The following is a 41914-nucleotide window of genomic DNA, read 5'->3' as shown; positions in this document are numbered from 1 at the left end:
CCTCCGCCCGCTCCGTCGCCAGGTTGACGCTGGCAGCGAGAACCCCCGGCACGGCCTTCAGGGCGCCTTCGACACGCCCCACGCAGGAGGCGCAGGTCATCCCCCCGATGGGAAGGGATACCGTTTCCCCCGTGAAACTGGATGGCGCGTTCATGGCTGATTCCCTTCGGATTCGTGGTGATGCGCAAGGACATGGGATCTCCCATCTTGGGAGGGTCAAGCAGCAAATTCGTCTTTCTTCAACAACCGCTCGCCGCACCACGCGCGCGCGTTCCTGACCCCGGTGACCCTTGGCATGCAGTGCGCGGATGCCGCGAAAAACTTCTGGCAAAGGCTCTTGACCCTCCCATGCTGGGAGCGCCCACGTCCTGTCCCGCCAAGCTAGAACAGGAGGCAAGGATGCAATTCCACATCGAGAGAATGACCTGCTCGGGCTGCGCCCGGAACGTGACCAAGGCGATCCAGTCGGTCGACGGGACCGCGGTGATCCAGACCGACCCGGAAAACCGCAAGGTCGATGTCGAAACCTCGGCCACGCGCGCCGAGATCGAGGCCGTCCTCGTTGAGGCGGGCTATCCCGCCGCGCGCGAAGCGGCCTGACGGGCCGGCGATGTCCCGCGTTTCCATCACCTTTCCGGGCACCGCAACGTTCGTCGCAGCGGCGCTGGCCGTCGTCCGGGTGCAGGTCGCGCCGTCTGGCGCCATGCATGCGGGGCACTGATCCGGCGAACGGCGAGCCGCCCGCACGGCGGGCGGCCGTTGCGGTGCCTTCACAGGCGGCAGGGTCCAGTGTTCCCGCGTACACCCGAGAAAGTGATGGCGGCTGAAATGGACTCGCTCGGGACAAGCGGCTAGGTTCCCATCATGTTCGCACGCGTGCTCTCCATGCTTGCCATTCTTGCGATCGCCGTGGTGACGACGCTCGGCGCGGCACATGCCGCGCGCATGGTCGGCATGCAGGGCGACCACGCCATGTTCCCCACCGCGATGATGGAAGCCGCGACCGACAGTCATCCCTGCTGCGATGACACCCTGCAGCACGGATCGGGTCATGACGGTCTGTGCGAGTTCGTCTGCGCGGGCCTCCCGGCCATCCTGGTGACGCCGGCGGGCGAAGCGGCGACCGCCTTTGCGCCCGCCCGTCACGACCATCCGCCCGAGCCAGTACACCTTGGCCATGCGCCCGGGCTGAACGAACGACCTCCCAAACTCTGTCTCCTCTGAGCGCGCCCGGGCAGACGCCCGCGGCGTTCGATCGCCATTGATGCACGGGACGGAAGGTCCCGGGGAGACGACCATGAATATACTTTCACGACGCGGCTTTCTTGCCGCAAGTGCCGCGGCCGTCGCGGCTGCGCAGATGCCCCGCCTTGCCCTTGCGCAGACGCCGGCCCCGATCCGCCTCACCGCTGCCACGCGCACGCTCGACATCGACGGGCGCGCGGCCAGGGTCTTCGGCCTTGCCGGACCCGGCGGCCAGGGGCTGATGCTCGACCCCGGACAAAGGTTCCGGGTCGACCTGACCAACGATCTCGATATCGGCACGATCATCCACTGGCACGGCCAGATCCCGCCCAACGCGCAGGACGGGGTGCCGGACATGCCGATGCCCCTGCTCGCGGCGGGCGAAACCCGGTCCTACGATTTCGAGGCGCGGCCGGGCACCCACTGGATGCACAGCCATGTGCCGGTCCAGGAAATGCAGCTGCTGGCGGCCCCGCTGATCGTGCGGTCGCAGGAGGATATCGCCGCCGACCGGCATGAGGTCGTGATGTTCCTGCACGACTTCTCGTTCAAGACGCCGGAGGAGGTATTGGCCGAGATCGGCGCCGGCCATGGCGGCGGAGGGCATGGCGCACATGGGGGCCAGGCCATGCAGGGGATGCCGATGGGCGGCATGGGCGCCATGCAGGGCATGGACCACGCGGCCATGGATCACGGTGCTATGGGCGGCATGCCGATGGGTCAGATGCCGGGCATGGGCGGGATGATGGGCATGGGCGGCCAGATGGGCAGCATGGCCATGGATCTGAACGACTATGACTGGGACGCCTACCTTGCCAATGACCGCACGCTGTCAGACCCCGAGGTGGTGCAGGTCGAGCGCGGCAGTCGCATCCGGCTCCGCGTCATAAACGCTGCGGCGGCCACGGTGTTCTGGATCGATACCGGGACGGCTGCGGCGCGCCTCGTCGCGGTAGACGGCCATGCGGTGCAGCCGGTGCCGGGCAACCGGTTCGGGCTTGCCATGGGACAGCGGCTCGATCTCTCGATCGACCTGCCGGGCGAAACTGGAGCGTGGCCGATCCTCGCGCTGCGCGAGGGCGCGCGGGAGCGCACCGGTCTGATCCTCGCCACGCCCGGTGCCGAGGTGCGGCGCGTTGATGCCATGGCAGAGGCCGAGGCCCCGGCCTTCGACACCGATCTCGCGCAGGAAGCGCGGCTGGTGGCGGTGGACGCCCTGCCGGGCCGGCCGGTCGACCGCGGCCAGATGCTGATGCTCGGCGGCTCGATGCAGCCCTATGTCTGGACGATCAACGGGGCGGTCTGGGGCCAGCACCAGCCTGTGACCGCGCGCAGCGGCGAGCGGGTCGTGCTGTCGTTCCACAACATGTCGATGATGGGCCACCCGATGCACCTGCACGGCCATGCGTTCCAGGTCGTCGGCATCAACGGACGCCGCCTTTCCGGCGCGCTGCGCGACACGGTCTACGTGCCGCCGATGTCGATGGTGGACGTGGCGCTCGACGCCGGCGAGGCCGCGCGCTGGATGCTGCATTGCCACCACATGCCGCATCTCGCGACCGGCATGATGACCGAGTTCGCGGTCGGCGCCTCGGCGTGAGCGCGGCCGGGGTGCCCGCGCCGGGCGCCCCGGCCCGTACGTCAGAGCAGGAGGACGTCACGATGAACTGGAACGACACCGGCCCCGGCATGGGGTTCGGCTGGCTCTTCGGCCCGCCGATCCTGGTGCTGGTGGTCTTGGCCATAGCGGCCCTCATCAAATATCTTCGCAAACAGGAGTCACCCATGACCCACTCGATCAACCGGACGATCCCGAAGGATGCGATCCGGAGGTACCAAATCCTGACCATTGCGCTTGCGGCGCTCCTGTCCGGCACCGGATACGCGCCCCAGGCCATGGCCGACACCACCCTGGGCCGCGGCGCGGTCTTCTCCGCGGACGAGGGGGACGGAAGCCTCAGCCGCATCGACCTGGCGACGGGTTCGGTGGAGGCCATCGCCCTGCCGCTGATGCCGCACAATGTCGATGTCAGCACCGCGGCGGGTCTCGTCTTCGCGGTCGGAATGGGTGGCATGGAGGCGGGCGAGATGCCGGGCATGGAGATGGGCGGGCACGGCGAGGGACGCCTCGCCGTCCTGAAGCTCGATGATCTGAAGGCCGGTCCCATCGCCGTTGTCGAGGCGGGCCACCACCCGGCGCATGTCGTGCCCGATGCGGATGCCAGCCGGGTCTTCGTGACCGATTCCGAATCCGATGCGGTCCTGGTCATCGACCTTGCCAGCGGCAAGACGGTCAAGGAGATCACCACGGGCGCCTATCCCCATGGCCAGCGGATCAGCCCGGATGGGTCGGAGCTTTACGTCGCCAACGTGGAGGACGACTCCGTCTCGGTCATCGACACGAAAAGCCTGTCGGAAGTTGCGCGGATTCCTGTCGGCGACGCGCCGGTGCAGGTGGGCTTCCCGCCGGACGGAACGCGTGCCTATGTCTCGCTCCGCGACGAGGACAAGGTGGCGGTGATCGACCGGGCCACGCGGAGCGTCGTCGCAACCGTTTCCGTCGGCCGCGATCCGATCCAGCTTTTCGTGACGCCCGACGGCAAATTCGTCTACGTCGCCGATCAGGGTGACGACGGGAATCCCGACAACCGGGTCTCGGTCATCGACGTGGCCAGCAATCAGGTAACCGCGACGATCACGGTCGGCATGGGGGCGCATGGGGTGACGATCGGGTCAGACGGGCGCCTTGTCTTCGTCACCAATACAAAGGACAGCACCGTTTCGGTGATCGACGTGGCCAGCCAGACGGTGATCGAGACCATCCCGGTCGGCAAGGAACCGGGCGGCATCGCCTTCGCCGACGGAAACTGATCCCGCAGCAAGACCGATCGCCCCAGCATTGCCCCGGCGCAGTGACAGCGCGCCGGGGCGGTGTCCCGAAACACTCCGATGCCCGGACATGCAGCAAGTGGCTTCCGCGCTTGGTCGAAACGAAGGACGTGGATCATGATCTGGAACGACACGTGTCGTGAGAGGGTTTCGGCATGGGATCCGGCAGGCTCTTCGGCCTGCGGATCCCTGCGCTTGTGGTTTTGGCCATCACGGCGCTGATCAAGTAACTTCGGAAATGGAAGAAAGGACCTCCCAATGACCTACACCATCGACCGGATGATCGCGGACGCTGGCGTCGACGACGTCGACGCGCGCACGCGGAAGGCACTCGCGGATCAGGGCTTCGGCGTTCTGACCGAGATTGACGTCAAGGCAACGATGAAGAAGAAGCTCGACGTCGAGATGCCGGCCTATCGCATCCTCGGCGCCTGCAACCCGAAGATGGCGCATAAGGCAATCGGGATCGAGCCCCGGGTCGGCGCCATGCTGCCCTGCAACGTCATCCTGCACGAGGTCGAGGGCGGCGTGGAGATCAGCGCCATCGACCCGGTGGCGTCCATGCAGGCGATCGAGAATGCCGACCTGAAGGCCGTCGCTGCCGAGGTGCGCGATCTGCTGGCCAAGGTCGTCGCGGCCGTCTGAGATGCGCCTGCGCGCCGGCATATCCGCGGGCCTCGCGATCCTCGGTATCGTCCTCTTCGGCGTCTGGCTCATCTCGCCTTCGGCCCTGGCCGATGTGCGCGGATATCTGGATGCCGAGCGTCTGGAGGCGCTTGTTGCGCGCGCCGGTTTCTGGGGGCCGGTCCTGATCGTCGCGCTCATGACCGTCGCGGTCGTGGCCAGCCCTATACCGAGCGCGCCGATTGCGCTGGCGGCGGGGGCGGCCTACGGGCAGGTCTGGGGGACGGTTCAGGTCGTGGCCGGTGCCGAGCTTGGCGCGCTCATCGCCTTCGGCCTCGCTCGGGTTCTGGGGCGCGATGTCCTGCGGCGCGTGTTCGGTACCTCGGTCGATGCCGGGCTCCTCGGCTCGCAGACCGCGTTGACGGCGACGGTCTTTGCCAGCCGACTCATGCCTTTCGTCTCCTTCGACATGATCAGCTACGCCGCCGGGCTCAGCCGCCTGCACGCCTGGCGGTTCGCCCTTGCGACGCTCGCGGGCATCATCCCGGCGAGCTTCCTGCTCGCGCATTTCGGAGGCGAGGCGGCCAGCGGCGACGTCGGGCGGGCAACCTGGGCGGTGTTCGGCCTCGGCCTCGTGACCGGCTTGCCGCTGGTCTGGGTGGCGCTGCGCGGCAAGGGACGGCAGGCGAAAGACGACAATCCGTGAATTGTCTTGAGCCTCCCACCGTTGGAGGCCCCAGGCATGAGTCGACGGGATGAAAGGTTGGCACGACATGGAACACGATCACCACCACAAGACCCCCGACGTTCCCGCAGGGACCGCGACGGCGACGGACCCGGTCTGCGGAATGGCCGTGGCCATCAGGCCGGACGGTCGTCATGCCGAGTTCGGGGGCGAGACCTTCCACTTCTGCTCGGCGAAGTGCGAGACGACGTTCAAGGCCGATCCGTACCTCTACGCCTCCGGCAACGCGCGGAAGGCGGGGCAACGCGTGCAGCCCGGCGCGCAGTACACCTGCCCGATGCACCCGGAAATCGTCCGGGACAAACCGGGGAACTGCCCGATCTGCGGCATGGCGCTGGAACCCATGGTGCCGTCGAATGAGCCGAGCCACGAGCTTGTCGATTTCACGCGGCGGATGTGGATCTCGGCGGCGGCGGCGGTGCCTCTCGTCATCATCACGATGGGCGAACTCGTCGGGCTCGACGTGCGCACGTGGATGGGGCACCGCGTCTCGGTCTTTGCGGAATTCGTTCTGGCGACCCCGGTGATCCTCTGGGCGGCGCTGCCGTTCTTCCGGCGCGGGATCGACTCGATCCGCAACGCCTCGCCCAACATGTGGACGCTGATCTCGCTCGGCGTGGGGGCCGCGTATCTCTACTCGCTGGTCGCGACCTTCGCGCCGGGCGTGTTTCCCGCCGAGTACCGGATGGGCCACGGCGTCGGCACCTATTACGAGGCCGCCGTGGTGATCGTCGCGCTTGTCTTCGTGGGCCAGGTGCTGGAACTGCGCGCGCGGGAGCGAACGGGGGACGCGATCCGGGCGCTCCTGGACCTCGCGCCCAAGACCGCGCGCCGCATCCTGCCGGATGGCTCGGAATACGACGCCCCGCTTGAGAACATCGTCGAGGGCGACCTGCTGCGGGTCCGACCCGGCGACAGCGTGCCGGTGGACGGCGAGGTGGTCGAGGGTCGCTCGTCCGTCGACGAAAGCATGATCACCGGTGAACCGGTGCCGGTCGAGAAGGTCGAGCGCGACCGCGTCACCGGCGGCACGATCAACAAGAACGGCACGCTGGCGATGCGCGCGACGCAGGTCGGCGCGGACACGGTGCTGTCGCAGATCGTCGAGATGGTCGCGGGCGCGCGGCGGTCGCGGGCGCCGATCCAGGGGCTCGCGGACCGGGTCTCGTCCATCTTCGTGCCGACGGTGGTGCTGGTGGCGATCATTGCCTTCGGCGCCTGGCTCTGGGCCGGGCCGGAGCCGGCGCTGGCCTTCGCCATCGCCTCGGCCGTCTCGGTCCTGATCATCGCCTGCCCCTGCGCGCTGGGGCTCGCGACGCCGATCTCGATCACCACGGCCGCCGGCCGGGGCGCGCAGGTGGGTGTCCTGATCAAGGATGCCGAGGCGCTGGAGCGGATGGCACGGGTCGATACGGTGATCGTCGACAAGACCGGGACGCTGACGGAAGGAAGGCCGCGTCTGACCGATGTGGTGGCGCTTAACGGCGACGAGGCGGAGGTGCTGGGCTTCGCCGCCGCGCTCGAGCGCGGATCGGAGCATCCCCTTGCCGAGGCGATCGTGGCGGGCGCGAAGGACCGTGGCCTGACGCCTGATCCGGCGCAGGATTTCGAGGCGGTCACCGGAAAGGGCGTGCACGGCACCGTCGCGGGCCGCAAGGTCGCGCTCGGCAATGCGGCGATGATGACCGATTTCGGGCTTTCGACGGAAGAGGCCGAGTTAACGGCCGATACGCTCCGCGCGGACGGCAAGACGGCGATGTTCATGGCCGTCGATGGGGCACTGGCGGGGATCGTCGCCGTGGCCGATCCGATCAAGGAGACGACGGCAGCGGCAATCCGCGATCTCCACGCGCTGGGGCTGACCATCATCATGGCCACGGGCGACAACCGGCGCACGGCCGAGGCGGTGGCCTCGCGGCTCGGCATCGACGAGGTGCGCGCGGGCGTCCTGCCGGAGGACAAGCAGAAGCTGGTCGAGGAACTGCGCGCCAGGGGCAGGTCGGTGGCGATGGCCGGCGACGGGGTGAACGACGCCCCGGCGCTCGCGGCCGCCGACGTCGGCATCGCGATGAGCACCGGCGCCGACGTGGCGGTGGAAAGCGCCGGGATCACGCTGATGCGCGGGGACCTCGTGGGCCTCGTGCGGGCGCGCAAGCTGGCCGTGGCCACGCTCGGGAACATCAGGCAGAACCTGTTCTTCGCCTTCGTCTACAACGCCGCGGGCGTGCCCGTCGCCGCCGGCGTGCTCTATCCGCTGACCGGCCTCCTGCTCTCGCCGATGATCGCGGCGGCGGCGATGAGCCTCTCATCGGTCTCGGTCATCAGCAACGCGCTGCGGCTGAGGCGGATCGACCTCTGAACGCACCTGACTTCAATCACCAACGGAGAACGACATGACCCACGACACCCTCACCCGCCGCGGAGCGCTGATCGGCAGCGGGGCCCTGCTTGCGGGACTGCCCCGGCTGTCGCTGGCCCAGTCCGGCGGACCGTCGGTCCACGTCCTGAAGGACCCGAATTGCGGCTGCTGCTCGGCCTGGATCGAGATCCTCGAGCGCGACGGCTTCCCCGTCACGACCGAGGCACGCGCGGGGACGCTCCTCATGCGCTACAAGTCCGAGAACGGGATCCCGCAAAGCATGGTATCCTGCCACACGGCCCGGGTCGAGGGCTACATGATCGAGGGCCACGTGCCGGTCGCCGACATCCGGCGTCTTCTCGAGGAACGGCCCGATGCGGTCGGACTGGCCGTGCCGGACATGCCCTACGGCTCGCCCGGAATGGGGCCTGAGAGCGAACGCGAGGCCTTCGACGTGTTCCTCATCCGGCGAGACGGCAGCACCGAGGTCTTCACGCGTTACGATGCGGCCTGACGCAGGTCCGGGCGCGGTTCCCTTCGGTGGCGGAGGATCGCGAAGACGATGGCGCCGGATCGGAGCGTCGGGCGCGCGAACGACGATGAGCGGCTGCGCTGGAGCCGCATCGGGAATCGGAGTAGCATGGTTTATTGTCATTCCGGGGGGAGCGTTCCATGGAACTGAATTCCAGCCAGGTGACTGTGATGCTGCCGGTCCGTGATCTGGCACGGGCGCGTGACTTCTACGAGCGGGCCCTGGCGCTGCCGGCGGGCGAGGAGCGGCTCGACGGCAAGGTCGTCTACCTCTGTGGCGGTTGCGAGGTGGCACTCTTCCCGAAGCCCGAAGGGACGAAGGCAGAGCATACCGCGATCAGCTTCAGGGTGGATGACATCCGTGCCGCGATTGCCGAGCTGGAGAGCCGTGGCGTGATCTTCACCGACTACGATCTGCCGGGGTTCAAGACGGTCGGGCACGTCTGCGTGCTCGGCTCCGAGAAGGCCGCGTGGTTCAACGATCCCGAGGGCAACATTCTCTGCCTGCACGAGGATATCCCGCCCGCCACCGCGTGAACCGAGGGCTATGGCGCTGCTCCGCCCGTCCCGCGGGCGACGGTCAAACCGCGCGCTCGTCCCTGTCCCTTCAGCTGCCAGACCTGCGCCCCAAGGCGCCGTCGCCTGACGCCTGTGCGCCAGGATGAGGGCTCCGACGTTACCGCGACCCTCAAGCATGCGCCGGCCGCTTCCGGTTGCGGCAGTGCCCGAGATGCGGGACGGCCCACGTCGCCGTCACCCGGCGACCGCGAAACCCCGGCGCGAGGCCTTCTTCCGCGCCGGCTTTGCAGACGCCTCATCGTCCGAACTCAGGCTGGTCAGGATCGGGCAATCGGGCCGGCTGTCGCCATGACAGTGACGCGCAAGGTGCTGCAGCGTGCCGATCATCTCGTCGAGTTCGCGGCGGCGCAGTTCCAGGTCGCGGACATGGTCCAGGGCCAGCGTCTTCACATCCGCGCTCGCCCGGCTGCCGTCCAGCCAGAGGTCGAGGAGGGACGCGATCTGCTTCACCTGAAAGCCGAGGTCGCGGGACCGGCGCACGAAACGCAGCATCGCGATGTTCTTGTCGGAATACACGCGATATCCCGAATAGGCCCTGAGCGCCGGGCGGACGAGACCGATCTCCTCATAGTAGCGCAGCATCTTCACCGAGATGCCGGTTGCCTTCGAGGCTTCTCCGATATTCATGCTGTGGCTCCGTTTGAACCCGGCGACGCCGGCATGGATCCTGTTATCCACCCTCCCATCATGGGAGGGTCAAGAGGTTTTTCGAAACCGTCCCGACCGTTTCATCAGGACCGGCACCGACCCTCAGAGAGGCGACGGCCCGGACACGGCTCTCGGCAGGGGCGGCGTCCGAACCGGATGCGGTTCGCGCACGATGCGTTCGTCCACTTCCCGGCCCTTGATGTCAGGCAAGATCAAACGCTCGAGCATTGCGGTTCTCAGAACCTGCAAGAGCCGGCCGAGCAGCGAAGCATGGGCGGGCGAAGGTGCGACGGATATCACCATGGGTCTCCCGGGTCAGCTGTGGTGTGACGAATCGCCTTCTCCGGCCTCCAAGGGCGGGAGGGTCAAGATCTGGGGACATGGTCGGGATGCGCCGGCGGAAATCATCGCGGCCGCCGATCCCGTCACCCGGGGAGTTGCGTTGACCCTGCCGCGACGGGCGACCCGCCGACGCAGGATGTTACCCGCCATCCCAGCCACTTTGGACAAGCGAAGACCCGTTCAAGCCCCGGGGGGCGGGGACCTTTCGCGCCGGTCTCTGGCGCGCGGACGCCGGCTTGTCGCGCCCTTAACCCCGGCGCTGTGAGATCGGCGCCGTTTCCGATCCAGCCAGGGACCAGCCGCCGTGCCGACCTTCCGCAAATACGTCAAGCCGACCTCGCTCACGTGGCTCGCCTCGGCCCTGCCGATCCTCGCGGGCCTCTTCATCGCCTTCGAACCGGTCCACCACCTTGCCGACTGGACGCGGGCGGTGAGCCGGACCTTCGGCGACACCTCGCCCTACCTCCTCATCAATGCGGGACTTGTGGGGATCGGGCTCCGGGGGGCGGTCCGGGTCTGAGGGCGCGGCAGGGCTTGCCCCGGCGGAGCCAAGCCGCTAAATGCGGTGCCGGTGACGCCGCCGGGGGCGCCGGACGGGTCGTTAGCTCAGTTGGTAGAGCGCTTCGTTTACACCGAAGATGTCGGGAGTTCGAGCCTCTCACGACCCACCATCAAATCAATGGCACACGTCCGGCTCGCGATCTGTGCTCAGGTGCCCTGAACCTGGCAACACCTGTGCCCCAAACCGCCGGCAACCTCCAAGACCCGCAACTTCCCCGCGGCGCGTGGGATAGCGATCTTGGGGCCTCGCGGTGCACCGGGCCTTCACTCGTGCTGGCAAAGGCCGGCGGGGTCGGATCGGCACTCCCGGCGTCACGGCAGCGCTCATGCGTACCGGCAGGACGGCGCGGCACGCGAGGCCGCGGTTTCCGCGAACGCCGAACCTCGCGCCGCGGATCTCGCGCCGATCGTCGGGGCCATCCCGGTTGACGGACGCCTGTCGCCGCGGGCGATGGCGGCGGGGTCGATCCGGATGCGCCCCGGTGCGGCCCACCCGGAACCGTCAAGGCGCGGGGCCGAGGATTTCCGTCGTCACGTCGATCGGGGCGCTCCCGCATCGCGCTTGACCGGGTCGGCAAAGGGCGTATCGGGATCGCAGACGTAGAAGAGCACCATGCGAGCGGGGAAATCGCCGTCATTGCGGCCTGTCATGTTCACCCCGGCGGGCTCGACGAAGGCTTGTCCGGACGCAATCACGACCGGCGCCCTGTCATCTAGGTCGAGCGTGAAGGCGCCCTCGATCATGTAGACGGTCACCGGGAAGCGGTGGAAGTGATAGGGGGTGACATCGCCTGGCATCAGGGTGGCGAACAGCACGCGCACTTCCTGTTCGGCGGTCGTTGGAAGCCCCGCCACCACCTCACGGTGAAGCGGCGTCAGCTTCGCCAAGCCGCTGTCCTGCGCACTGCGCGTCACGCCGACCGTCAGGCCAGCGGTCATGGTTTCGACATCGGTTCTCTCGTGCATGTTGGCCTCCGTCCTTGCGGTCAGGCTACCACTTGGCCCGCGACGACGGCAGCAGCGAGTCTGGCAAAGCGCGCTGCAAAAATGCATAACGAAAAAATGTTCGATTGGGACGATCTGCGCCACCTTGTAGCCGTGTCACGGCAGGGAAGCACCCTTGCCGCCGCGAAGACACTCGGCGTGAACCAGTCGACGGTCCATCGACGCCTGGTGGATCTGGAGAAGGCCATCGGCCTGACGTTGATGACGCGCCAGCCGAGCGGTTATCGCCTGACCGAACTTGGAGAGGCGCTGATCGATCACGTGCTTGCCGTTGAAACGGCCGTCCGGACGCTCGAACAGCAGATCCGGGCGTTGAAGCTCGACCTGACGGGTGTCATCCGCCTCACCTGCCCGGAGCCGACCGTCCCGCGGATCGCCGCGACCGGCCTTCTCGACCGGTTCCACGAGCGCTATCCCGGTCTCCGGGTGGAATTCGTCACCAGCGACCGGTACCTCGACCTTGGCCGCGGCGAGGCCGATGTCGCCTTCCGGTCGGGTGACCCCGTCGACGACACCCTCGTCGGTCGCAAGATCTGTGACTCGGTCTGGGCGGTCTACGCAAGCAAGAGCTATGTGCAGCGCCATGGCCGACCGGCGAGGATCGCCGACCTCGCGGACCATGCGCTGATCGGCTTCGATGGCATCATGGAAAACCACCGGGTGGCGAAATGGCTTCCCGTCGCCGTGCCGAATGCCCGGATCGTCAGCCGCAACGACAGCATGCTGGGCACCTTGTCAGCCGTGAAAGCCGGGGTCGGCATCGCGCCGCTGCCGACGACACTCGGGGATGCCGAAGACGTTCTGATCCAGGTCATCCCCCCTGTCGAGGAACTCACACGAAGCTGGTACCTCCTGACCTCGCCCCATGTGCGAAGGACAGCCCGGGTCGCGGCTTTCGTCGACCACGTACTGGAAGACGTGCCGGCCCTTCGCAAGGCGCTGATTGGGTAGTCGCGGCATGCTGGCGAGGGCGCTTGCCGTGGCAATCGCCCGCGCTGCGGGCCCCGGCAGCCCCGACGCGGCGGCGGACGTGCACCGGGCCGGCACGGGCGGGACGGCGCGGCGCCGCGGGTCACCGTGTCCGCCAATGCCGCCTTTTGCGCCCGTGTCCTCGCGCGGCTCGAAGGCCGGGGGGCGCAGGATGGGCTGCAACCGGCAGAATCGCAGTCCGGCGGCTGATGCGCCGCGGCCATCCCGTGGCGCCTTTCCGGAAGGATCGCGGCGGCGGGATGGCGCATTGGAAGCGATCCGGCATCAATCGCAATTTTTCGCTTGAAATGAACATGTTGGCGAGGGCCGTACTTGTCTCAAAAGCCAACTGGGCAGGTCGGTGACCGGCGCGGTATCCTTGCACCTGTAGAGCGAAGTTCTTGGTTCGAAGTGATTATGAGTAAGCGGTCACGAGTGCATCTGTTACCCGAACTTGTTCCCATAGAGCCTCAGGTGGGGAGGACTCTATGGGCACGGTTGCGGAAGTTGGCGCGCAAGTTGGTGCGTTGAGCGGGGGTTGCGCCCCAAGTCGGTGAAATGCCGATGCGCCATGGTCGCGACCTTGGCTATCGCAGTTCCCCTCTTCCAGCCCCGATCATGGCGTATTCTCCCGACGGGCGGACGCATCGTTCAGGCCAATCTGCGACGGAGCCGGTGCGGCTGTCGATGAGGAGCCCGCCGAGGGCCTGGCCGCCGCGACGCAGTGCCTGTCATCCCGGCTCTGCCGCGACACCGCCACAACGGCTGCTGCCGTCGCCCGTGACCGCGCCGGGCCGTATCGGGAGACGGTTTACCGGGCAACTGCGGCCTGCCGCTTCAGCCCCAGCCGGATCTGCTTCTCGATCTCGATGATCGCAAAGAAGGCAGCACCGGTGCCGACGATCAGGAGCCCGTCGAAAAGGGCAACCCCCACGGTTCCGAAAACAGCCTGCAGAAACGGAATGTAGGTGATCGCGAACTGCGCGGCGGTGATGGCGATGACCACCGTCCAGACCACCCTCGTCCCCCGTGCCGCGGCCCATGTCAGCGAGGTGCCGTGGATATTGCGGATGAAGAACAGGTGGAAGATCTCCAGCACCACGAGCGTGTTCATCGCCATGGTCTGCGCGAGCGGCAGGCCAAAGCCCCGGTCGATCGCGTATGAGAACATGCCGAACACCGCCGCCAGGAACAGGGCCGCGACCAGCACCACGTGCCACACGAGTTCGCCCGACAGGATCGGCGCATCGCGGCGGCGGGGCGGGCGGGCCATGGTGCCCGCCTCGGTCGGCTCGAAGGCCAGTGCGAGGCCCAGCGTGATGCCGGTGATGAGGTTCACCCACAGAATCTGCACCGCCGTCAGCGGCAGCGCCATTCCGGCCGCAAGGGCAAAGATCACCACCATCGCCTCCCCTGCGTTGGTGGGCAGGGTCCAGCTGATGACCTTCTTGAGGTTGTCGTAGACGGTGCGCCCCTCGCGCACGGCGGCGGCAATGGCGGCGAAGTTGTCGTCGGCCAGCACCAGATCGGCGGCTTCCTTCGCGGCCTCTGACCCCGTCAGCCCCATGGCGATACCCGCGTCCGCGCGTTTCAGGGCAGGGGCGTCGTTCACCCCGTCGCCGGTCATGGCGACCGAGAGGCCGTTGGCCTGCAGCGCGGTGACAAGGCGCAGCTTGTCTTCGGGCGAGGTGCGGGCAAAGACGTCGATGCCCTGCGCCTCCAGCGCCAGTTGCGCATCGTCGAGCTTGTCGAGATCGGCCCCGGTCAGCACGCGGTTCGGGTTTTCCAGCCCGATCTGGGCGGCGATGGCCGCGGCGGTGCCGGCATGGTCACCGGTGATCATCTTGACCCGGATGCCCGCCGCCCGGCATTCGGCGACGGCGGCGATGGCCTCGGGGCGCGGCGGGTCGATCAGGCCGACGAGGCCGAGGAAGCTCAACCCGCGTTCCAGCTTGGCGGGGTCGATCCGGTCGTCGTCCTCGGGACGCGCGGCCAGGGCCAGCACCCGCAGGCCCCGCCGGGCCATCGCCTCGGCCCGGTCGTGCCAGGGGGCGTAGTCGATGTCGGCGCACATCCGCAGCACCCGTTCGGGGGCGCCCTTCACATAGATCAGCCGGCCATCGGGCCCATCGGTGAGCACGGCCATGAAGCGATGGCGGCTGTCGAAGGGAATGGCGTCGATCCGGCGCGCCGCGATCTCCGGCGTGATCTTGCCGGAAAAGGCCAGCAGCGCACCCTCCATCGGGTCGCCCTCGACCGTCCAGGCCCCGCCTCGGTCATGAAGGGCCGCGTCGTTGCAGAGGGCCGCCGCGCGGGCCAGCCCGGAAAGGTCGCCTGCGGGAGTGATCTCTCCACGCGGCGCGTAGCCGTCGCCACTGATGGCAAAGCTGCCCTCGGGTGTCTCGGCGGCGGCCACCACCATCTCGTTGCGGGTCAGGGTGCCGGTCTTGTCGGTGCAGATGACCGAGACCGAGCCGATGGATTCGATCGCAGGCAGGCGGCGCACGATGGCATTGCGCCGCGCCATGGCCTGCACGCCGATGGCCAGCGTGATCGTCATGACGGCCGGAAGACCCTCGGGGATGGCAGAGACGGCGATGGCGACGACCGTCATGAACAGGTCGGCAAAGTCCATGTGGCCGACGAAATACCCCCAGCCCAAGAGCAGTGCCGCGACGAGCAGGATCAGGAACGACAGCCAGCGCGCGAAATGGTCCATCTGCGCGACCAGCGGCGTCGTCAGCTGTTCGACCCCCGCCAGCAGGCCGCCGATGCGGCCGATCTCGGTCGCGGGGCCGGTGGCGGTGACCACTCCGCGGGCGGCGCCCTGCGTGACCAGCGTGCCCGACCAGAGCATCGACCGGCGGTCGCCAAGGGGCGCATCGGCGGCGACGGGGCCTTCGGCCTTTTCCACCGGCACCGACTCGCCGGTCAGGATCGCCTCCTGTGCCGCGACCCCGCGCGCCTCGATCAGCCGCAGGTCGGCGGGAACCTTGTCGCCTGCCTCCAGAAGGACGATGTCGCCCGGCACCAGCCTGTCGCCCGCCACGGTCACCCGCCGCCCGTCACGCAGCACGGCGGCGCGCGGGGCGAGCATCTGCCGGATCGCGGCCATGGCGGTTTCGGCCTTGCCCTCCTGAAGGAAGCCGATCACCGCATTGGCGAGGACAACGGCCAGGATCACCCCGGTATCGACCCAGTGCTGAAGCGCGCCGGTCACGATGGCGGCGCCGATCAGGACGTAGATAAGCACGTTGTTGAACTGCCCGAGGAAGCGCAGCACCGGCCCCCGCGTCCGCGCTTCGGGCAGCCGGTTGGGGCCATGCGCGGCAAGACGGCGGTCGGCTTCGGCCGTGCTCAGGCCGCTGGCGGTGGCGTCCAGGTCGGTCAGGCAGTCGGCGACGGGGCGGGCGTGCGGGTCGATCATCTGCATCAGCGCGCCGTATAGCCCCCGTCGATGGCGATCTCGGCCCCGGTGACGAACTTTGCCTCGTCCGAGGCCAGCCAGACCACGGCCCAGGCGATGTCATCGGGTTCGCCCATGTGGCCGATGGGATGGACCGCCCCTGCCGCGGCCTTGGCGGCCTCCAGATCGGGCGAGGTGGCGCGCAGGTGGTTTTCCACCATCGGTGTCCAGATATAGCCGGGGTGGATCGAATTCACCCGGATCTGCTCGGGTGCATAGGTGACGGCGTCGTTCTTGGTCATCAGCCTTACCGCGCCCTTGAAGGCGTGATAGGCCGCCAGATTGCCCACGCCGATCAGGCCGGCGATGGAAGACAGGTTGACGATCGACCCGCCGCCCGCGGCGCGAAGATGCGGAACGGCATGTTTGGTGCCGAACATCACGCCCTTGACGTTCACGGCCTGAACCCGGTCCCATTCCTCCTCGGTGACCTGATCGGTGGGTTTCGGGCTGCCGGAGATGCCCGCGTTGTTGACCATCACGTGCAGGCCGCCGAACCGGGTGGCGGCCGCATCGACGGCCGCTTTCATCGCGGCCTCGTCAGCCACATCCACGCGCCAGAAGCAGACCGCATGTCCCTTCGCGCCCAGATCGCCCGCCAGGGCCATGCCTTCGGCCTCCATCAAATCGAACATCGCAACCTGTGCGCCTTCTTCGGCCATGCGCTCCACGCAGGCACGGCCAATCCCCACGGCGCCCCCGGTCACGATGGCGGTCTTTCCGGAAAGTCGGTTCATGGCAATCTCCTTCGGGATGTGGCCTGGGACATGCCCGTCAGGCAGGCATGCGCCCCTCGGTCGAGATCTCGGGAATTTCGGTGCGCTCGGTCTCCGCCGCGCCGCACAGCAGGTCGACCGCGCGGTCGGCCGCATCCTGGAACGGTTCCAGCACCATGTCCGCGCCGGACCCGAACAGGACCTCCGTCTCGGCAGCGCCGTGCGACGCAGCGGCGATCCGCCCCGAGAATCCCGACGTGCGGGCGAGTTGTATCAAGGTCCGGCGCGCGTCTTCGTGGCTGAGCCCGGTGGGATGGACGGGCAGGGTCGAGACGAGCCACTCGGCACTGCGCAACGGCAGTTCGGCAACGAACTCCGGGTCCGTCGCATCGCCGAACTCCGCCTCGAGCCCCAGTTCGCGCCAGCGGTCGATGGCCAGAGGGTTGAAGTCAACCCCAAGCACCGCAACGCCACGGTTCTTCAGCCGGATGCCCATGGCGGTCCCAAAGCGCCCAAGTCCAAAGACGATGACCGGGAATGCCCGGCCGTGATGCGTCCCGGCCTCGGAAGGCTCGCGCGGGGTGCCCTTGCGCTCGAAGACCGCGAGGAGAGGTTCGAAGAGTGCGAAAAGCTGGTGTGAATAGGTGATCATGTAGGTCGAGGCCGCGATGGTCACGAGGCCGACCATGGTCACGAGCCCCAAGGCATCGTCCGCGACATGCCCGAGGCTGACGCCCATGGCGACGAAGATCAGGGAGAACTCGCTGATCTGCGCGACGGTCAGGCCGGCAAGGAAGCCCGTGCGCTTGCGATAGCCCATGGCCCCCATGATCGCGAGTACGATCAACGGGTTGCCGACCAGCACGAACAGCGAAAAGATCGCCGCGCCGGTGACGTGGGCACCCAGCAGCGACAGATCCAGCATGGCCCCGAGGGCGATGAAGAAGAACAGAAGGAGGAAATCGCGCAAGGAGGCCAGCCGGGCGGCAATCGTCTCGCGGTAGGCGGTGGAGGCAAGGGCAACCCCCGCCATCAGGCCGCCCACCTCCTTGCCCAGTCCGACGGCGTCGCCGACGGCCGCAAACATGGCGGCCAGCGAGATGGCGAAGATCACCAGCAGTTCCGGCGCGCGGGCCAGACATTCGGTCAGCGGATTGGCGGCATAGCGCACGAAGACCATGACCGCCGCCACCATCGCCACGCTCGAGGCCAGCACCGCAAGCACTTCGCCGCCACCGTTGCCCCCATCCGCGGATCCTATGCCGATGGCTGACAGCACGATCATGGCCAGAACTACCACCAGATCCTGCACGATCAGGAACCCCAGTGCGATCTGGCCGTGGAGGGCGTCGATCTCGCGCTTGTCGGACAACAGCTTCACGATGATGATGGTGGACGAAAACGTCAGCGCGATGGCGACGTAGAGGCTGGTGACATGGTCCAGCCCCAGCGCAAGACCGATCAGGCGGCCGAAGAACGCGGTAAAGGCGACCTGGCCAAGGCCCGTCAGCACCGACACGGCCCCGAGCGACCGGATCAGCTTCACATCGAGCTTGATCCCCACCAGGAACAACAGCACCGCGATGCCCAGTTCCGACAGAAGCTCGATCTGCTCGTCGGAATGCACGACATCCAGCGCCGAGGGCCCGGCGACCAGACCGACCGCGATGAAGCTGACGATCAGCGGCTGGCGCAGAAGGGTGCCGACGATCCCGATTCCGGCCGCCAAGACCAGGAGGATCGCCACTTCGGCAAAAGATGTCATCGTGAACGTCATGTGTCCTTCTTCTGCCCCGCTCCGATTGTTGCGCGGGGTGCGCTCTGGTGGCGTTCAAGGAAGTGCTCCAGATCGGCGTGTGCGATCCGCCATCCCTTGCCGACATCTATCGCGCGCAGGTCGCCCTGCTTGATCCAGTGCCGCACGGTGGCCTCTGCAACCTTCAGGCGATCGGCCACTTCCTTCACGGTCTGATAATGTTCGTTCGGCATCGAATGGTGGCTCCGAGCGTGTTTTGACGCAGCATAGCGACGTATGCGCTGTCTTGATTGACCTCGATCAAACCAGCCGACGCTCATCCATGTTCATGTGGACGGGTCACGGCAAAGGGGGGCGGGCCATGCAGCGGATCATGTTGGCGACGGACTTTTCCGAGCGTTCGGACCGTGCCTTGCGGCGGGCTGTGCTTCTTGCCAAGGCGCATGGGGCGGTCCTGGATCTCGTGCACGTGGTGGACGATGACCGACCGCGCCGGATCGTCGACCACGAAGCCGTGGACGCCCGGGTCCTGCTTCGCGAACTGGCGCATTCGCTCCGCTCGGCCGATGGCGTGACCTGCGAAACCGACGTTGTGCTGTCCGATCCTTTCGCCGGAATCGTGAAGGCTGTGGCGGAAAAGAAGCCGGATCTGCTGGTGATCGGACCGCACCGGCGGCAGATCCTGAAGGATGCCTTCCTGGGAACGACGGCGGAGCGGACGATCCGTTCCGTCGACTGTCCCGTCCTGATGGCAAACGGGCCGCCGGTCGCCCCGTGGCGGCACATCCTGCTCACCACCGACCTTTCCGACAATGCCAGGAACGCCTTGCAGCGCTTTGCGGCCCTAGGGCTGGGCAGGGGCGCGCGCCAGTCCGTCCTCCATGTATTCGACGCCATCGCCCTGCGCCTGGCCATGTCGGACTCAATGCCCAAGGGCAACCGAGAGAGCTATCTGGCGGACCGGCAGAGCGAGGCGCGTCGCGACCTTGCGCGCTTCATGGCGGACCTGGCCGGACTTCAGGCCGAATTGGTCGTCCGCCAAGACACAACAACGACGGCGCATGAAATCCACGAGGCGGCCGAAGCATTGACCGCGGACCTGATCGTGGTCTCCACGCACGGGAAGGGCGCGCTGGCGAGGTTCTTCCTGGGCAGCGTCACCGAGAAGACCCTGCAGTCCGCGAAGGTCGATGTGCTGGCCTTGCCGCCCAGTCCCGCGCCATGAAGCTGTCGCCCTGCGCCTGACCATGCGCAGCAGGGCCGGAAATGCTGCTCAGGTTTCCTGCCTACGGCCAGGACGTGAGTGCGCGACCGCGTTCCAGCCGATCAAAGCTGCAACGCTGCGGCATCCAGGCCGCGCCTTTCAGCACTTTCGATGACCGCAGAACGGAGCTTCCGGCTGCGCTTGAGAAGACGCCGGAAGCGGGCCTCGTCGAGAACCAGCAGGGTGGTGTGACTTATCGCGATCGCCTGTGTCCTGCGTGTCTGGTGGCTGAGCAGGGAGAGTTGTCCAAACATCTCGCCGCGGCCCAGCCGGAATTTCTGCCCCGCCGTTTCAAGTTCGACGGCGCCCGAGGCAATGAAACAGACTTCGCGGGGCGTGTCGCCCTTGCGCATCAGGACATCGCCGGGCTGGACGTACCGAGTGCGCAGCGCCTTTGCGAGTTGCTTGCGGCTGTCCTCGTCCATTTCTGCGAAAAGCGCAAACTGGCGGACAAGCTCCGTCTTCTGGACAGCAAGGTCCAGTGGTGGTCGCGCTTCCACTTTCCGGCGTTTTACTGCCAGTTCCTGCTTGAGGGTTGTATGAAGCTCCTTTCCAATGAGCCCGTCGATGAACAGAACATCATACTCGCGTTCCTCAAGGCGAAGCGAGGTGCGCCGCAGGTATCGCCGCTCGATCTCCTCCGCGTACCCCGGATACTGAAGCCGGAGGCCTTCCAGCGCGGCCTGTGTTTCGTCTTCGCGCCGCTTCACCAGTTCATGCAGCAGATCGGCGATGCGGCGCCCATGAATGCGACGGATCTTGGTGTCGATGTACGCGTGCAGATCGCGCAGGATCAGTCGAAGGTTCAGCAGGATCTCGAAGCGGTCAGCGGTCAGCCTGGCAAGCAGTCCGGAGATGCGCAGGCGGTTGTGCAGCATGCTGGCGAAGCGATAATCCCGACCCTGGGCCAGGCTCAGGCGGCCAGCCACGCGGTATTCGTCGCGGCCGCCTATCCGCGTGCGTTCGATCAGCCGGTCCGCGTCCGCGAGCATCTGTTCCGCCAGGCGCGTCGAGACAAGTTGATCGCGGAAGGCTTCGAGAATGAAGTCGCGTTCGCGCCCTGCCAGCGCGACAAGTCCAAGGGTGATCCGTTCCCGGTCGGGAATGTCGTCGGCGACCTCGGCCTTTTGGATGGCACCGTCCAACCGCTCGGCGAAGCGCTTTGCTTCGGAGCGGACGATCTCATGCGTGAGATCATGGTTCCGTACGGTCTCGGCCACCTCTTCGCGCACCTTCTGCAGCGCGACGGCGATGACCTGGTTCGACAACGCGCGGTCGATGGGCGCGAGTCGGTCCAGCCCCAGCCGAGCAATGATCCAGCGCAGGGTGGTCCCCTGCACCAGGAGGGTGAACAGGGTGAAACCGGTTGCCAGGATGCCAACGTACCGTTTGACATCGGTCGGCACCCTGAAGTTTTCCGAGACGGCCAGCGCCAGAGCCAGGGTCACTGCGCCGCGCAGGCCGCCCCAGAGGATTGCCACACGGTAGGGCCGATCGACCCTTGGAGACAGGCGCAGTGCCGTCAGGAGCGGCAGCACGACGTAGAGCATGAACATCCGTGCGGCGGTGGCGGCAACGATGACAACCACTATCAGGAACAGGTCATGAAGCCGCAAGTCGCCCAGAAGCCGCGGAACGAGCAGTGCCGCGAGAAGGAAGATCAGTGCCCCGGCCCAATGCGCCAGCACATCCCAGACCTCGCGCAGGTTGGTCCAGTTCGTGGGCGACATGCGTCCGGGACCCAGATAGTTCAGCGTCATTCCGGCCATGACCACGGCAATCACGCCCGACACACCGAATACCTGGTCGGCGACCAGGTAAGCGACATAGGGCAACGCCACGCTGAGCGATATCTGCGCCAAAGGGTAGCGGCCAAGCCATGACAGGACCCCAAGGCAGATGCGCCCCAGGAACAAGCCCGTGGCGACGCCGCCGAAGATCAGAAGCGGGAAGCCGACCAGCGCATCCTGAAGGGTCGGATTGGGAACGCCCAACATGACGAAGGTCAGAAAGAACCCGAAGAGGGCGATTGCGGCGGCATCGTTCAGAAGGCTCTCACCCTCGACGATCCGGGTCAGCCGCTGGGGCGCCGCGATGTTGCGGAAGATCGACACCACGGCGGAGGGGTCCGTCGTCGCGACGATCGCGCCGAGCATCAGGCAGGTGACCAGCGGCAAGGGCGTGAACGGTTGCAGCGCAAGGCCGATGGCAAAGGTCGCCAACACGACGGCGACGACCGCCATCACGAGGATGGGCACCCAGTCCTCTGCCATGCGGCGCAGGTTGAGACCAAGCGCCACCTGAAAAAGCAGCGTTGGAAGGAGGACATACAGGAATACGTTCGCGCGAATGCTGAACGCGACGACTTCAACCCCCGGCGCCAGTTCAGTGACGGCCCGACCATACGGGACCAGATAGGCTGCAGCCGTGCCAATGAGGGTTCCGATGATGGCCAGCACAACCGTGTAAGGCAGCCGCGACCAGTCGGCCAGCGGCTCGCTGAGGCTGATCACAATGAAAAGTGCTGCGACGATGCCGACGAGGGTGACTACATCCATGCCGTAAGTATCTACCGCAGGCGCGGTCCGGGTGTGGGTTTTTCTGCGGAAAGCCATGGAGTTATCATGTTCTTCGCCGCTGCTGTCAATCTTCCGGGCCGGCAAGATCGCCGAGCCAGGATGGCAGAGAGAAGGGCAGGCGATGAAGCGCGTTCACATCCGCGCGAGCCCGATGCGGATCCCGTTCTCCACCCGGCACGAGCGGCAGCCGCTGGAGCGGAGGCGCGACGGCCTGATATCCCGCTGGTTCGTCGGGCCGGGCGTCGATGCCCCGCTCCCGGTCACCCTCCAGCTCAGAACAAGGGGGTGGAGTCAAGGCAGAGAAGGTTCGACCTGAGACTCGCCATCTGCCGTATGATTGCGGCATGGCGCGACCGCTGCAATCGCCATTGCCCGCATGCGAGCCTCGACGGGCGTTCCCCAACCGGCCGGAATGACCTCAGACCAGGTCGAGATAAACGTACTGGATCGGCGCATGCTCGTAGATATGCGCATCCAGGAGCGGCGCCCCGCCGTTCGGCTGCGCGACATCGAGCGATCCCGTGTCGCGCAAGGGCGTTCCGCCGAAACCGATCAGCGTGCCGAATGCCGGATCGAGGAGATCCTCCTGCGTCCGGCCAAGATAGAGCCGGAACTGCCCGACGACATCGCGGTCGAACTGGAGCAGGATCGTGTCGGCATCGACGATCTGGGCGCTCGTGATCTTGGGAAGATAGTTCGAGTTCGTGCCGTCTGTCCGGTAGAGCCTGAAGCCGAGATTCTCGGGCGCGTGCAGGCCGTTCGCCGCCGCGTAGATCGAGTCGTCGATCATCAGCGCGTTGTCGACGCCGCTGAAGTCGACAAGCAACTGGTCGCTCGCGGCCTTGGTGACCTGCGAGATCATGATCGGCGCGTTCTCCTGGCCCACCAGCGCGTCGAAGATGTTGGCGCCGAGCCGTTGACCCATCATGTAGTAGCCTTCGGGACTGAGGTGCGTGTAATCGCCGCCGACGCTCGCGGGATAGAGCGCCTCGTACTGGTATTCGAGGGCGCCGAAGACGACGTTCGGATGATTCTCGACGAACTGGATCTGGTCGATGGCCACCCCCTTGTCGGAGTAGCCGCGGTGCTGCGACAGAATCCCCATGACGTCGGCCGCGCTGCCGAGCACCGATTCCACCGCCGCCTCGAGCCGGTCGAAGTAGGTGCCGAGAAGGAACTCGTAGCCGTAGGGGATGTCCCCTCGCGGCCGGTCGCCCTGGCCCTGGATGAAGTTCAGGACGATGTCCTCGGCCAGGTCGTAACCAAGCCGCAGCGCCTCCGTGACGCCAAGCTGCAACTGGCTGACGAGATTGTCGAAGAAGACGGGCCGGCCCGTCATCGTCTGATAGAACTGCCCCGCGCCGCCGTCGTTGCGGAAGTAGGAGAAGGTTCCGTCGGCATTGTCGATTGCGAACACGTCATCGTTCGCCGTCGACGACAGCGCCGTGGTGAGGTCGGCAAAGACGTCCTGTGCGCGGGTCATCAGCTGCAGGATCGACTTGCCGCCCGCGCCCGTATTGACGTGGGTGAAGACCGGGCTGTCGAGGCCCGCCGCCTGATACTCCGACACCAGCCGTCCGATCATCGAGGATACGTGCGTTTCGGTCGCGTATTCCTGCAAGGGCCGGAAACCCCGGAATCTGCCTTCATCCACCGGCACGTTCAACCATCCCCGGTTCACGTAGCTGTTCACGCCGAAATCGAGCGCAAGCGCATGCACGGGGTCCACCGGGCCAGTGGTCAGGACCTGTTGTGACTGGAGCGGGGTCACGCCCACCGAGAGGGACTGGCCGGAGGTGAACACGAACTGCATCGCGGCGCGGTCCGTCACGTTCACCATGAGGTCACGGGACGTGGTGAGCCCTGCGGAATCGGTGACCTCAACCGAGAGTTCGTAGACGTTGTCGCCGTCCTGGTCCGACGCGGCCTCGAAGTCGGGCGCCGCGAGGAAGGCAAGATGGCCTGTCGCCGGATCGAGCGCGAAGAGAGAGGCATCCGCGCCGCCGGCGATGGCGTAGGAGAGGCCCGAGCCTTCGGCATCGGCATCGTCGATTGCGGTAATGTCGACGACGAACGTGCTGTTTTCGCTTACCGATAGGGCCGATGGCCCGCCCACGACAGGGGCCTGGTTCTCGAAGACGTCGCTCACGCTGACCGCGATCGTTCCGCTTGATGAAAGTCCGGCGCTGTCGGTGACGGTGACCTCGACCGAGTAGACGTTGTCGCCGTCGGAATCGAGGGGATGCTCGAAGTCCGGGGCCGTGACGAAGGACAGGACCCCGGTCGTCGGATCGACCGCGAAGAGCAGCGCGTCCGGCCCTCCGGCGACCGCATAGAGCAGTCCGTTGCCTTCGCTTTCCGTCAGGTGCAGCGCCGAAAGATCGCTGACGAAGGTCTGGTTCTCGGCTGCGGTCACGGCCCCGGGGCCATTCAGCGTTGGCCCCGGAGTGTCGAGAACGTCCGTCACATCCACGGTCAGGCCCGTGTCGGTCGCCAGCCCCCTGGAGTCGGTGACACGGACGACGACCTCGTATTGACCGTTTCCGTCAGCGTCTGCCGGCGTCTCGAAGTCGGGCGTGACGGAGAAGTTCAACGCGCCATTCACGGCGTCGATCGTGAAACTGCCGGCATCCGCGCCGCCGACGATGGAATAGGTCAGGCCGGCTCCTTCGGTGTCGGTATCGTCCACCGCCGCAAGGTCGGTTACAAAGGTCTGACCTTCGGCAAGAGCAAGGGTGCCCGCACTGACAAAATTGGGGGCCAGGCCCTGCTGAAATATGATCCCCTGCTGAACCCCGAAGGAGGTGTTGCCAATCCTGAAACGGTCATAGGTAATTCCGTTTTCTACGACGCTTCCGAGGAAAGCGGCTATTTGCGTGGTCGCGAAATCGAGTATGTCGCCCGCATCGCCATCGATTCGCAGTTCCGCGTCCCTGCCGGCCTTGAGCTGCAACAGGGAGAACTGGATATTGTCCCGAAGTCCGTTGGTCAGAATGATCCGCTCGATCGAATAGAGGGTCGTGGAACCCGCAAAGAACTGACCGGCATCCTGCACCAGCAGTGTATCTATCCCGGCACCACCGTGAACGCCGATATCGTACTGATCGTAAACGATTACATCATTTCCACCGCCTGCCGAAATCGTATCGGCACCGGCGCCGCCATTGATGAAATCGTCGCCTGCATAGCCACTGATCGTGTCGTTTCCGTCCGATCCCAACATGTAGTCGCGCCCGGAACTGCCATTGATGAGTTCGGACGCGGGGGTGCCGATATGGATCTTGTCGTAGGGGGCGGGATCGACAAAATGCTGCGGATCGGTCGTGCCATAAGGGAAGAATGCCGAGGCGGCTTGCCGCAATTCCTCCCTCGACAGGCTTTGCCAGGAAGGCCCGAAAAGACCGCTCAATGTGAAAACGCCAACCGCCATGTGCCCCTCGATGATAATATTTATATTCAGGCTATCGGCTTTGCGCCGTCTGTCTAGGACAGAGATTAACGGGACGCAAAAAAGGCCTCGTTGCAGGTTGATCCGGGCCGGCGTCGCCCGCAGCGATGATGTCGGGAGTCCGGGCCTCTCGCGCCCCGCAATCCGCCGCCTTCGGCCGAGAAAATCCCTGCCCGAATCTGCTCGGGCGCGCTTGACGGGGGGGGCGGGGATGCCTATTACACGCTCCACGCTCGGGCGGCGATCCGGGCGGGGATGCGCGGTTGTAGCTCAGTCGGTTAGAGTACCGGCCTGTCACGCCGGGGGTCGCGGGTTCGAGCCCCGTCAACCGCGCCACCCGCCCCGGATCGCCCGAGTGTTCCCCTCAAGGGGTCCATGCGCGGTTGTAGCTCAGTCGGTTAGAGTACCGGCCTGTCACGCCGGGGGTCGCGGGTTCGAGCCCCGTCAACCGCGCCACTCAATTCCCGTTGATGTTGCGCGACGGCCGATTCCGGCCCAGGGCATGTGGTTGCCGGCAAGGGATTGCCGATCCGGCCACGCGATCCGTCACGCTCCCGTCACCGCCGATCAACCCCGCGTGCGCCCCCCCTTCCGGCACCGGAAGCGCCGGCTATGTTCCGCGATGAAACCGCGGCCCGCCGGGCGGAAACGGACCCGCCGACGCGACGGACCGGGACGGTTTCCCAAGGTGGCCCTGCCGGGCTGGCGGGGCCTCAGACGGAGTGACGCAGATGCGTTTCCAAGTTCTCCCCCTCGTGCTCGTGACCGCGCTCGGCGCGACCTCGGTGGCCTATGCCTCCGAAGCGACGACCGGCATGATCAAGTCCTTCGACATGAAGGCGCACACGCTCACGCTCGAGGATGGCACGATCTACATGCTGCCGGGCGCCTTCGAGGATCCCGGCCTGAAGGTCGGCGAGAAGGTCAGCGTGCTTTGGGACAAGTCCAGCAACGCGGGCGCTTCGAAAGATGCGCGGGACGTGGTGTCGGTGACCATCGTCAAGTGACCGAGCCGCGCGGCACCGGCGCGGGGGCCTTCGGGCCCCCGCTGCCTTTTCTATCCGCGCCAAATCGTCCCGCTGCGGCGGACGGCGCGAAGGGGTAAGCCGGGACCATGCAGTGCAGGACAGGAAGATGGCTTACCTCGACCGAATTCCCCTCAGTCTCGCCGTGGTCGCGGCGCTGACCCTCGGCCTCGCGCCCTTCGTGCCCGAGCCGCATATCTGGGAAAAGCTGGCGATGCTCTCGGCGGGCAGGCTCAGCCGGCCGATCGACATTCTCGACCTTCTCCTGCATGCCATGCCCTGGGCGGTGCTGGCGGCGAAGCTGCTGCGGACGGCGCTGGTCCGCGGCTAGGAGCCTCGCGCGGCGGCATCCCGACAGCCGGGAAGCCCCGGCCCCGGTGTCAAAGCCGCATCCGGTAGCGGATGTGGCCGTCGCTCGCCGTGTAGCTGTCGTAGAGCGCGCGGGCGCGGGCGTTGGCTTCGTCGGTGTGCCAGTAGAGCCGGTGCCAGCCCCTTGCGCGGGCCAGCGCGATCAGGTCGTCGATGAGCGCGCGGCCGACGCCTGCGCCGCGCGCCTCGGCGTCCACGAAGAGGTCTTCCAGGTAGCAGTCGTCGCCCGCGACCCAGCTTGACGGGTGGTGCTGGTGGATGGCGAAGCCGGCGATGCGGCCGCTCCGGAGCGCGAGGCGCGCCTTGAGGGGCGAGGCCGGGTCCATGAGCCGCGCCCAGGTGGCGGCGGTGACACCGGGCGGGAGGGCGACGTCGTAGAAGGCGAGGTAGCCGTCCCAGAGGCGCTGCCATCCGGCTTCGTCGTCGGGGGTTGCATCGCGGATCGTAAGTGTCATGGCAGGAAGTCCGGCAGCGCCGCGGCGGTGGCCCCTGGCGCGATGTCGGTGAAGAAATGGCCGCCCGGGATCATTGCAGCGCGGCGAGGATGCGCGCCCAGGAACGGATGCCCTTGTGGAAGCTTTCCACGTCGTACTTCTCGTTGGGGCTGTGGATCTGGTCGTCGTCCTGGCCGAAGCCGATGAGCATCGCGTCCATGCCGAGGATCTTCTGGAAATAGCCGGCGATCGGGATCGAGCCGCCGCAGCCGATGTAGGCGGCAGGCCGGCCCCATTCCTCGCCCAGCGCCTTGCGCGCGGCCTCGAAGGCGGGGTCGGCGATGTCCATGACGCCGGCCGCGCTCGCGGCGTGTTCGTGGAAGGCCACCTGGCAGTCAAAGGGGACCATGGTGCGCACGTGATTGCGGAAGTTGTCGCGCAGGCGATGTGGGTCCTGCCCGGGAACGAGCCGGAACGAGATCTTGGCGTGCGCCTGCGACGGCAGTACGGTCTTGAAGCCCGCGCCGGCATAGCCGCCCCAGATCCCGTTCACCTCGCAGGTCGGCCGCGACCAGAGCATCTCGAGCGGCGTGCGGTCGTGTTCGCCGGCAGGCACCGAGAGGCCGACGTCGCCTAGGTATTTCCCGTAGTCGAAGGCCAGCGCCTGCCACTGGGCGCGCACGGCCTCGGGCAACTCCTGCACCCCGTCGTAGAAGCCGGGCACGGTGATCCGCCCGTCGTCGTCGTGGAGCGAGGCGATGATCCTGGCCAGCACCCGGATCGGATTCATCGCGGCGCCGCCGTAGGAGCCGGAATGCAGGTCCTTGTTCGGGCCGGTGATGGTGATCTCTTCGCCGAGAAGCCCGCGCAGCATCGTGGTGATCGCCGGCTGTCCCTCGAAAAGCCCGGTATCGCAGATCAGCGCGAGGTCGGCCTTCAGTTCCTCGCGGTGCGTCTCCATGAACGGGATGAGCGAGGGCGAGCCCGATTCCTCCTCGCCCTCGAGAAAGATGGTGAGCCGACCGGGCAGGGCGCCGTGGACGTGTTTCCACGCGCGCGCGGCCTCGATGAAGGTCATGAGCTGGCCCTTGTCGTCCGAGGCGCCGCGGGCACGGATCACCCGGCCGTGCGGCGTGTCCTCGATCGCGGGGTCGAACGGGTCGCGGTGCCAGAGGTCGAGCGGATCGACCGGCTGCACGTCGTAGTGGCCGTAGAAGAGAAGGTGCCGCCCGCCCGTCCCGCCGTGGCCGACCACCATCGGATGGCCCGGCGTCGGGCGCGCGGCGGCATCGAACCCGAGACCGCGCAGGTCCTCGGCCAGCCAGTCGGCGGTCCTGGCGCAATCCGCCTTGAAGGCTGGATCGGTGGAAATGGACGGAATGCGCAGGAGCGCGAAGAGACGCTCCATCGCTTCGGGCAGGGTTTCGTCGATGCGCGACAGGACGGCGTCGAGGGTCATGGGGGGGCTCCTCCGGGTGTCGGGCAGGACGGTAGCAGCGTGTCCGGCATTGTCCAGACCGGCGGGGGGCGCGGTGAGCCGTCTGGCGCCCGCGCGTCAAATTGTACCCTCGCGCCGGACGGTTTTGATCTTTATCAAGGAAGCCTGTGGACAGGGGGCGTAGGTCCCAAGACACGGAACGACAGCCGGGAGACCTGCGATGGACTATGAAGCTCAGCTCGACAAGGCGCTGCAGCGCCTGCACGACGAAGGCCGCTATCGCACCTTCATCGACATCGAGCGGCGCAAGGGGCAGTTCCCGAAGGCGATCTGGACGCGGCCCGACGGGACCGAGAAGGAAATCACCGTCTGGTGCGGCAACGACTACCTCGGCATGGGCCAGCACCCGGCCGTCCTCGCCGCGATGCACGAGGCGCTCGACGCGACGGGCGCAGGCTCCGGCGGCACGCGCAACATCTCGGGCACCACTGTCTATCACAAGCGGCTGGAGGCCGAGATCGCGGACCTGCACCGCAAGGAGGCGGCGCTGGTCTTCACCTCGGCCTACATCGCCAACGACGCGACTCTGTCGACCCTGCCGAAGCTCTTCCCGGGCCTCATCATCTATTCGGACGAGCTGAACCACGCCTCGATGATCGAGGGGATCAAGCGCAACGGCGGCCAGAAGCGCATCTTCCGGCACAACGACGTGGCCCATCTGCGCGCCCTGATGGCGGCCGAGGACCCGGAGGCGCCGAAGCTCGTGGCCTTCGAGTCGATCTACTCGATGGACGGCGACATCTGCCCGATGGAGGCGATCTGCGATGCCGCGCGGGAGTACGGCGCGCTCACCTACCTCGACGAGGTTCATGCCGTCGGCATGTATGGGCCCCGCGGCGCCGGCGTCGCCGAGAAGCTGGGGCTGATGGGCCGGATCGACATCATCAACGCGACGCTCGCCAAGGCCTTTGGCGTGATGGGGGGCTACATCGCCTCGACGGCAAAGATGGTGGACGCGATCCGCTCCTACGCTCCGGGCTTCATCTTCACCACGTCGCTGCCGCCGGCGGTGGCGGCGGGGGCCGCGGCCTCCGTCCGCCATGTGAAGTCGGCGCAGCAACTGCGCGACAAGCAGCAGGAGCACGCCCGCATCCTCAAGACGCGGCTGAAGGCGCTCGGCCTGCCGATCATCGACCACGGCACCCATATCGTGCCGGTGCATGTGGGCGATCCGGTGCACTGCAAGATGATCTCCGACATGCTGCTGGAGCACTACGGAATCTACGTGCAGCCGATCAATTTCCCGACCGTGCCGCGCGGCACCGAAAGGCTGCGCTTCACGCCCTCGCCGGTGCACACGCCCGAGGACATCGACCGGCTGGTCCGGGCGATGGACAAACTCTGGGCACATTGCGCGCTGAATCGCGCCGAACTCACCGCCTGAGGGCCTGCGCCGTCGCAATCGGTCTTGCCCTATGGTATGGATTTACCGATAGGACGGCACGGCCAAAGCGAATCGTCGGCCGTCGGGGAATTCGACACGGGGCAGTGGGCATGATCGGGCGGAGGGGTCCTCCTTCGACGCAGGATACGGACAAACCCAAGGGGTTTGACGACTACGAACTGCGGCTCGGCGACGTGATGCGCGGCGAGCGCGCGACGATGGCCAAATCGCTTCTCGACGTGCAGCGCGAACTGAAGATCAAGGCGAGCTACATCGCCGCGATCGAGAATTGCGATGTCTCGGCCTTCGAGACGCCCGGCTTCGTCGCGGGCTATGTGCGGTCCTACGCGCGCTACCTCGGGATGGACCCGGAAACCACGTTCCGGCGCTTCTGCGAAGAGGCGGACTTCACCGTGGCGCACGGCATGTCGGCCGCGGCCTCCGGGCCGGTCAAGGCGCGCCGCAAGGTCGAATACGCCGATCCGCTGGCGAATCCGAACGCGAGCTTCGTGCCGCGCGGCGAGGCGATCTGGTCGGGCATCAGGCCCGGGGCGATCGGCTCGATTCTCGTGCTTCTCCTTCTGATCGGCGGCATCGGCTACGGCGGCTGGTCGGTGCTGCAGGAGGTGCAGAAGGTCACGCTCGCGCCCGTCGACCAGGCGCCGGGCGTGGTGGCCGACCTCGATCCGCTAGCTGGTGCCGGCCAAACCCTGACGGCGCAGCAGGATACCGGCGAGGTCGCGCTGGCCGCGCTGCCGGGGCAGGACGCCCTTCCGCCCGCGCCCGAGGCGCTCGACCGACTCTACCGGCCACAGGCGCTCGACGTGCCGGTGCTTGTCGCGCGCGACGGTCCGATCGCGGCGATCGATCCGCGCAGTGTGGGCACGATCCCCGTGGCGACCGCCGCGGCCGATCCGGCCCCGGCCGAGGCCGAGGCGCTGCCCGCCCTCGGCGAGACGCCGGTGCAGGTCGTGGCGGCCGATGCGCCCGAAGTCGAACTGCTCGCCGTGCGTCCCGCCTGGGTCCGGGTGCAGGCTGCAGACGGTACCGTCATCTTCGAGAAGATCCTCGATGCCGGCGAACGCTACGCGCTGCCCAAGCTCGAGGAGCCGCCGGTCATGCGGGTCGGCGAGTCGGGCGCGCTCTACTTCGCGGTCAACGGCCAGACCTACGGGCCGGCAGGGTCCCGCGGCTCGGTCACGAAGAACCTCGTGCTCTCGCCCGAGGCGCTGACCGGGAAGTACGCCGTCGCCGACCTGGACAGCGACGCCGACCTCGCGCGATACGCGACCACCGTGGCCGATGCCGCCGGCGTGGTGCCCGCGGCCGAGCCCGCGGCACCGGCAGGCGAGTAGCCGGCCCCGGATTGCCGTCCTGCCGCCCAGGGTCTATCTATCGCCCGACCGAACGCGCGCCGAGGCTGACATGACGCACAATCCGATCCGACCCTGGCGGAACATCGACCGGCGGAAGTCGCGCAGGATCATGGTGGGCAACGTGCCCGTGGGCGGCGACGCGCCGATCACGGTGCAGACGATGACTAACACCATCACCTCCGACGTGAAGGCGACGGTCGAACAGGTCCAGCGCGCGGTGGCGGCGGGCGCCGACATCGTGCGCGTCTCGACACCGGACGAGGACTCGACCCGCGCCCTGCGGGAGATCGTGCGCGAAAGTCCGGTTCCCGTCGTGGCCGATATCCATTTCCACTATCGCCGCGCCATCGAGGCCGCCGTGGCCGGTGCCGCCTGCCTCAGGATCAATCCCGGCAACATCGGCTCGGCCGATCGGGTGCGCGAGGTCGTGAGGGCCGCGAAGGATCACGGCTGTTCGATCCGGATCGGCGTCAATGCCGGCAGCCTTGAAAAGCACCTGCTCGACAAGTACGGCGAACCCTGCCCGGACGCGATGGTGGAAAGCGGACTCGATCACATCAAGCTCCTGCAGGACAACGACTTTCACGCGTTCAAGATTTCCTGCAAGGCCTCCGACGTCTTCCTCGCCGCGGCGGCCTATCAGCAACTGGCGGAGGCCACCGACGCGCCCATCCATCTCGGCATCACCGAGGCCGGGGGCCTCATGTCCGGCACGGTGAAATCCGCCATCGGACTCGGCAACCTCCTCTGGTTGGGGATCGGCGACACGATCCGCGTCTCGCTCTCGGCCGATCCGGTCGAGGAGGTGAAGGTCGGCTACGAGATACTGAAGTCGCTGGGCCTCAGGACCCGTGGCGTCCAGATCATCTCCTGCCCCTCCTGCGCGCGGCAGGGCTTCGACGTCATCAAGACCGTCGAGGCGCTGGAGAAGCGGCTCGAGCACATCAAGACGCCGATGAGCCTGTCGATCATCGGCTGCGTGGTGAACGGGCCGGGCGAGGCGCTGATGACCGATATCGGCTTCACCGGCGGCGGCGCGGGATCGGGCATGGTCTATCTCGCCGGCCGGCAGGACCACAAGATGACGAACGACCGGATGATCGACCACATCGTCGAACTGGTCGAGGCGCGTGCGGCCGAACTGGAGGCCGCGAAGGCAGCGGCGGAGTAGGCGGGGCGCAGCCGCCCCGTCCCCCCTTGGGCATTTCAGCCGGGGTGAAAGCACGTTGACGCTGTCGCGGCGCGGCATTAGCTCAGCCGTCATGGCACGCGCACCTCTTCTCCAGCTGTCCGGCGTCTCGCTGACCTTTGGCGGCAATCCGCTTTTCGACACGCTCGATCTCACCATCCAGCCGGGAGACCGCGTGGCGCTTGTCGGGCGCAATGGGTCGGGCAAGTCGACGCTGATGAAGGTGATGGCGGGGCTGGTGGAGCCCGACCGGGGCGAGCGGGTGCTGCCGCCCGGCGTGACTGTCGGCTACATGGAGCAGGAGCCCGACCTTTCGGCCCATGCAACGCTCGGAGATTTCGCCGCCTCCGACCTGCCGGAGGGCGAGACCTACCGCGTCGCGGTGGTGGCCGAGGGGCTGAAGTTCGACCCCGCGACGCCCGTCGCGGCGGCGTCCGGCGGCGAGCGGCGCCGCGCCGCGCTTGCAAAGCTGCTGGCCGAGGCGCCTGAGCTGATGCTGCTCGACGAGCCGACGAACCATCTCGACATCGCGGCGACCCTCTGGCTCGAGGAGCGGCTGAGGGACACCCGCGCCGCCTATGTCATCATCAGCCACGACCGCGCCTTCCTGCGCGCGCTGACGCGGGCGACGCTCTGGATCGACCGCGGCGAGGTCCGGCGCAACGAGCGGGGCTTCGAGGCCTTCGAGGACTGGCGCGAGGCGGTCTGGGCCGAGGAGGACCTCGCCCGCCACAAGCTCGACCGCAAGATCAGGGCCGAGGCGCGCTGGGCGGTCGAGGGCATCTCGGCCCGGCGCAAGCGCAACCAGGGGCGGGTGCGGCAACTCGCCGCGATGCGGGCCGAGCGGGCAGCGATGATCCGGCGGCAGGGCACGGCCGGGATGGCACTGGAGACGGGGCAGGTTTCGGGGCGTCTCGTGATCGAGGCGAAGGGCATTTCCAAGGCGTTCGGCACGCGGACGATCCTCAGGCCGCTCGACCTGACGGTCCTGCGTGGCGACCGGGTGGCCTTCGTCGGCCCGAACGGGGCGGGAAAGACCACGCTCCTGAAGATCCTGACCGGCGAGATCGCGCCCGACACCGGGACGGTGCGCCATGGCACCAACCTCGAGATCGCGGTCTTCGACCAGGCGCGGGCGACGCTCGACCTCGGCGTGACGCTCTGGGACGGGCTCGTCAACGACCCCGGGATGAAGGTATCGGGCCGCTCCGACCAGGTCATGGTGCGGGGGGAGCCGCGCCATGTCGTGGCCTATCTCAAGGACTTCCTCTTCGACGAGGCGCAGGCGCGGGCGCCGATCGGGTCGCTCTCGGGCGGCGAGCGGGCGCGGCTCCTGCTGGCGCGGATCATGGCGAGGCCGTCGAACCTGCTGGTGCTCGACGAGCCGACCAACGACCTCGACGTCGAGACGCTCGACCTCCTGCAGGACCTCCTCGGCGATTACGTGGGGACCGTGCTGCTCGTGAGCCACGACCGCGACTTCATCGACCGGGTGGCGACGACGACGGTCGCCTTCGAGGGCGAGGGCCGGGTGACGGTCTATGCCGGCGGCTGGACGGACTACCAGGCGCAGCGGCCGGAAGCTGCGCCGGCGCCCGTGGCCAAGCCCTCCACCAGGACGCCTGTCGCGCCGGAACCGAAGCCGAAGAAGGCCGCGCAAGGGCTTACGTTCACTGAAAAACACCGGCTGGAGGCGCTCCCTGCGATCATCGAGCGGCTGGAGGCGGAGATCGGGAAGCTGACGGATTTCCTTTCGGACCCCGATCTCTTCCAGAAGGCGCCGGAAAAGTTCCGCCGTGCCTCCGAGGGGCTCGCCGAACGGCAGGCGGCGCTGGCCGCGGCCGAGGAGGAATGGTTGATGCTGGAAGACAAGGCGAGCGCATGAGGGGCCCGCTGGCTGGTCTGCGGATCGTCGAGGTCGCGGGGCTGGGGCCCACGCCCTTCGCGGCGATGGCGCTCGCCGACATGGGGGCCGAGGTGGTCCGCATCGAACGGCCGGGAAACCGGCATCTCCTCGGGCTGGACTATGACATCCTGAACCGGGGCCGGGGGTTTGTCGTTCTCGACCTCAAGTCGGACGAGGGCAAGGCCGCGGCGCGGCGCCTGGTCGCGCGCGCCGACGGGCTGATCGAGGGGATGCGACCCGGCGCGATGGAGCGGCTCGGCCTCGGGCCCGAGGACTTTCCCGAGAACCCGCGGCTCGTCTATGGGCGGATGACCGGTTGGGGCCAATCCGGACCGCTGGCGCAGACGGCGGGACACGACATCACCTACATCGCGCTTTCCGGCGCGCTTCATGCCATCGGGCCGGCGGAGCGGCCGGTCCCGCCGCTGAACCTTCTCGGCGATTTCGGCGGCGGCGGCATGTACCTCGCCTTCGGCATGGCCTGCGCCTTTCTCCACGCCGCGCGGACCGGCGAGGGGCAGGTTGTCGACGCCGCGATCACCGATGGCACCGCGCATCTGATGGCGATGATCCAGGGGATGGCGGCCGGCGGGGTCTGGTCGGACGCCCGCGAGGCAAACCTTCTCGACGGGGCGGCACCCTTCTATCGCTGCTACGCGTGCCGGGATGGCGGGTTCCTCGCGGTGGGCGCGATCGAGGCGAAGTTCTGGTCCGAATTCCTGCGGCTCGCCGGGATCGACGCGGCCGGGATGCCCGCGCAGATGGACCGCGCCCGCTGGCCCGAGGCGCGGGCGCGGGTGGCGGCGCGGATCGCGGAGCGGACGCGGGACGACTGGGCGGCGGTCTTCGCCGGGTCGGACGCCTGCGCGGTGCCGGTCCTGACACTGGCCGAGGCGCCCGAGCACCCGCACAACGCGGCGCGGGCGACCTACCTGACCCGCGATGGCGTCACCCAGCCCGCGCCGGCGCCGCGGCTGTCGCGCACGCCGGGACAAATTGCAGCAGGCTCGCAGTCCGAACCTCTGGAGATCGGGGCGCTTCTCGCGCGGTGGGGCGGCTGACGGTCAGCCGCGGCGGCGCTTTCGGCCGCCCTCGCCGCCACCGGCGGTGTTGAAGGCGACATCCGGCAGGGTCACGATTGCCGCCAGTTCCGGGAAGGGGTCGCTCGCGTGCGGGATCGCGTTGGCGGCGACGAAATGTTCCTGGAAGCGCGGCTCGATCGCGGTTTCGACCTTGTGGATGCGCTTGACCTCGTCCTCGATCGCGGCGCGGGAGGAAATGTTGCACAGCGCGATGCGCGCGCCGGTCCCCGCGGCATTGCCGGCCGAGGCGACCTTGTCGAGCGGGCAGTCGGGGATCATGCCGAGCACCATCGCGTGCTTCGGCGAGATATGCGCGCCGAACGCACCGGCGAGCACCACGCGGTCCACCCGGTCGATGCCAAGCTCGTCCATCAGCAGCCGCGCACCGGCGTAGAGCGCCGACTTCGCCAGCTGGATCGCGCGGATGTCGCCCTGCGTGACCATGATCAGCGGCCCGCCCGCGGCGGTGCCGTCATGCAGGACATAGGCGTGGGTCCGGCCCTGCGGCACGCATCGCAGTGTGCCCGTCTGCTCGGCGGAGCCGATCAGCCCGCTTGCGTCGACGATGCCCGTCATGCGCATTTCGGCCACCACCTCGATGATGCCGGAACCGCAGATCCCGGTGATCCCGGTCTGGGCGGTTGCCGCGGCAAAGCCCGGATCGTCCGACCAGAGGTCGCAGCCGATGACGCGGAAGCGCGGTTCCCTCGTCAGGGGGGCGATCTCCACCCGCTCGATGGCGCCGGGCGCCGCGCGCTGGCCGGAGGAGATCTGCGCCCCCTCGAAGGCGGGTCCCGTGGGGGAGGAACAGGCGAGCACCCGGTCCTTGTTGCCGAGCAGCAGCTCGGCATTCGTGCCGACGTCAACGATGAGCACCATATCGTCGGACTTGTTCGGTTCCTCGGACAGGGCCACGGCGGCGCAATCCGCGCCCACGTGGCCGGCGATGCAGGGCAGGACGTAGATGCGGGCATTCTCGTGGATCGCCGAAAGTTCGAGGTCGCGGGAGGGCAGCGACAGGCTTTCCGAAGTGGCGAGCGCGAAGGGGGCCTGGCCAAGCTCCACCGGGTCGATGCCGAGGAGAAGATGGTGCATCACCGGGTTGCAGACGAAGACCGTCTCGACGACCTGCGCCGGATCAACGCTGGCCTCCGCCGCGATCGAGCGGGCGAGGTCGTCGATCGCCTGCCGCACGGCCCGCGTCATCTCGACATCGCCGCCGGGGTTCATCATCGCATAGCTCACCCGGCTCATCAGGTCCTCGCCGAAGCGGATCTGCGGGTTCATGAGGCCCGAGGAGGCGAGCACGTTGCCGTTCCTGAGGTCGCAGAGATGCGCCGCGATGGTGGTGGAGCCGAGGTCGATGGCCAGCCCGTAGAGCCGGCCTTCCCAGAATCCGGGGTGCAGGTCGAGGATGCGGGGCCGGCCGTGGTGGTCCCGGTGCAGGATGACCGTGACCTTCCACTCGCCCTTCCGCAGGATCGGTTGCAGCCGCCGCAGGAGCCAGGGGTCGGCCGCGAGGCCCTCGATCTGCCACTGCTCCTTCAGCGCGGCGGCGAGGCGCTGGAAATCGCCCGACGGCTCGTGCATGTCGGGCTCGGCCACCTCGACGTAATAGGCGTGCGTCGCCGGATCCATCGTCATCGTCCGCGCGGTCGCCGACTTGCGGATCACCTGGCGGTGGACCTGGCTTTCCGGCGGCACGTCGATCACGACATCGCCCATGATCTTCGCCTGGCAGCCGAGCCGGCGGCCCTCCTTCAGGCCGCGGATGCGGTCGTAGCGTTCCTCGACGGTGTTCCATTCCGACAGCGCATCGGAGGTGACGGTCAGGCCGTGCTTGGGAAACTCGCCATAGCCGGGCGTGATCTGGCACTTGGAGCAGATGCCCCGCCCGCCGCAGACGGAATCAAGATCGACGCCGAGCTGGCGTGCCGCGGTCAGCACCGGCGTGCCGACGGCAAAACGCCCCCGCTTGCCCGAGGGCGTGAAGATCACCAGCGCATCGTCGGCCATGGCAAGCCCTTTTCGTCCGTTCGCAGACCTATCTAAGCCCTTTCCGGTCAAGGGCAATGTCCCGCAAGCGGCATGGAAGGGTCAGGAGGCGTCAGCGGCCGCTCGTCCGGCCGGGTGCGCGCCAGATCACCATGGCGACGGCAAGGGCGGCGAAGACCGGGACGGGCGCGCCCGCGAGGCCCGCGCCAAGGAAGGCGGCCGCCATGACGGGCAGGGCCAGCATGAGGTGACGCGGCAATGCCGTCACCCGGTCCCGCGCGACCCAGAGCGTCGCCGCGAAGACGGCAAGGCTGATGCCGAGGTAGCGCGACACCGCCGAGCTTGCGGTATGCGCGTGACCGGTCGCCACGTCGATCGAGGCGGCAATTGCGGCGCCTGCGGCAGCCGTCGCCATGAAGATGAAGACATGTCCGTAGCCCCAGATGATCGCGGTCGGCTGCCGGACGGTGGTCAGGTGCTCCTTCTCGCAGAAATAGACCCACCAGAGGGAGAAGACGATTACGAGCGCCGCGGCCGAGACCGCCGCCGCCGCCGGCGCGGGGTGTTCTCCGAACAGGGTGGCGAAGCCATGCGAGATCGACAGCACGACCTCGCCGAGCGAGATGATCATCAGGAGCCCGTAGCGTTCGATGATGTGGTGGCGGTGGAAGGGCGTGGCCTTGACCGATTCCGCCACGGGCGGCGTGGCGAACTCTATGAGGAAGCAGAGGGCGGAGAGCGCGTAGAACAGGGTCGAGCCCGGCGCGGTCACGGAATATGTCGCCGTCCATGCAGCCTGGGCCAGGGTGATCCCGGCGGCGTAGCAGAGCGCGGTGGCGCGGTAGCGCGGGTTGCCGAAGGCGGCGCGCAGCCAGAGCGTGACCATGCCGAATCGCATGATGATCCAGCCGGCGAGAGCGAAGCTGAAGTCCATCGTCGCGAAGATGTAGCCCGCGCCCCCGGCGAAGACGAGTTCGCCGCACATGATGACCATGACCAGGATGCGGAAGAACGCGTCGTCGTTGTCGAAGGCCGACGCGAACCAGGTGAAGTTCATCCAGGCCCACCAGATCGCCAGGAACAGGAACACGAACCGCGGCAGCGCCTCGATTCCGTGACCCTCGGAGATCGCGTGGTGAAACCCGGCCGTCACGGCTGCGATGGCGATGACCGAGACAAGATCGAAGAAAAGCTCGAGCGTCGTCGCCGCGCGGTGTTCCTCATGCGGGTCGCGGGCGGGAACGGCGATCAGCGTGGCAGACATGCGGCGTCTCCGGGCGTGGGTCCGGGCCCGATGTTCGTCGCAACGGGGCGCGACGGCAAGATGGCCGCCGGCCGACCGGTTCAGCCGCGTTCGCCGGCGACAATGGCGCGCATCGTCTCGAGCGGTGCGTAGCCGCGCAGCATCTGGCCGCCCATGACGAAGGTGGGTGTGCCGGAAATCTGCATCCGCTGCGCGAGAAGGTGGTTCGCCTCGATGACCTTGGTCACCTCCGGCGCGTCCATCCGCGCAAGGATCGCCTTCCCGTCCAGCCCGAGATCCCCGGCGAAGGCCAGGAGCGTGTCCTCCGTCACGTCGCCGCGGAAGTCCTCGTAGAAACCCGCGTTGATCTTCTCGTAGGCCTCCCGGCCGAGCGACTGGAGCGCGGCGATCGCAAACCGCGAGGCGGTCACGGACTGTTCGCCGAGGATCGGGAATTCCTTGACGACATAGCGGATGTCGCCGTCCGAGGTCACGAGCTCGGCCACCTCGGCATGGGCCTTCTTGCAGTAGCCGCAGCGGTAGTCGATGAACTCGACGACGGTCAGGCTGCCCTCCGGGTTGCCGCCGACGAAGGAGAAGCCGTCGTCGAAGATTTCCGTGGCATTGGCCTTCACCAGTGCCGCGTCCCCCTGCGCGGCCGCCTCGACCTGGCGCTTCTGCAATTCGTCGATCGCCTCGGCGAGCACCTCGGGGTTGTCCAGGAGATAGGCCCTGACCTCGGCGCGGAACGCGGCGCGTTCGGCCTCCGTCATCTTCGCCATGTCGAAGGCGGCGGCGGGGGTCGCGATCATCGCGGCGAGCGCGAGCGGGGCAAGTTTCATCGGCGGCCTTTCATCGGGGGCACGCCCGCGGCGCGCCGGATCGGACAGGACGGGGCCGGCCATCGCAGGCGTCGCGGCATCCACGGGCCGGACCGGTGCGGCCCATTGACCTTGATGCCGCGGGCTGGAATGAACGACCCCGTCAACGGCCGCCACCATAGAGGGAACGATGCGCACATCAAGCCGCGGGATGGTCGATCCCTTCATTGTGATGGATGTCATGGAAGCCGCCCGCGCGGCCGAGGCGGCGGGCCGCAACATCATTCACATGGAAGTGGGCCAGCCCTCGACGCCGGCGCCCGCCGCGGCGCGGGCGGCGCTGGCCCGGGCGCTCGATCAGGATGCGCTCGGCTACACCGTCGCGCTCGGCCTGCCGGCGCTGCGGCAGGGCATCGCGCGGCATTACGCCGGGCGCTACGGCGTCGAGATCGACTCCGCCCGGGTGATCGTGACGGCGGGGTCCTCGGGGGCGTTCCTTCTCGCCTTCTCGGCGCTCTTCGACGCCGGCGACAGGGTGGCGCTCGGCGAGCCCGGCTATCCGTCCTACCGGCAGATCCTGCGCGCGATGTCGGTCACGCCCGTGGGCATCCCGACGAAGCCGGAGAACCGCTACCAGCCGGTGCCCGCCGAGGTACCCCGGGGCGTGCAGGGCCTGATCGTCGCCTCGCCGGGGAACCCTTCGGGCACGATGCTGGGGCGCGACGAGCTTGCGGGGCTCGCCGGGCTCAGCGCCGAGCGCGGGCTCGCCTTCATCTCGGACGAGATCTACCACGGCCTGAACTACGACCGGCGTCCCGTCACCGCGCTCGAGGTCACGGACGAGGTCTATGTGATCAACTCCTTCTCCAAGTACTTCTCCATGACCGGCTGGCGCATCGGCTGGATGGTGGTGCCGGAGGCGCATGTGCGGGTGGTGGAGCGGCTGGCACAGAACATGTTCATCTGCCCGCCGCACGCGAGCCAGGTCGCGGCGCTGGCCGCACTCGACTGCGCCGGCGAACTCGAGGCCAATGTCCGGGTCTATGCCGAGAACCGCCAGCTGATGCTCTCGGAACTGCCGAAGGCGGGGTTCACGCGGATCGCGCCGCCCGATGGCGCCTTCTACATCTACGCCGACGTGTCGGACCTGACCTCGGACAGCCGCGCCTTCGCGGCCGAGATTCTCGACCGGGCCGGGGTCGCGGTGACACCGGGGCTCGACTTCGACCCGGTGCGGGGGGCGGGAACCCTGCGGTTTTCCTACGCGCGGTCCACGGCCGACATCCGGGAAGGGCTGCGGCGGCTTCACGAGTTCATGACGGCGCGCGGTTAGGGCTTGGGCCGTGCGGTCGCGCCGGCCTATCATCGCGGAAAAACGGGCAGGCGCATGATGCTTCGGGCACTCCTCCTTTGCCTCGCCGTGATGGCGGCGGCGCCGCTGCGGGCGGCGGACCTGACCGCACTCGCCCATCTCGACCCGGTGGCGTCGCGCGTGGCCGACGAGGGTGCGGGCATCGCGCTCGATCTCGCGATCTCCAAGGCCGTGCCCTACCGCGCCTTCCTCATGAACGATCCGCCGCGGCTCGTGCTCGACTTCTCCGAGGTCGCGTTCGGCGCATCGCGCCCCGCGGCGCTCGACCGGTCCGGGCGGGTGCGGGCGCTCGCCTGGGGGCCGGTCCGGTCCGGCTGGTCGCGGCTCGTGGCCGAGCTTGACGGCCCCTACCGGATCGCAAGCGCCGAAGAGCGGGTCGGCGCCGGCGGCGAGGGCGAGGTGCGTGTCCGGCTCCTGCCGGAGGACCCCTCGGCTTTCGCCGCCGCGACGGCCGCCGACCCGCCCGAGGTCGCGCGCTGGGCGCTTCCGAAGCC

Annotated in this window: 35 protein-coding genes, 3 tRNA genes and 1 pseudogene; 25 read left to right on the top strand and 14 right to left on the bottom strand. The window is 67.6% G+C overall.

What is annotated here, in order from left to right:
- A partial coding sequence (locus F9K34_RS03705; RefSeq protein ID WP_291335489.1) for a cation transporter occupies positions 1-154 on the bottom strand: 154 nt, incomplete at its 3' end.
- A 245-nt stretch (positions 155-399) separates the two neighbouring features.
- Between F9K34_RS03705 and F9K34_RS03700 the strand changes: the two genes are divergently transcribed.
- The 9 genes from F9K34_RS03700 to F9K34_RS03660 all read left to right on the top strand — a co-directional run bounded on the left by F9K34_RS03700 (position 400) and on the right by F9K34_RS03660 (position 8930).
- Positions 400-600: a heavy-metal-associated domain-containing protein gene (locus F9K34_RS03700; protein WP_291335482.1), complete on the top strand. Its 201-nt coding sequence runs from the start codon at positions 400-402 to the stop codon at positions 598-600.
- 264 nt (positions 601-864) lie between these two features.
- On the top strand, positions 865-1224 hold the full coding sequence (locus F9K34_RS03695) for a hypothetical protein (RefSeq protein ID WP_291335481.1): 360 nt from the start codon (positions 865-867) through the stop codon (positions 1222-1224).
- A 73-nt stretch (positions 1225-1297) separates the two neighbouring features.
- Positions 1298-2845, top strand: a complete 1548-nt coding sequence (locus tag F9K34_RS03690) for a multicopper oxidase family protein (protein WP_291335479.1) — start codon at positions 1298-1300, stop codon at positions 2843-2845.
- Positions 2846-2907: 62 nt separating this feature from the next.
- The gene (locus F9K34_RS03685; protein ID WP_291335477.1) at positions 2908-4116 is read left to right on the top strand and encodes a cytochrome D1 domain-containing protein; all 1209 of its coding nucleotides are present in this window, start codon (positions 2908-2910) and stop codon (positions 4114-4116) included.
- A gap of 276 nt (positions 4117-4392) precedes the next feature.
- On the top strand, positions 4393-4779 hold the full coding sequence (locus tag F9K34_RS03680) for a DUF302 domain-containing protein (protein ID WP_291335476.1): 387 nt from the start codon (positions 4393-4395) through the stop codon (positions 4777-4779).
- 1 nt (position 4780) lies between these two features.
- Positions 4781-5464: a TVP38/TMEM64 family protein gene (locus tag F9K34_RS03675; protein WP_291335475.1), complete on the top strand. Its 684-nt coding sequence runs from the start codon at positions 4781-4783 to the stop codon at positions 5462-5464.
- 67 nt (positions 5465-5531) lie between these two features.
- Positions 5532-7862 carry a heavy metal translocating P-type ATPase gene (locus tag F9K34_RS03670; RefSeq protein ID WP_291335487.1) on the top strand — a complete coding sequence of 777 codons (2331 nt, stop codon included), beginning with the start codon at positions 5532-5534 and terminating at the stop codon, positions 7860-7862.
- Between the two features lie 34 nt (positions 7863-7896).
- Positions 7897-8376 (top strand): DUF411 domain-containing protein, encoded by a 480-nt coding sequence (locus F9K34_RS03665; RefSeq protein WP_291335473.1) that lies wholly within the window; start codon positions 7897-7899, stop codon positions 8374-8376.
- A gap of 158 nt (positions 8377-8534) precedes the next feature.
- Positions 8535-8930: a VOC family protein gene (locus F9K34_RS03660; protein ID WP_291335471.1), complete on the top strand. Its 396-nt coding sequence runs from the start codon at positions 8535-8537 to the stop codon at positions 8928-8930.
- 216 nt (positions 8931-9146) lie between these two features.
- On the opposite strand, the gene cueR is transcribed toward F9K34_RS03660, so the two are convergent.
- Positions 9147-9599, bottom strand: a complete 453-nt coding sequence (gene cueR / locus F9K34_RS03655; protein ID WP_291335469.1) for a Cu(I)-responsive transcriptional regulator — start codon at positions 9597-9599, stop codon at positions 9147-9149.
- Between the two features lie 667 nt (positions 9600-10266).
- Between cueR and F9K34_RS03650 the strand changes: the two genes are divergently transcribed.
- On the top strand, positions 10267-10482 hold the full coding sequence (locus tag F9K34_RS03650) for a hypothetical protein (RefSeq protein WP_291335467.1): 216 nt from the start codon (positions 10267-10269) through the stop codon (positions 10480-10482).
- 75 nt (positions 10483-10557) lie between these two features.
- Positions 10558-10633: transfer RNA gene (locus F9K34_RS03645), tRNA-Val, on the top strand.
- Between the two features lie 421 nt (positions 10634-11054).
- Here F9K34_RS03645 and F9K34_RS03640 read toward each other — a convergent pair.
- On the bottom strand, positions 11055-11489 hold the full coding sequence (locus F9K34_RS03640; RefSeq protein ID WP_291335465.1) for a cupin domain-containing protein: 435 nt from the start codon (positions 11487-11489) through the stop codon (positions 11055-11057).
- Between the two features lie 96 nt (positions 11490-11585).
- Between F9K34_RS03640 and F9K34_RS03635 the strand changes: the two genes are divergently transcribed.
- Entirely contained in the window at positions 11586-12479 is an 894-nt protein-coding gene (locus F9K34_RS03635; protein WP_291335463.1) for a LysR family transcriptional regulator, read from the top strand.
- Between the two features lie 829 nt (positions 12480-13308).
- Here F9K34_RS03635 and F9K34_RS03630 read toward each other — a convergent pair.
- Genes F9K34_RS03630 through F9K34_RS03615 form a run of 4 tightly spaced genes read right to left on the bottom strand, consistent with a single transcriptional unit; the run spans position 13309 to position 18668 of the window.
- On the bottom strand, positions 13309-15930 hold the full coding sequence (locus F9K34_RS03630; RefSeq protein ID WP_291335462.1) for a cation-transporting P-type ATPase: 2622 nt from the start codon (positions 15928-15930) through the stop codon (positions 13309-13311).
- Positions 15930-16700, bottom strand: a complete 771-nt coding sequence (locus F9K34_RS03625) for an SDR family NAD(P)-dependent oxidoreductase (RefSeq protein WP_291335460.1) — start codon at positions 16698-16700, stop codon at positions 15930-15932. The genes F9K34_RS03630 and F9K34_RS03625 overlap by 1 nt, the downstream gene beginning before the upstream one ends.
- Before the next feature lie 37 nt (positions 16701-16737).
- A complete protein-coding gene (locus F9K34_RS03620; protein WP_291335458.1) occupies positions 16738-18456 on the bottom strand; it encodes a cation:proton antiporter in 1719 nt (572 codons plus the stop codon).
- Complete coding sequence (locus F9K34_RS03615; protein ID WP_291335456.1) at positions 18453-18668, bottom strand: helix-turn-helix domain-containing protein; 216 nt, start codon at positions 18666-18668, stop codon at positions 18453-18455. Before F9K34_RS03615 ends, F9K34_RS03620 begins: the two co-directional genes overlap by 4 nt.
- Positions 18669-18757: 89 nt before the next feature.
- Between F9K34_RS03615 and F9K34_RS03610 the strand changes: the two genes are divergently transcribed.
- The gene (locus tag F9K34_RS03610; RefSeq protein ID WP_291335454.1) at positions 18758-19660 is read left to right on the top strand and encodes a universal stress protein; all 903 of its coding nucleotides are present in this window, start codon (positions 18758-18760) and stop codon (positions 19658-19660) included.
- Positions 19661-19761: 101 nt separating this feature from the next.
- Here F9K34_RS03610 and F9K34_RS03605 read toward each other — a convergent pair whose 3' ends face one another.
- Positions 19762-22257: a cation:proton antiporter gene (locus tag F9K34_RS03605; protein ID WP_291335485.1), complete on the bottom strand. Its 2496-nt coding sequence runs from the start codon at positions 22255-22257 to the stop codon at positions 19762-19764.
- Between the two features lie 273 nt (positions 22258-22530).
- Between F9K34_RS03605 and F9K34_RS03600 the strand changes: the two are divergent.
- Positions 22531-22680, top strand: a pseudogene (locus tag F9K34_RS03600) (IS3 family transposase); the annotation flags it as partial.
- Between the two features lie 16 nt (positions 22681-22696).
- On the opposite strand, the gene F9K34_RS03595 reads toward F9K34_RS03600, so the two are convergent.
- Entirely contained in the window at positions 22697-25501 is a 2805-nt protein-coding gene (locus F9K34_RS03595) for a calcium-binding protein (RefSeq protein ID WP_291335483.1), read from the bottom strand.
- A 484-nt stretch (positions 25502-25985) separates the two neighbouring features.
- On the opposite strand from F9K34_RS03595, the gene F9K34_RS03590 reads away from it, so the two are divergent.
- The 4 genes from F9K34_RS03590 (at position 25986) to F9K34_RS03575 (ending at position 27082) form a co-directional block, all read left to right on the top strand.
- Positions 25986-26062: transfer RNA gene (locus F9K34_RS03590), tRNA-Asp, on the top strand.
- Positions 26063-26105: 43 nt separating this feature from the next.
- Positions 26106-26182 (top strand) — tRNA-Asp (locus F9K34_RS03585).
- A gap of 275 nt (positions 26183-26457) precedes the next feature.
- The gene (locus F9K34_RS03580; protein ID WP_291335452.1) at positions 26458-26733 is read left to right on the top strand and encodes a DUF1344 domain-containing protein; all 276 of its coding nucleotides are present in this window, start codon (positions 26458-26460) and stop codon (positions 26731-26733) included.
- A gap of 127 nt (positions 26734-26860) precedes the next feature.
- Positions 26861-27082: an RND transporter gene (locus F9K34_RS03575; protein WP_291335450.1), complete on the top strand. Its 222-nt coding sequence runs from the start codon at positions 26861-26863 to the stop codon at positions 27080-27082.
- A 49-nt stretch (positions 27083-27131) separates the two neighbouring features.
- On the opposite strand, the gene F9K34_RS03570 is transcribed toward F9K34_RS03575, so the two are convergent.
- Both F9K34_RS03570 and F9K34_RS03565 read right to left on the bottom strand, forming a co-directional pair.
- Positions 27132-27575, bottom strand: coding sequence for a GNAT family N-acetyltransferase (locus tag F9K34_RS03570; RefSeq protein WP_291335448.1), 444 nt, complete (start codon positions 27573-27575; stop codon positions 27132-27134).
- A gap of 70 nt (positions 27576-27645) precedes the next feature.
- Positions 27646-29013 (bottom strand): M20/M25/M40 family metallo-hydrolase, encoded by a 1368-nt coding sequence (locus F9K34_RS03565; RefSeq protein WP_291335446.1) that lies wholly within the window; start codon positions 29011-29013, stop codon positions 27646-27648.
- Positions 29014-29212: 199 nt separating this feature from the next.
- Between F9K34_RS03565 and hemA the strand changes: the two genes are divergently transcribed.
- The 5 genes from hemA to F9K34_RS03540 all read left to right on the top strand — a co-directional run bounded on the left by hemA (position 29213) and on the right by F9K34_RS03540 (position 35968).
- Complete coding sequence (gene hemA, locus F9K34_RS03560) at positions 29213-30436, top strand: 5-aminolevulinate synthase (protein ID WP_291335444.1); 1224 nt, start codon at positions 29213-29215, stop codon at positions 30434-30436.
- Positions 30437-30546: 110 nt separating this feature from the next.
- Positions 30547-31791, top strand: coding sequence for a helix-turn-helix domain-containing protein (locus F9K34_RS03555; RefSeq protein ID WP_291335442.1), 1245 nt, complete (start codon positions 30547-30549; stop codon positions 31789-31791).
- Positions 31792-31861: 70 nt separating this feature from the next.
- Entirely contained in the window at positions 31862-32983 is a 1122-nt protein-coding gene (gene ispG, locus F9K34_RS03550) for a flavodoxin-dependent (E)-4-hydroxy-3-methylbut-2-enyl-diphosphate synthase (protein WP_291335439.1), read from the top strand.
- Between the two features lie 91 nt (positions 32984-33074).
- Positions 33075-34886 carry an ABC-F family ATP-binding cassette domain-containing protein gene (locus F9K34_RS03545; RefSeq protein ID WP_291335438.1) on the top strand — a complete coding sequence of 604 codons (1812 nt, stop codon included), beginning with the start codon at positions 33075-33077 and terminating at the stop codon, positions 34884-34886.
- A complete protein-coding gene (locus F9K34_RS03540) occupies positions 34883-35968 on the top strand; it encodes a CaiB/BaiF CoA transferase family protein (RefSeq protein ID WP_291335436.1) in 1086 nt (361 codons plus the stop codon). The genes F9K34_RS03545 and F9K34_RS03540 overlap by 4 nt, the downstream gene beginning before the upstream one ends.
- A 3-nt stretch (positions 35969-35971) precedes the next feature.
- On the opposite strand, the gene F9K34_RS03535 is transcribed toward F9K34_RS03540, so the two are convergent.
- The 3 genes from F9K34_RS03535 to F9K34_RS03525 form a co-directional block, all read right to left on the bottom strand.
- Entirely contained in the window at positions 35972-38005 is a 2034-nt protein-coding gene (locus F9K34_RS03535) for an ASKHA domain-containing protein (protein ID WP_291335433.1), read from the bottom strand.
- 91 nt (positions 38006-38096) lie between these two features.
- Complete coding sequence (locus F9K34_RS03530) at positions 38097-39248, bottom strand: low temperature requirement protein A (protein WP_291335431.1); 1152 nt, start codon at positions 39246-39248, stop codon at positions 38097-38099.
- An 80-nt stretch (positions 39249-39328) separates the two neighbouring features.
- Entirely contained in the window at positions 39329-40069 is a 741-nt protein-coding gene (locus F9K34_RS03525) for a DsbA family protein (protein ID WP_291335429.1), read from the bottom strand.
- A gap of 169 nt (positions 40070-40238) precedes the next feature.
- Here F9K34_RS03525 and F9K34_RS03520 point away from each other — a divergent pair, with 169 nt between their 5' ends.
- Together F9K34_RS03520 and F9K34_RS03515 are read left to right on the top strand one after the other, a co-directional pair.
- Positions 40239-41381 (top strand): pyridoxal phosphate-dependent aminotransferase, encoded by a 1143-nt coding sequence (locus tag F9K34_RS03520; RefSeq protein WP_291335427.1) that lies wholly within the window; start codon positions 40239-40241, stop codon positions 41379-41381.
- 54 nt (positions 41382-41435) lie between these two features.
- A partial coding sequence (locus F9K34_RS03515) for an AMIN domain-containing protein (RefSeq protein WP_291335425.1) occupies positions 41436-41914 on the top strand: 479 nt, incomplete at its 3' end.

It is taken from the genome of Albidovulum sp. (assembly GCF_008933605.1).
GTDB lineage: Bacteria > Pseudomonadota > Alphaproteobacteria > Rhodobacterales > Rhodobacteraceae > Albidovulum.
This window is presented reverse-complemented; position numbering and strand designations above follow the sequence as displayed.

Excerpts from the sequence above, each read along its gene's own strand:
- F9K34_RS03700 (WP_291335482.1), top strand. The coding sequence starts at position 400 with ATGCAATTCCACATCGAGAGAATGACCTGCTCGGGCTGCGCCCGGAAC.
- F9K34_RS03695 (WP_291335481.1), top strand. The coding sequence starts at position 865 with ATGTTCGCACGCGTGCTCTCCATGCTTGCCATTCTTGCGATCGCCGTG.
- F9K34_RS03690 (WP_291335479.1), top strand. The coding sequence starts at position 1,298 with ATGAATATACTTTCACGACGCGGCTTTCTTGCCGCAAGTGCCGCGGCC.
- F9K34_RS03685 (WP_291335477.1), top strand. The coding sequence starts at position 2,908 with ATGAACTGGAACGACACCGGCCCCGGCATGGGGTTCGGCTGGCTCTTC.
- F9K34_RS03680 (WP_291335476.1), top strand. The coding sequence starts at position 4,393 with ATGACCTACACCATCGACCGGATGATCGCGGACGCTGGCGTCGACGAC.
- F9K34_RS03675 (WP_291335475.1), top strand. The coding sequence starts at position 4,781 with ATGCGCCTGCGCGCCGGCATATCCGCGGGCCTCGCGATCCTCGGTATC.
- F9K34_RS03670 (WP_291335487.1), top strand. The coding sequence starts at position 5,532 with ATGGAACACGATCACCACCACAAGACCCCCGACGTTCCCGCAGGGACC.
- F9K34_RS03665 (WP_291335473.1), top strand. The coding sequence starts at position 7,897 with ATGACCCACGACACCCTCACCCGCCGCGGAGCGCTGATCGGCAGCGGG.
- F9K34_RS03660 (WP_291335471.1), top strand. The coding sequence starts at position 8,535 with ATGGAACTGAATTCCAGCCAGGTGACTGTGATGCTGCCGGTCCGTGAT.
- cueR (WP_291335469.1), bottom strand. The coding sequence starts at position 9,599 with ATGAATATCGGAGAAGCCTCGAAGGCAACCGGCATCTCGGTGAAGATG.
- F9K34_RS03640 (WP_291335465.1), bottom strand. The coding sequence starts at position 11,489 with ATGCACGAGAGAACCGATGTCGAAACCATGACCGCTGGCCTGACGGTC.
- F9K34_RS03635 (WP_291335463.1), top strand. The coding sequence starts at position 11,586 with ATGTTCGATTGGGACGATCTGCGCCACCTTGTAGCCGTGTCACGGCAG.
- F9K34_RS03630 (WP_291335462.1), bottom strand. The coding sequence starts at position 15,930 with ATGCAGATGATCGACCCGCACGCCCGCCCCGTCGCCGACTGCCTGACC.
- F9K34_RS03625 (WP_291335460.1), bottom strand. The coding sequence starts at position 16,700 with ATGAACCGACTTTCCGGAAAGACCGCCATCGTGACCGGGGGCGCCGTG.
- F9K34_RS03620 (WP_291335458.1), bottom strand. The coding sequence starts at position 18,456 with ATGACGTTCACGATGACATCTTTTGCCGAAGTGGCGATCCTCCTGGTC.
- F9K34_RS03615 (WP_291335456.1), bottom strand. The coding sequence starts at position 18,668 with ATGCCGAACGAACATTATCAGACCGTGAAGGAAGTGGCCGATCGCCTG.
- F9K34_RS03610 (WP_291335454.1), top strand. The coding sequence starts at position 18,758 with ATGTTCATGTGGACGGGTCACGGCAAAGGGGGGCGGGCCATGCAGCGG.
- F9K34_RS03605 (WP_291335485.1), bottom strand. The coding sequence starts at position 22,257 with ATGGATGTAGTCACCCTCGTCGGCATCGTCGCAGCACTTTTCATTGTG.
- F9K34_RS03595 (WP_291335483.1), bottom strand. The coding sequence starts at position 25,501 with ATGTTGGGATCGGACGGAAACGACACGATCAGTGGCTATGCAGGCGAC.
- F9K34_RS03580 (WP_291335452.1), top strand. The coding sequence starts at position 26,458 with ATGCGTTTCCAAGTTCTCCCCCTCGTGCTCGTGACCGCGCTCGGCGCG.
- F9K34_RS03575 (WP_291335450.1), top strand. The coding sequence starts at position 26,861 with ATGGCTTACCTCGACCGAATTCCCCTCAGTCTCGCCGTGGTCGCGGCG.
- F9K34_RS03570 (WP_291335448.1), bottom strand. The coding sequence starts at position 27,575 with ATGACACTTACGATCCGCGATGCAACCCCCGACGACGAAGCCGGATGG.
- F9K34_RS03565 (WP_291335446.1), bottom strand. The coding sequence starts at position 29,013 with ATGACCCTCGACGCCGTCCTGTCGCGCATCGACGAAACCCTGCCCGAA.
- hemA (WP_291335444.1), top strand. The coding sequence starts at position 29,213 with ATGGACTATGAAGCTCAGCTCGACAAGGCGCTGCAGCGCCTGCACGAC.
- F9K34_RS03555 (WP_291335442.1), top strand. The coding sequence starts at position 30,547 with ATGATCGGGCGGAGGGGTCCTCCTTCGACGCAGGATACGGACAAACCC.
- ispG (WP_291335439.1), top strand. The coding sequence starts at position 31,862 with ATGACGCACAATCCGATCCGACCCTGGCGGAACATCGACCGGCGGAAG.
- F9K34_RS03545 (WP_291335438.1), top strand. The coding sequence starts at position 33,075 with ATGGCACGCGCACCTCTTCTCCAGCTGTCCGGCGTCTCGCTGACCTTT.
- F9K34_RS03540 (WP_291335436.1), top strand. The coding sequence starts at position 34,883 with ATGAGGGGCCCGCTGGCTGGTCTGCGGATCGTCGAGGTCGCGGGGCTG.
- F9K34_RS03535 (WP_291335433.1), bottom strand. The coding sequence starts at position 38,005 with ATGGCCGACGATGCGCTGGTGATCTTCACGCCCTCGGGCAAGCGGGGG.
- F9K34_RS03530 (WP_291335431.1), bottom strand. The coding sequence starts at position 39,248 with ATGTCTGCCACGCTGATCGCCGTTCCCGCCCGCGACCCGCATGAGGAA.
- F9K34_RS03525 (WP_291335429.1), bottom strand. The coding sequence starts at position 40,069 with ATGAAACTTGCCCCGCTCGCGCTCGCCGCGATGATCGCGACCCCCGCC.
- F9K34_RS03520 (WP_291335427.1), top strand. The coding sequence starts at position 40,239 with ATGCGCACATCAAGCCGCGGGATGGTCGATCCCTTCATTGTGATGGAT.